Genomic DNA, 57,671 nt, shown 5'->3' with positions numbered 1-57,671 from the left:
GTCGGCACTGCCGCGATGTTCGGGACCCAGGCCGCTTATTTCGCCGAATTGTTCGGGCCGTCGCGTCGCTTCAGCGGCTTTGCCTTCGCGCGCGAACTGGGGTCGATCATCGCCGGCGGTCCGGCACCCGCGGTTTCGGCGGCCCTCGTGGCCTGGGCCAGCGGCGCGTCTTGGCCCGTAGCTTTATATGCGATCGTCCTGGGTCTGCTGACCGCGGTCGCCGTCTGGTTTGGTCCGGAAACCTACCGGAGCGACATCACGGCCGACGAGCGGGCGCCAACTGGCTTCGCACGGGTCGCCCTGCGGCCGGCTTGACCGGATCAACGGCAACCCGGCTCGGACCGCTGCCGGTCTGTCGGGTTGCTGCGACGCGATTGGGTTCTCGTTCCTGCCCTCTTTCCTCAGCTCTCGGCCTTTAGCGGCTGAGGGAGGTGGCATCGTTCGCTCACAGGTCGAGGCGATGACGACGAAGCCTCGCGCTTAAAGATCGACCCTCATGTCGCCTTACTCACGCCCAGATGGGATTATCTGGACTAGGCTCCCCGGCCGTCTTGCGCCAACCACGTTCTCATGGGCGGTTCGACCATCAAGCGACAGGTGGAGATCGTCGCACTTTCGACCCCTCGGGCCATGACACCGCAGTCCACTTTCCGGCCGTCCGCCGTCGGCAGAGGCTCTGCTCGGCAGAGACACCATTGTCTCTGTCGCAGAGCGCCTGCTGTCAGCTGCCTGAACAGCGTCGTTGCCGTAACGATTTGGCTCCTCATGGTAATGGTGACGCTCAGTCCGTCCTGGACGGTACGTTAGATGTCGTTCATCGTCATTTAGTCGAGGTGGCGGGAATCCCGTGCGTGCGGTTTGTCTCTATCAGCATGTCGGTCGCTTCGGTGTTGAGCGCGTCGGACAGGCCGGCCCCCGTCATAGACGGGCGATACGAGGAGCGCGCCGGCAGAGATGACGCGATGTCACCGGCCATGGATTTCCACATGCTATTTTCTGATCCGCAGATGTGTAATGAACGTAGAGAAGGTCATTCGGGATTGTAGATTATCGCGCTAAGGACTTTCTGGTCTGGGCATTCTTACTTCCCAATACGGCCTATCTTCCCTAACGATTCTCTTGAGGAAATTCTTGGCCGAACCGGCTGCCGCTAGTGTAACCGATCGAGGACACGCCTCTATGAACGCCGCTTACGTAACCACTCCGGACGGTGTCGAGATCTTTTTTAAAGATTGGTGGCCAAAGAGCGCCCAGCCGATCATGTTCCACCATCGCTGGCCGCTTTCGGCTGACGATTGGGACGCCACTGGATGGCTAAGACGGTGTTGAGTTCAAACAGGGATCGGCCACGATCGCCTCATTGCGCCATTGCCGATGCGCTCGGCCATGCCTTGATTGGAGCTGCAATTTGCGGCGCGTCATTACAAGCGACCTTATCGGCGCCGGCGCGAAGCGATCCATCATCGCGGTATGACGACAGCACGTGTGAACGCACCGCCTTCATGGTCGGACGACGAACGATGGGTCCGAACTAGTTGAATAAGCGATCAACGTCACATGATCGCTTATTCGACTAGTAATGGTGCACGGATATCCAATTGCCGGGCGAGGGGAACCGAGCTGACCCCACGAGACCATCTACCCAAGCAGCTCGGTCTGAACGTCCGGAGCGGACAGGGCCACGGGCTACATGCGTCCTGATGCCACAACATCGAGAGCTCGGCCGTCAACCTGGAGCGAGGCGGACGGCTGCGAGCCCCACCGAACAATTTCGTGGGAAGACAGCCGTTCGGCCTTTCGTATTTGACCCTCAGGCAGTGGCACGCGCTTGCTGACCGTAGACACTCTCAGGCCGGGGCAGACCGTAATGATCGCGAAGCGTGGTTCCTTCATAGTCGAGTCGGAAAAGGCCCCGCTTTTGCAGGATCGGCACAACCTGCTCCGCAAACGTATCGAATCCGCCGGGCAGGTAGGGAGGCATGACGTTGAAGCCGTCGGCCGCACCGCTCTGGAACCACGTTTCCATGCGGTCGGCGATCTGCTCCGGCGTGCCGACGGTTACCCAGTGGCCACGCGCACCGGCCAGGCGATGCAGCAGCTGCCGCAGGGTGGGTTTCTCGCGATCGACGATGTCAAGCACGACTTTGAATCGACTGGCGACAGCCTGCGCGCCGTCGAAATTGATAAGATGACTCGGAAACGGGGCATCCAGGTCGTGACCGGCGAGATCGATGCCCAGCATGCGCTTTAATTGATGAAGCGAGTATTCGGGCTGCACCAGTTCGTTGAAATCGTCGTGCAGCTTTTGTGCTTCTGCCTCCGTGCTGCCGATGAACGGGCTGATCCCGGGCAGGATCTTGATGTGATCGGGATGGCGGCCGAGTGCCTTCGCCTGGCGCTTGATGTCGGCGTAGAATTCCCGCGCATTGGCAAGGGTCTGATGCGCCGTGAAGATCGCTTCGGCGTAGCGGGCAGCGAAGGAACGCCCGTCATCTGACGCGCCCGCCTGGACATAGACGGGGCGGCCTTGTGGCGTGCGCGGTGTGTTGAGGGGGCCTTTGACGCGGAAATGCCGGCCGATATGGTCGATCGGGTGAATCTTCGTATCGTCGGCGTAGATGCCCGTCTTCTTGTCGAGCAGGATCGCGTCATCTTCCCAGCTGTCCCAGAGCTTGGTGACGACGTCGACGAATTCCTGGGCGCGTCCATAACGATCGGCATGGGAGGGATGTTCTGACAGACCGAAATTCTGCGCCGCCAGACCCGCACTCGTCGTGACGATGTTCCAGCCGGCTCGTCCCTTCGAGATATGGTCCAGCGAAGCGAATAGCCGCGCCAGATTGTAGGGCTCGCCATAGGTCGTCGATGCCGTGGCGATCAGGCCGATGCGGCTAGTCGCGGTGGCGATCGCGGCCAGCCACGTGATGGGCTCCAGGCGGAACCGCGCGGCAAAGCGAATATTGTCCGCCAGCACCGGTCCGTCGGCAAAGAAGATGCCGTCGAGCTTGGCCTGTTCGGCACGCCGAGCCAACTTCTGGTAGAAATCGATGTCCAACAGATGATCGACATCGGAAGCGGCATAGCGCCAAGCTGCCTCGTGATGGCCGCCCGGATAGATGAAGAGATTGAGGCTGAGGCGGCGTGCGGATGCGGACATCGAACGGACTCCCACTTCGTCCTGCTGGGCGAGATCATTCTGCGCTAAAAAAACCTTTTGTCCATCTGTTTTATAGACTATCAATTGATGCTTCTTCTTTTGCCGTACTGCGGTCGCGACGAGAGACGTCCAGATGAGCCTGACGGACATGCAACGCATTGTGAGTGACGCGCGGTGCCAGCCGCTACAGCCTGGGGATTTCGCCGACAGTCCATTGTCCATTGCCTTGCGGCAGCCGACCCTCTTGGGCTTGTTCTTGCCGTTTCACCATGGCGGCTGGAGTGCCTCGAGTCTGCCACGGACGACCGACTGGTCCTTCGATTACAATGCCGCGCTGGCGCTCCAGGCCGAGGCTCTGGGCTTCGACCTGCTTTTTGGCTTCTCCAACTGGCAGCCGAAGGGAGGCACGGGCCCGACACGCACAGAGCAGGGGCTGGACGCCTTCATCGCCGCCTCGGCCCTGGCGGCGATCACACATAAAATCATGCTGATCTCGACGATCCATGTACTCTATGGGCCTTGGCATCCCATTCATCTGGCACGGTTCGGGGCGACGCTCGATCATGTGGCCAAGGGCCGTTGGGGTATAAACGTCGTCACCGGTCATAGGGCCTACGAGCACGAGCTGTTCGGCTGGAGCCAGATCGAACATGACGAGCGTTATGAACGCGCCGACGAACTCTTGCGGACGCTGGAGCGTCTCTGGTTCGAGGAGGAGCCTTTCTCCTACGCGAGCAGCCGCGGCACTTGGCGATTCAAGGATGCCTATATCAGCCCGCGCCCGCGCTTTGGCCGGCCGGTCCTCGTCAACGCGACCGGATCGGATGCCGGAATATCCTTCGCCGCCCGCCACTCGGACATCGTCTTCATCGCGAGCCCGGGTGGTGGCGACATCGATAGCGCCCTGGGCTCCTTGCCGACACACACAGCGAGGGTGAAGGCGGCGGCACGGCAGGAGGGTCGCAGCGTACGCACGCTGCTCAATCCGACGCTCATCGTGCGGGAAACCGATCGCGAGGCGAATGCCTATGCCCAGGCCATCGTCGACCATGCGGACCTCGTGGCCCTGTCCGGACGGAAAAATCTGCGCAGCGACGCGCATGCCTGGCGCGGCCATAAGCACGACGATCTGCGCTTTGGGGTCGGTGGCGCCATCGGCGGGAATGTTCAGCTCATCGGTTCGCCGGAGACGGTGACCTCGCAACTCCTCCAGCTCAAGGAAGCCGGTGTCGATGGCTTCCAGCTCAGTTTTTACGACTTCGCCCCCGATCTCGCCTTTTTCGGCGAGCGGGTACTGCCCTTGATGAAACAGGTCGGCTTGCGCCACTGAGGAGATCGGGATGGCGTTCGCCCGGAACCGACGGAGGCTCGGGCCGAGTGTCCGCAGCAGCCGACTTGGCGCCGGTAAGCGACTAGGCGAAGTTCAGCCGTTGCCGGTTCCACGTAGGGAGGTTTGGCGAAATTGAGGGGTGGCAGCCTTTCCGTAACCTAGCAGACGCTGACCAAGATGCGTATCAAGGTCATGCTCCGGTCGTCGGGCATTCCTGCCTGACTACGGCGCGTTTACACTGATCGGGACTTCGCCTTCGGCACTTTTTGAGTGACAATACGTTCGACTCGACGGTCGGTATTCAACGTCTTTACTAGATGAAAAACATTTAGCTAGGCGCGTCGTTCTCGAATGGGTCCGGCCGTGCCAATCTTGAGGTCGTGGCATTCCTCGAGCCAGTCGCGATAACGCCGGACCAGGCACGTCACGTGGCGATGTTTGAAAACTGGCGACCTGTGACCTGCCGGGAACCACATCATCTTGCCCGCCATCACACGATCGGTGCCGAGGCCCTCGGCTAATTTCGCCCGTATCTATCTTGCGGGTGGAGGGCACTACCCCTTTACCCCAGGCGGCCCGATCGTCCGAAGTCGCCTAGGTTAAAGGGGCAGGTCAGGCAGGCTCAACGCGAGGAGCGGGTGATGCGACCCAGGCTTGGATGGCTGGGATCGTTGTAGCCCGGCGTCGACGGATGGCCGCTGGTGACGAGCTCGTCCACAAAGGCCTCATCAGCCTCGCTGAAGCGGTAATCCAGCGCCGCCACGTAATCGTCCCAGTGTTCCTCCGTGCGCGGCCCGGTGATGGCGCTGGTCACGAATCTGCTGTTGAGGACCCAGGCCAGCGCAAACCGCGCGGCCGTGGTGCCACGCTCCTCGGCATAGCGCTTCAGTCTCTGGGCAAGGCGCAGTGATTCCGGCCGCCATTCCGTCTCGTGAATGCGCCGGTCGTTGCGGCCGGCCCGGGTATCGCTGGCAGGGGCCGCGTCGGGATCGTATTTGCCGGTCAGGACGCCACGCGCCAAGGGGCTATAAGGGACGACGGCCAGACCGTAATGCGCGCAGGCAGTCAGGTGCTCGACCTCGGGCTGGCGATTGAAGGCATTGTAGCATGGCTGGCTGGCGATTGGCCGGTCGATGCCGGCCTGGTCGGCCAGATGGCTGATCTCGGCTACCGTCCAGGCCCTGAAATTGGAGACGCCGAAATAGCGGATCTTCCCGGCGCGGACGAGATCGGCAAGCGCGTTGACCGTCTCCGAGAGGGCCGTCTGCCGATCCTCGCGGTGGAGATAGTAGATATCGATATAGTCGGTTCCCAGGCGCTGCAGGCTGGCCTCGACTTGGCGATGGATCCATTTGCGCGAGCTGCCGCCCTTGTTGAGGCCCCCTCGTGGAGAGGCCACCTTGGTCGCCAGGATCCAGTCGTCTCGATCGGCCTTGATCGCGCGGCCGACCACGCGCTCCGATTCGCCGTCATTATATCCGTCTGCGGTATCGATGAAATTGAAGCCCTGTTCCTTTGCCTTGGCGATGATGCGATGCGATGTCGCCTCGTCGGTAGCGCCACCGAACATCATGGCGCCCAGACACAAAGGCGCCACTTTGAGGCCGCTGCGGCCGAGATTGCGATAATCGAGGGTCATGCTTCGTCTCCAAAGGACAAGAAGAGCGGCCGGGCAAGTTGCCACAACAAGCCCGCCAGTCAGGAGCATAGTGACAGGCGCTTTCACGGCCCATGGTCAAGAAAGCGCGGCGATGGCAGATGCGGGCCAGATTTCGTATGCAGTCCAAGAATTGGCAGGCGATCGGCTGATCGAGGCCGAGCCGGGCCCGCAGCGCCGCCAGGGACTGTGCGGTCGCGCCGTCCTCGATGACTATGAGCTTGGCCCAATGATATGGAGCGCGCTGAATCGGTGCAAAATGCCCCAAGATGGCGCCATGCAAGTTCGGCAATCTCTGTTAGAGCGCGCGTCGGAGATAGCGGCCGATCCGAGAACCCGGCCGACGGCCAATCTCCTTGCGGCCCTGATGCTCATGCAACGACAATGACATTGTCCGCGAGTTCGACGCCATCCTCCTTGGTATCGGCTCTTGCCGCCAGGCGATCGGCTAATCCGACGACTTGGGATAATAGCTCGCTGACACCGTTCGACTCCCAATGGACGCCCCGAACCGGCGCTCCCACGGCGAAAAGCCAGGACTGCGGTCTGGCTTTCGCATCCAATACCCTGAGGTCGGGATGGACATCCAAGCCGAAGGAGAAGGGACCAGGCCTGATATGGCCGCTTGCCAGCAAATTCTGCACGAAGGGCCGGTTCGTCGCTCGCAGGAGATCATGCTGCGCGCCGGTGCAGTTGATCAGTCCATCGACGGTTAGAATTTGTACATGATCGCCGCCGCGGGGTTTGAACGCGACGCCCAGGCGCCCGTCTTTTCTGGCCGCCGTCCGCTGGATGCGGCCTGCCTTAATCTCAAGACGGCCCTGGGCGGCTAGCGCATCCAAGAGGCGACTTGCCGGCGGCGGAAGTCGATGCTGCGACATTTCCCAGATCCGCCGCAAATGCCTGAGGAACTGCTGTTTGTCCTTTGCGGTTGCACTCCGCCAAAGGTCGGGCAATTGCGCCCGGATCACCGGGACAACGCTTTGCCAGTCGCCGCCATTGCACTTTAGATCGCGCAGGACCGCGCGCACCTGCCGCCATAACTTTGTAAGTGAAGTCGGCAGATCGGCGGGATCCAGGAACGAGGGAAGGACTGCCGGCGACCGACGCTCGAAAGCTCTGATGCCTCGGCGCGAAATGGCAAGGTAGCGGCCGCGATAACCCTTTGCCTCCAGCGTTGCTATGGCATCCGCCATCGTAAGACCTGTCCCGGCCAAGAGAACTAGGGAACCGCCCGCCAATGTCGAATAATCATCCTCGCGCCAGGGGTCGCCCAGATAACCTGGCTGTCCGTGCGGCAGATCCTTGGCGAAATCTGGCCGCCCCGGCGTGGCACCGAAGGCGAGAACCAGTTGATCCGCGACGATGGCCCGCCCGTCTGACAAGTGGACGATCGTCCCGTTGGCGCGCCGCGTAATATGCGCCGCCGCGGCGCGTACATGCCGGACCAGCACGGCTGGGGCGCACTGTTCGGCCACAACATTCAGTTGCGCTTCGATGTAGCGCCCGAAGATCCAACGAGGCGTGAATACCTGCCCCTCATGCCGCCACGCGTCGACGTCTAGGCCGCGTTCGCTCGCGTACGCTTCCAGCCAGCGCGACAAATGATGGGGATCTTCCGGCTCGATCGAACTCAAGGTGCTCGGAGCGTTCATGAAATGATCAGGCACTGTCGTCGAATAGGCCAGGCCGCTTCCCAGCCGGGCGCGAGGCTCAACGATCTTGATATCCAGGCTTTCCTTGGCGCGCCGAGCCAAATGGATCGCAAGGACGGCACCGCTGAAACCGCCGCCAACGATCACGATCCGCCGCCGTCGCCGTAACTGTTGCTGCATCGTCGTTCTCCTCTACGCGGAACTCAGCTGCCTTCAACGCATGTCGTCGAGCCGACCCCTAGCCCTGGGCCGTCCAAGACAGATGAGATCGGTAAATCTATAAAACCTATAGAGTCAATGGACAATGCAGAACATTGACATGCCGGACAGCTTGTAGCGATGCGGGAAGCCGCGAAAGATAGTGTGGCCGGCGAGGTGGACGTGACGCGGGACGGGTCGGGTAGGAACCTTGGTCGGCTCAGCCCTCACGGCTGCTGGCGTGCCAGTTCCTCGGCGGCCAGCCTGGCAAGAGCAGTGAGTTCCGCCCTGCCGGCGCCGTCGCGCGCCTGAATCGACATGCCTTGAATGATGGCACCGACGAAGCGGGCGAGGGTGAGAGGATCGGCGTCGGCCTTTATCTCGCCCTCCATCCTTGCCCGCGCCAGTCGAGCCTGGATACGGGCAATCGTCGCCTCGCGCCGCTCGGCGACCATCCGGGCGAGGGGATCGTTCTCGACCGCGCAGCCAAGAACGGCGGTCGAGATCATGCAGCCGGGCGGATGGTCGGGGTCACTGAACAGCGCCGCCTGCGTCTCCAGCCACGTCGACAGCGTGTCGAGCGGGTCGGGACGAGACAGCATCTCGTCCGTCAGCGTCGAGAAGGCCACATCATACCATCCCAGCGCCGCCCGATAGAGGCCGACCTTCGAACCAAAGGCCGCATAGAGGCCGTTTGGAAACCCTCATAAGGCACGCGGATCGTGCTTAGCCGCGGCGCGAGATAGGCATTGAGCGGATTGCCGTCAAAGCCGAGTAAGCGGATGTCTCTAGGAACCGACAGGCCAAGCGCTTGGCAACGCTTGTAGATGCCGCAGGCATATCAGCGCAACAGGATAGATTTAATGGAAAGATATATGCGATTTTCTGGAACGAATAAATTCATATCTCAATATTTTATGGCAATAAATATTAATAATCTTTCTGATGACGGCGCACCCCGTATGGGTCCAAAGATCACTATCAGGATTCGGCAGGAATAATTGGGACCGAGCCATTCAAGACGAGGACTGTTCGGAGTTGGGTCGACAACGCCGATATTGTGCAATTATCTATCGAGAGTTTCATAGATCTAACGCGAGAACTGTCAAGAATACCCTTGGCGCTGTCAGCTGTTCAACCAAGTTTTCGGTCGCATGGCGCCCTCGTCTTGGAAGGCGGCCACACCAGAGCCCGATGCTCTTTTGTCCATCGGCCGCCAGGTGGGCGTGGCGTGGCGTGCCGTAAAGCGAAGTTCGGCTGGATGGATCGTCAACAAAGTGCCAACGTTGTCGATGATTTCGAGCTTGTTGCCACCCGAGACACATGCTCGGGTCTAGACTAGCCTGAAAAACAGCTCCTGGAGCGCGGCAACCTGCATGGCGAAGCTGGCATAGCTGTTCATCCCTGATGAGGGACGCTTACATAGACGAAGCGCCGCTGCTCTCCCGCTTGATCCGATATTGCCGGCGAGGCGGGGGCTTGATGCGGGAATAGACGGCCGCCGGGCGTACTTAGCCTACGGTCTCTCCAAGGCGAGAAGCCGATCTGCCGCGTGGCAGAGGCCGCCGCAACCGAAAGTCAGACGATACCAGCATCAAGCCGCCCGTGCGGCGGACGAAAAGAAAATGAGATCAGGCTGCACGCGCTTCAGTTCAAGCGTATTGACGCTCGCACGTGCGCGTTCAGGCGATCTACCAGCCACAGCAGACTGCCGCGCCAGAACCCGTAAAGCATCGCTTGATGGCTTCGGTAGAGCATGACATGGCTCAGTTGGGCCAAGCGGCCACGGATGGTAACCCCCTTGAACATACCGAACTGACCCAGCGAACCGTAGGCATCGTAGTCGCCAAGCGACACCAGTGAGCCGAAATCGCGGTAGACGAAATCGGGGATGGCCTCACCGCGCTGCATGGCACCTGGCAGGTAGCGGATCAGGTGCCGGGCCTGTTGATGGGCAACCTGGGCCGTGGGCGGCAGTGGCCGTTCGGCACCGGGCAGCGTGAGGCTTGCACAATCACCCACCGCATAGATGTTGGGATCCAGGGTGGTCCGCAGCGACGGCAGAATCACCAATTGGTTGCCGCGTGTCGTTTCCAGGCCATCAAGATGGGCAAGGAAATCCGGCGCCTTCACTCCCGCCGCCCAGACCTTCAGGGACGCCTCCACCTGCTGGCCGTTGCTGAGGACGAAGCTATCGGCAGTCGCCGCGCTGACCCGGGTGTCAGTCATCACCCGGATACCCAATGCTTCGAGCCGCGCGCGCGTGGCAGCAGAAATATCCTGCGGAAACGCCGCCAGTAGCCGTGGCCCGCTTTCGATCAAGATGATCTTTATTCGCTCAGCCAGCCCTTGCGCACCGTAGGCGACAGAAGCTGCGACCAGCTGTACCAACTCCGCCGCGAGTTCCACTCCTGTCGCTCCGCCCCCTACGATGGCGATCGATAGTTCACCCTCCTGCGCCTGGCACTGAAGCATGCGGATGCGCAGTTCGTGGTTGAAGGCCTTGGCCTGCTGACGGGAGTCAATCATACGGCAATGGTCTACCACGCCTGGCGTACCGAAGTCGTTCGCGTGGCTACCAACCGCGATGATCAGTGTGTCATATGCCAGCCGCCTTTCAGGGACCAGCAGGCGGCCGTCCGGTGCATGCAGGGGAGCTATTAGTACCTCCTGCCTGGCCCGGTCTAGGCCGCTCAGTTCGCCCGGCTGATAAGCAAAACCGGCATCACGTGCCTGAGCAATGTACGGAGTCTGCTGCTGGGAAATATCGGTCGTCCCGGCCGCAATGGTGTGCAGCATGGGCTTCCACACATGTGCGAAATCGCGGTCGATGAGCGTGATCGTGGAGTTTCCGGGGGCACGACCGCGCTGTCGGCGCCAGCGTCGTCCCAGCGTGGTGGCGATCTCCAGGCCCGCTACCCCGCCGCCCACGACAACGACCCGCTGTTGCTGCTCTTTGCTCACCACGTCCAGAAATTCCTCGATAAATTGCTGCTTGGGGACTGCCGGCGGCCTCACGGGCCACCAGAAGATGAACCAAGCCCACAAAGTGGGGATCTCATTTCGATAAGACTATAAAGCACGGACATCGCCTTTAGGGCCATTCGTCGCCTATCTGGAACCCAATGGGTGAGGAAATAAAGAGAATTCCACTAAGCACATCTCGTACTTTTTGTCGGGCGCCTACTTCGCGTAGCGATTCATAGATTATCTCATCGGATCTCCCGTTTTTTCATTATAGAATGGGCTCACTCTCAAGTAATTTCTATAATTACTTAGCTTTTCAAGAACTAAATAATCAATAATAGCACCCGTCCGGTTATCTATGCACTCCCATGAGCTTACGGCCTCCTTCCGACTGGTTAAGATAGTGCGCGAAATCGGGTTGCAAGACCTGTTCACGTCCTCGGAGCGCCCAGATTTCGTCGGCGTCAAAAGGTTCGACGGTTTAACGACGGGAAAAGGTGTGGCACTGGTCGTTCTCTGGATGCATGCACCCTTGATTATACACCCGCCCCGTCCAGCGGAGCGTTGCCATGACGATGGCTTATCTCAGTCGCGTGCGGTTGCGCCGTGATGGGGCACTCTCCGCCCTGGGGCCCCTGCTCATGCCGGACGATCCGCATGCCCGCACCGGAACCGCCCACCGGCTGGTCTGGACGCTCTTTGCCGACACGGCGGATCGCCGGAGGGATTTTCTCTGGCGCGAGGAGGGCACGGGCCAGGCCGGCTTTCTCGTCCTGTCGGCCAGGCCCCCGCTCGATCCGCACGGTCTTTTCGAGCCGCTGGAGACCAAGCAATGGTCGCCAGTCCTTCGCGCCGGCGACCAGCTCTCATTTTCCCTGCGTGCCAATCCCGTCCGCCGCCTGCGCCACGACCCGGAAAGAAAGGGGCCCGGAAAGACTCAGCGCTACCATGACGTCGTCATGCACGCACTCTCTTCCCCGGCCGACGGCGCTTTCGCGGGAAGCAGGTCGGAACGTCGCGAGGTTGCGATTCGCAGTGCAGGTCTGGCCTGGCTCGAGCGCCAAGGTGAGACGGCGGTCTTCACGCTGCTCGATCCGGAGGCGAGCCTGCGCATCGATGGTTATGAGCAGATCCGCGTTCCGCGTGGTCCGGCCTCGAGCCCAATTAGGTTCTCCATGCTGGAATTCGATGGCAAGCTGCGCGTCGACGATCCTTCGCGCTTTTTGCGCCGCCTCCATGCCGGCTTCGGCAAGGCCAGGGCCTGGGGCTGCGGCCTGATGCTCATCCGCCGCGCCAGGAGCAACGGTCGGTGAGCGTGCTTCCGGGCATGGCGCCCCCTCGGCCCATCCCGCTCAAGGATCGCTCCTCGCTGGTCTTTATCGAAAGGGGCCAGATCGACGTTCAAGATGGCACCTTCGTCGTCATCGATAGCCAGGGGGTGCTGAGCCTCTCGGCAGCGCAACCGTTGAGGAGGGTTGCCGAAGATGTTCGTCACCCAAAATGTCCCGCTTTGCCTACGCTGTCGTATCGCCGTCTGGCTGCCGGAGCTTCGCGCGGGCGGCGCAATCAGTCGTGTTGCGCCCTGATGCGAAAAATCCTACGCGAGCTTCTGGCCATCTCTGTTTTGCGCCTCGGCCATGCTCGTTCAAATTCGGTCACATGGCCTAGCTGGCGTCGGCCGTCCGCAGCCATCACCCTCCTCGGCTGCACATGCCAGAAAGGATCTCCTCGACGTTTCGCAACGCTCCAGGAATCGCCCCGTTCCACGCTCGCGCATGCCCGCTCGGATGGGCTGCAACGACCGGCCAAGTACTGCTTGCGTCTTCCATATAGTTAGGTAAGTTGCCTAACAAACGGAAGCTGGTACATGATTGTCGGAATAGATATTGGCGGCACGAAAACCCAGCTCATCGCCGAGCGCGATGGCAGCGCGGTCGGCGATGCGTTAGTGGCCACGGCCGAATGGCGCGGACGGGCCGATCACGACGCAGACGTCAACGCGCTTGTCTCGCTGCTCGTTACGACCGCCGGAGCGATGCCGGTAGTCACTGTCGTCGGCGCCCATGGTTGCGACAGCGATGAGGATCGACTGGAGCTGCAAACAAAGCTTGCCTCCCGCCTGCGTGGCACGGTCCTGGTTCTCAACGATTCCGAACTTCTCCTGCCTGCGGCAGGCAAAGAGAGCGGCATTTCGGTCATCAGCGGCACAGGCTCGATCGCCGTGGCGCGCGATGCATTGCGAAGAATGATCGCATCGGGGGGATGGGGCTGGTACCTGGGCGACGAAGGCAGCGCCAGCGGACTGGTGCGCGAGGCCGCGCGCGCCGTGCGCCTTACGCTTGATCAGGGAGGCACGCTCGATGCCCTCGGCCAGAACCTGATGGAGGCTCTGGCCATCTCGTCTCCCATCGAACTCGGTCGAACGCTTGGCGAGATCGGCACGGCCGCCGGTATTGGCCGGCTCGCTCCGCTCGTCTTTTACGCCGCGGATGCAGGCTCGAAGCCGGCGCAGAAGGTTATCGCCGATGCGGGCGTGGCGCTTTCGGCGCTCGTTGAGCAACTGGTGCGTCGTGGCGCGCCGCGCGGTCACGTCGTGACCGGCGGTGGCGTTATAGCCCGGCAGCCACGCCTTCTTGCTGCATTCCAAACCGCCCTGGCAAATCGCCTGCCGGATGTGACGCTGACATTGCTGCGCGAACAGCCCGTTGTGGGAGCGATGGCGCTGGCGCGCAAGCTCAGCGCCGGCACTCTGCCCGCAACTTTTCCACTGCCGCATGTCGATGGCGAGTTGAAGACCGCGCGTGATTGGAGAGCCGCATGACGACCCCAAAAATCATCCCAGCGCGAAACTGGGGACAGCGTGCAGTGGCGTTGTTGCTCATTATTATCGTCGCCTTGCTGGTGTCTCTGGTGGCGACCAGCCGGCACATCATCTGGTCGGCCATACCGCAGTATATTTTCGATGAAACGATCCTCGACGGGATCAAGTTGACGATCCTTTTCACCGTCTTGTCGATGGTCATAAGCATCATCGCCGGGGCGATCCTGGCGATGATGCGGCTTTCTCCAAACCCCGTGCTTTCCGCCTTCGCAAGCCTCTACATCTGGTTCTTTCGTGGCACGCCGCTACTGGTTCAGATTATTTTCTGGTTCAATATTCAGCTGTTCATACCGAGTATTGATATCGGTTCGTTTCACGTCGATACTAATTCGATCATCACGGCCTTCATCGCAGCGCTTCTTGCCCTCAGTCTCAACGAGGCGGCCTACATGGCCGAAATCATTCGCGGCGGGCTGATGGCGGTGGACAGCGGTCAGCACGAAGCCGCCAAAGCCCTCGGCTATACGCCGGGCCAGGCCATGCTCCGCATCATTTTCCCTCAGGCGCTTCGCGTCATCATCCCGCCGATCGGCAATCAGACGATCTCGATGCTGAAGACGACCTCGCTGGTCTCGATCGTTGCGGCTCAGGACCTGCTGACACGGGCACAAAACATCTACGCGCGCAACTTTTTGATTATCGAACTACTGATCGTCGCAAGCATCTGGTACCTCGTCATGACGACGATCGCCTCCGCCATTCAGTTCATCGTCGAGCAGCGACTTGGCAAGTCAACGAACCAGACGCCCGGATTCGTGACGAACGCCCTGCGGCTGATGCGCGCCGAAGGGAGAAACGGATGAGCATTCCCAATATTTCGCCCGCGGCTTCACCTATCGTGGAGGCGGTGGATGTTCACAAGTCTTTCGGCTCGCTCGATGTGCTCAAGGGCATCAATCTCGCGGTCAGCAAGGGCGAGGTCGTATGCTTGCTTGGTCCGTCGGGAAGCGGCAAGTCAACATTTCTGAGATGTATCAACCATTTGGAGCGCATGACCAGAGGTCGAATTTTCGTCGATAGCCGGTTGATCGGCTATCACGAGCGGGGCGATGCGTTGTATGAAATGAGCAGCAAGGATCTTGCCGCCCAGCGCCGCGACATCGGCATGGTCTTTCAGCGCTTCAATCTTTTTGCCCATCAAGATGTCCTGACCAATATTTCGCAGCCGCCGATCCTGAATCGCGGCACGCCTCGCGCCGAGGCGCTCGACCGCGCAAGAGAGCTGCTCAAGATGGTGGATCTGGAGGGGCGAGGCAGCGCCTATCCCTATCAGCTTTCCGGCGGTCAACAGCAGCGCGTGGCGATTGCCCGCGCACTGGCGATGAATCCAAAGCTAATGCTCTTTGACGAGCCGACATCGGCGCTCGACCCCGAACTTGTCGGCGAGGTGCTGAACGTCATGCGCAAGCTGGCAGCCGATGGAATGACCATGATCGTGGTGACCCACGAGCTGTCCTTTGCGCGTGAAGTCGCCGATCGCATCATTTTCATGGATCAGGGTGTGGTGGTCGAGGAAGGCCCTGCTCGCGAGCTTCTCGACAACCCCAGACAGCAACGAACCCAGGCATTTCTAAGACGCATGCACTGACCGGCAGGCAGGCATCGAAATGAGGCCGCACGTCCTTCACGTGCATCAGGAGAAAAAGGGATTACCGATGACGGGAAAGATCAATCTGACGATCATCCTGGTGGCCGCAGCTGCGCTGGCAAGCTCTACCGCATGGGCGGCGGGCGTTGACCAGAAGTTGCATGATATGCTGCCGGAAAAGATCAAATCGGCGGGTGAAATCAAAGTCGGCACTGAGCCGCAAACGCCACCATACGATTTTTACGGCGAGGACAACAAGACGATCATCGGTCTTGAGCGTGAGCTTCGCGACGAAATGGGTACGCGCCTTGGCGTGAAGTTTACCGACATTCCCGCTCAATTCGCGAGCATCATTCCCGGCATCCAGGCCGGTCGTTTCGACATGGGCATGTCGGGTCTCGGCGATTTTGCCGAGCGCGAGAAGATTGTCGATGTCGTCAACTACATGCTCGAAGGCACCAGCATTCTAGTTCTGGAAGGCAATCCGAAGGACATACACAAGCTCAAAGACGCTTGCGGGTTGAATGCTGGCGCGGTTCAGGGCTCCATCCCGCTCCAGCTTCTCGACAAGCAGAAGACGCTTTGCCCGGCCGACAAGCCGCTCAACGTCATGCAGTTCCCCTCAAACGATCAGATTACGATTGCATTGCAGAGCGGGCGCGTGGACCTCTCCATGGATACGACGGGCGTTGCAGCCTACAGCCTTCAGCACCAGCCCGAAGGCAGCAAGAAGCTCGAACTCGTCAAAGGCAGCCAATATGCCGTCGGCTATCAGTCAATGCTAGTCGGCAAGGACAACCCGCAATTGCGCGATGTCCTGGCAGCCACCATGCAGTCGATGATCGATGACGGCTCTTACGCCAAGATCTTCGAAAAATGGGGTCTCGGCGAGAACAAGCTGGACAAAGTCACCGTCAACGATGCTGCGCGTTTCGCCGATTACATGAAGTTGGATTGAAACCGGCAATTCCCTGGCAACCGCGATCTGCGCGGCCGCTTTTTTTACAAAAAATAAAGGAATGATCATGTCGGACAAATTGCCTTATCGCGAAGCGATCGCGCTCCAGCCCGAAGCCCTGAAATCCTGCCTCGAAGCCGTTTCAAGGCGGCTTGAAGCCCTTGACGTTGCGCCTATCGCGAAAGGCCCTGCGATCCTGGTTGGCATCGGCGCCAGCCTCTACGCGGCCATCGTGGCCGCGGCTCAGATGCGTGCGCAAGGCATTCGGGCCTTCGCGTTGCCGGGCACGGATCTCTATGATGCATCGATCGATGCCGGCGGAGCCTATATCGCCTTTTCCGCATCCGGACGCAGCGAAGAACCGGCGCGTGCGATGGAGCTTCGCCCGAATGCAGAATCTTACGGTGTCGCCAAAGCAGATGGCACGCCGATTTCCCGTGTCGTCAAGCACATGATCGCGACCGGGAGTGGCAACGACAGTGGTCCGAACACGACGAGCTATCTGGGCTCGCTGCTAACCGCGGCGCTCCTTGCCGACAAGGCCGGACGCCCATCAGCCACGAAATGGGCCGAGATATCGGGTCGAGCCGAAGCCGTCTTGAAGACGACGCGTGCACAGGCAGAGAAGGCCGCCAAGCTATTTGCCGGCAAGAAGTCGATCGATTGCGTGGGTGCAGGCACGGCCTACGGGACAGCCGGCTATGCAGCACTTCTCATTCGCGAAGCAGCGCGTGTGGCAGCCCAGGACTGGGATACGCTGAACTTTCTGCACGGTCCGATGGAGCCGAACGATCAAGACAGCGGCGTATTGCTGTTCGGTCACGGGCGGGAAGTCAAGCTGGCGCAGGATCTCGCTGGCTTTGGCATTCCCACCGTTCTGGTAACATCGAGAGCCGATATCGCAGACGCCGACAATCTGGTCGTCATCCATGTTCCGGCCTTTTCCGAAGGCATCGGCGACGCAATCCTGCAGGCTATGCCGGCGCAGTTGCTCATTGCCACGCTTTCGGAAGACGCCGGACTGCCAGTCTGCGAATTCCGCTACCGGCAGACCGACACCAAGCGGGACGTTTGAGCAGCGGCTAAACGCTGATCCGATCCACGGTCAGCGCTTCCGGATAGAGGAAAGCGGGCTTTCCTTCCTCTCCTAAAAGCCTTGCCATGGCGAAATCCATGGCAAGGCGCACGGCGCCGAGAACGGTCGCCTGGTCGGCCAACTGGCCATTGACGACTTCGACGGCCCAACACAATTCATTCACGACGCGCCTCACACTCGGCAGCAGCTGCGGATTTTGCCCGACACCGCCACCAAGTACGATCAGTTCCGGATCCAACACGCTTACACAAGCAGCGGCCAGGTTTCCGATGTCTCGGGCATGTTGTTCGACAATGGTGCGCGCAGCCAGAGACTGCTCGACGCGCGCAAAGAGATCGCTGGTGCTTCCTGGCGGCGCTCCGTCCTTCTTCGGCCAGCTCATGGCCGCGCGCTCCAGCAAAGCCGCCGAGCCCATATAGGTTTCCACCTGCTGCCACTTCGGCTGCTCTCGCTCCGACCAGGGAAATGGCAGATGGCCGATTTCGCCGGCGCCTCCCTTGAAGCCGCGGAACAGCCGCCCATCGAGTACGATGCCCATGCCGGTCTTCACGCCGATCTGCATATAGATCGCGAAGGAGTGATGCTTTGCAGCTCCTTCGTGATACTCGGCGAGAGCGGCGCAATTGACGTTATTTTCTAAGAGTATAGGTGCGCCGTAGGTGGATTGCAGCCGTGCCAGTATGGGTAGCAGTATATCGCGGCCGAACATTCTCTCGAGCGAGGCGGAGATGATGTTGGGAAGAGCGATAACCAAAGCACGCAGTGGTGTCGATCGCGCTTCGGACTGCGAGAGCAACTGCTTGATAATCTCTTCGACCAGCTGAAACCGTTCGGCGGCGGACTTATCCACCAGCTGCATTCCTACCGTGGCCAGCGTTGCGCCATCGAGACCGCGCGCGATCGCGTTGACATGCGTCGTCCCGCAATCGATCCCGACAACGAAGCCGGCCCTGGGGCCAAGGCCGTAGGTGACCGAGCTGCGCCCGACCGAGCCGCGATTGACGCCTACAGGTGCCAGAAGATCATAACGTTCGAGCTCGCTGACCGCCGCGGACATTGTGGGCTTGGAGAACATCAGAGCAGCGCTCAATTGTGGTCTGGTGGCAGGCCCGTTGCTGGCGATCGTCCGCAGGACCGCCCGCGCGCTTTCTGTCAGCGGCGGTGCGTCAATTTCGGCCTGTTGCCATGCATTATTCAAAAGACACCCGGCGCAATCGTCATTCGTAAAGCCCCCTTACCATTGCCACCGCCGGAAAAACAGGGTGCTCCTATCCTATCGCGAAAGCCTGAAAGCGTTAATGTGGTCCTCGTGCCCACCAACACGACGCCGGTTCCTCAGTCGGCACAGAACTTTCGCCAGCCCTTGCAGGCCTCCACAACAAGCGGCGAAGAAAGAAGTTTAAGGGCTCGGCATAGAACCGTGCGATGACATGGCTGAAGGCTGCAGAGAGCAAGAGGAAGGCAGATAGCAAGAGCAGCTTCTCGGCACCCCCCACAGCATGAGGAACCAAAATGCTCCGCATGGCTCCCAGAAAAAGTAAGTGAAGAAGGTATAGTTCGTAGCTATGCCTCCCGAACCACCGCAGGCCAGCGCCAGCCCGCCCTTGAGATACCTCGCCGTGTCCGTGATGCGCACCGATGAGCAGCAGGGCCGTCCCCAAGGCCATTACCGTCACACCGAGAATATTCGTCTCGCTAATGGGATAAGAGAGGTAAAGGAACGCCATGAGGATCAAGGTCAGGATCTGAACCGGCCAGCTGGCGAGAAGGGGCATCGGCCGCTTGCCGGCCAGCAATGCCGTACAGCAGCCAATGGCAATTCCGTCGAAACACGCGAAATAAGAATAGAGGAAGTCGCCTTCATCGCCCTGGTGCGCCGCACGATAGAGGGGGCCGACAACAATGATCACGGCCCAGAAAGCGATCAATCGCGATGGGCGGCGCAGTAGCACGCAGAGCAGAGGGAACGTTAGATAGAAGACTTCCTCGACTGACAAGGACCATAGCACGCCTAGCGGATAGTTGACCCAGCCGTAGAGGCCAATCAGGACATTCATCCAGAAGGTCAGGGATGCGAGGTTCACGACCCAAAGCGAGACCAGCGTTCCCTGTGGAGCGTGGTTTTGGAAAATGGCAATGCCGCTCAACGCGAGTATATCGGCGACACCAAGCAGCAGAAGAAGGCAAGGAACAATGCGCGCGATGCGCAATACATAGAAGCCACGCAGATCCATGCGCGCAAAATCAGGCCAACGCCGGTTTGCATTCGACGTAATGAGATAGCCCGAGATAACGAAAAACATCGTCACGCCGTAATTGCCGTTTCGGACGACGGCTCTCACGGCATCCCAGCTTATCAGCTGTGCCAACGGCGTATCGTTCAGACGATACGCGATGTTGAAGTGATGCAGCAGCACAAGAAGTATCGAGATACCCCGGATCAGGTCGATCCGGGGGTTGCGATGACCGGTGCTCATAGTGGCTTAACCGTTTGCCCAGGCGACAAATGCGGACCCAACATCGCGGATGACCGCCTCGCGATCGGCTGTGCTCCTATGCGGGTCATCGTAGTATGTCGCTATCAGCAGAGGTGCACGACCGGGCGGACGCACAATGGCATAGTCGTTCGATTCTTCGGTCACATTCTCACCTGGCCTGTCGCCAATAGACCAGCTTGCAGGCAAGGACGCGCGGATGCGCCTGACGCCGGGCTTACACGCAATCATACCGGATTCAAGGCGCGCCCGAGAGGCTGGCGTGAGCACGTTTCCGATGAGTATTTGGTAAGCCGATCCAATGATCGCGCGCGGCGAAGTGGTGTCGAGCGCCCCATCGTACTGGTTCGACTTCGGCTCGTAGCGATCAGAGCGCGTGACAGTGTCCCCGATACCCCGCAAGAACTGCGTGAGCGCCGCAGGCCCGCCAGCGCTACGCATGAGCAGGATGGCGGCGGTATTGTCGCTATACACCAGCATGGCCTCAAGAAGGTCCTCCACTGACATCTGGCCTTTTGCGACATTGGTCTTGGTGATAGGCGACGTAAAAATCAGGTCCTGCTCGCTATAGGTGACTCGGCGCTGCAGGCTTTCCTTACCCTGGTCCACCCTCGCCAAGATCAGCGCGCCGAGCAGACCCTTGAAAGTGCTGCACATAAGAAACCGTTCGTCGGAGCGATGTGCGAGCGCTCGGTTCGACCCGGTGTCAACGGCAAAAACTCCCAGCCGGCCGCCATGGCGCTGCTCGATCGCGGCAATCGCTGGATCACTCTGAGCCCATGCAGGGCCTACGATTATAGCTCCTGAGGCAATCGACAACCCGGCAATCATCGCCCGGCGAGACAAAAAGATCGACATTCGTATGCGCCCAAAAAGTTATTTAGCTACAAACGTTTAGCGGTGAAACTCGGTGCCTCGTTTACCCGGCTTGTGTCCTGATAGGGAAGAAACTATTTTCTATGAACCCTATTAGAATAAGTTTTTCTTATGCGGTTACCCTCCATCAAGCAGTTTCGGGCGTTCCTTCTCGTGGCAGAGACAGGAAGCGTCTCCGTCGCGGCGCGCTCGTTAGGTTTGACGCAGCCGGCTGTCAGCCAGCAGTTGCGGGAGCTGGAGCGAACGCTATCCGTACGCCTGTTTGAGCGAGCGAATGGGAGATCAATCCCGACCGCGGCGGGCCAGTCGCTCGTGGAACCGGCGCGCCGCGCCTTGGCAGCTGCGGAGGATGCCGTGGTGCTCGCGGCTGAGACCAGGCAGGGGGATTCGGGCCAGATCAGGATCGGTTCCGGAGCGACCGGGTGCATCCACCTCCTGCCGTCGGTCCTGGGCGCCGTAAAGAGGGCGATGCCGCGTCTGTCGCTCAAGGTGACCATCGGAGACACAGCAGATCTTGTGCCACAGGTCCAAGCCGGCGATCTCGACATCGGCCTGATGACGCTGCCCAGGGGCACCGTTCCTTCGTTGACCTACATACCGCTATTTTCTGAACCGCTGATGGCGATGTTACCGGAGCGGGCAGGCACATACCCTAAGGGAATTATGCCGCAGCAACTTGCGCAGCTCCCATTTATCGCCTACCGCGCCGCCGGCGATACGCGCACGATCACGGATGCTTGGTTTCACGCGTCGGAGGTGGCGGTCACACCCATCATGGAGTTGGGCAGTTTCGAAGCAATCAAAGTACTGGTTGGCGCCGGGCTCGGAGCTGCGATCGTCCCAAAATTGGCACTCCTTACTCCAACACCAGGAGCAGTATCGCATAACCTGAATCCGCCTCTCTCAAGAACAGTCGGCTACGTCGTCCGGGATGACAAGATTGTGGATCGAGGATTTCGGCTCCTGATTCGGCATCTGGAGGCGTTTCCTGTTCCATAAAAGGTTTGCGCGCATAACGATCTGCATATCAGCTCAATACAGCAGCGGTAGATTGGTCCTGAGAGCGTTCCGAATTTATGAGTTTACGACCTAGTGTCGGTAAGTATTGCCTACATAGGCTGAATGGAATTAATTCTGCTGAGAACCTGCTTGAGGCGCGGCGCGGCAAAATCAAGGAACCGACGCATTTTCAACGGCATCTGTCCACGCGATACGTGAACAAGATGAACTGGGGCGGGCTCTGGCTCATATGTCTCAAGAATGATTTGCAGTTCACCACGTTCGACCGCTTCAGCTGCTTGGTAATGCAGTAACCGGACAACGCCGACATTGCCCACTGCAGCCTGAGCCGCAGCTTCCGTCGTCGTTACGGTCAGGCGCGGCACTATTCCAATGTGAATCGCGGCGCCTGATCGTGGATTCCGGAAACGCCAAATTGGTGAAGGCATGGGCGTGTCCACGGCCACGCATGGAATAAGTTGTAAATCATCGGGGGTCTGCGGCGTACCACGACCGGCAAGGAGAGCCGGGCTGGCGCATGTCACTGTACGCATCACGCCTATCTGTGTTGCCACCATCGAACTGTCTGGCAAGTTCCCGATTCGTACGGCCATGTCCACGTGGTCGCCGATGAGATCCACGTTGCGATCGGCCAGCATGAGCCGGATATTGATTTCGGGAAATGTCGCCAGGAAGTCGGTGACAACCGGTAGGACATGCAGGCGCCCGAACATAAGGGACGCGGTCACGACCAACTCGCCCTTGGGCACAATAAACTCACCGGCCGCTTCGCGCTCGGCCACTTCGACCTCCTCGAGGATACGGCGCGCCGCTGCAACATAGCCGATGCCCGCGTCCGTCAGTGTGAGCTTGCGTGTTGTACGAACGAGCAGCCGTGTGCCTAGTAGAGCTTCGAGGTCGGAAATCTTACGGCTGAGAGTGGCCAACGGGACCTGCAAAGCGCGTCCTGCCGCAGACAGACTGCCTTTCTCTGTTACGGCTACCAGCATCGACATAGCTTCCAGACGGTCGATTTCATTCTTCCAAATAATGGCAAGGAGATTCCTGATATTATCAGATTATCAACCAAGATGGAAAGACGCATGATTCTCCTTACCGAGCCAATCCCGGCTCATGACCCGGAACGAGAACAGCATGTCCCGTCTCTCTATCCTCGCCCTCGACGTCGCCCCGGAAGCCTCGAAGCCGGTTCTTGATGCCGTGCACAAGCAGCTCGGCGTCGTCCCCAACATGTATCGCCTGCTCGCGCAGAGCCCAACCACGTTGCAGGGCTTCACGTCTAATGGTGCCGCACTAACCAAGACGCTCGACGTGAAGACCCGCGAGCGGATCGCGCTGGCCGTCGCCCAAGTGAATGGCTGCGACTACTGCCTGTCGGCCCACACATATCTCGGCCTTAACCTCGCCAGGATCAGCCCGGAAGAAATCGCGCTGAATCGCAAGGGCGCATCAAGCGACGTCAAGGCCAACGCGGCCGTTCAGTTTGCCGCCAAGGTCGTACGCGAACGTGGTCACGTCACTGATGCCGATATCAAGGCTGTACGCGACGCTGGCTACAGCGACTGTCAGATTGTGGAGATCGTTGCCGTCACCGCGGAAAACGTCTTCACTAATCTGCTCAATCTGGTCGCGGAGACCGACATCGACTTTCCGGTCGTCCACGCCGCAGAAGGCGCATGATACCAATCGGGCAGGGGGCCAGCGCCCTATTTGCTGTTATTTCATCAGCGGAGACCCATCATGTCCTATGGGTTTCTCGAGATTGCCGTGACCCCCAGCGTCCGGGCTGCACAGGCCAGGATGGGCGTCGATCACTTCTGGAAGGGCTTTAACGGGCATCGCGAGTTCGATCGATTCACCGATGACGAGAGAGCGTTCATTGCGACCCGCGACAGCTTCTACATGGCGACGGTTTCCGAAACCGGCTGGCCGTACGTGCAGCACCGCGGTGGACCAACAGGGTTTCTCAAGCTGGTCGACAATCGCACGCTTGCTTTTGCCGACTATCGCGGCAACCGCCAGTATATCAGTACTGGCAACGTCGCAGCGGATGATCGCGCCTGCCTGTTCCTTATGGACTACGCGCAACGTGCGCGGCTCAAGATTTATGTCCACGTCGAAACTCTGGCGCTCGACACAGACCCAGCGCTGACCGAGCTTGTCACCGTAGCGGACTACCAAGCGAAGCTAGAACGTGTCTTCCGGCTGCGCCTCGAAAACTTCGACTGGAATTGCTCACAGCACATCACACCGCGCTTCACCGAGCAGGAAGTCCACGAGGCGGTACGTCCGCTTCGTGATCGTCTGGCCCAACTCGAATCCGAGAATGCAGAGCTACGTGCTCGCCGCGCCAACAATGGAGATCCCACATGAGTACCCAGCGTCCTCCCTTGCCACCGTTCACGGTGGAAACTGCGGTCGAAAAAGTTCGTCTGGCCGAAGACGGCTGGAACAGTCGCGATCCTGAAAAGGTCGCGCTCGCCTACACCGTCGATAGCTACTGGCGAAATCGCGCCGAGTTCGTGCAGGGGCGCGAAGCGATCATCGATTTTCTAAAGCGCAAATGGCAGCGCGAGCTTGATTACCGACTCATCAAAGAGCTGTGGGGATTCCGCGAGAACCGCATCGCGGTCCGTTTTGCCTACGAGTGGCACGACGATAGCGGCAACTGGTTCCGCTCCTATGGCAATGAGAATTGGGAGTTCGACGAGAATGGTCTGATGCGTCGTCGCTTCGCGTCCATCAACGATGTGCCGATTCAAGAGTCGGACCGCCGCTATCATTGGTCCTTGGGTCGCCGCCCGGACGATCACCCAGGGCTCAGCGAGCTCGGCTTTTAATCATTCCCCGCGTCCATCATCCCGACCGCCGTTGGCGCCAGGCACGCAAGGAGCACGACCATGACCCACACATCCTACCGCACAGCCGACGTTGACGGCTTCGAGGTCTTTTACCGCGAAGCCGGCGACCCAGCCAAACCACCCCTGCTGCTGCTGCACGGTTATCCCTCGTCCAGCCATATGTTCCGCGACCTGATCCCGCTGCTGGCTGATCGCTTCCACCTGGTCGCGCCGGACCTGCCGGGCTTCGGCTTGACGGCGCAGCCCTCACGCAGGCAATTCACCTACACCTTCGACAATCTTGCCAAGGTAATCGATCGTTTCACCGAGGTCATCGGACTCGATCAATTCGCCATCTACATCTTCGACTATGGCGCACCGACCGGCCTGCGTATCGCAATGGCTCATCCCGAGCGCGTAACCGCGATCATCACGCAAAACGGCAATGCCTATAAGGAAGGGCTGAGCGACGGATGGAATCCGATCGAGCGCTACTGGCGTGACCCAAGCGACGAAAATCGGCAGGCGCTGCGCAAGATGCTTACGCCGGAATCCATCCGCTGGCAGTATGACCACGGCGTTCCCGATATCACCAGAGTTTCGCCTGACGGATACACGCTCGATTCCTGGTACATGGGGCGTCCTGGGGCAGATGAGATTCAGCTCGATCTGTTCCTCGATTATGCGAACAACGTCGCTCTCTATCCCGCCTTCCAAGCCTATTTCCGCGAACACCAACCTAAGTTGCTGGCAATCTGGGGCGACAAGGACCCGTTTTTCCTTCCGCCAGGTGCCGAGGCTTACAAGCGCGACCTGCCGAATGCCCAGGTTCGCTTCCTCAACACGGGTCACTTCGCGCTGGAGACGCACGCCGAGGAAATTGCGGCCACGATCGCCGAATTCCTGGAGAGTTGATACGCCCTTAAATGGTTTTTTGCCAGCAACCGCTTGAAGCGATCGATCTGAAACGGAACACAATTAGTCGAACAAGAAGCTCGCCACAGCTATCGTCGATAACTTTAAAATCATGAAAGCGGGACTGGGCGGCCTCACGTTCCTGTAGGACATCTAGCGCTGGATGCATACCAATCCAACCGGCGCCTTCGACACCTTCACCGTTACGAACGGCATAACGCGCTATACCAAGGTGGCGATCTTCTTTGACGCCGGAAAGCAGAAGCCAATGTTCTCGCGGTTTTCAACCGCCGCCGGCGAGAAAGGTTTAGCGCGAGCCTGAATCGAGATGCAGGCATTGGACACGCGACCAACTCGCTTGGTCCTAGCAGGCGAAACGGTGCCGATGTTATGCTCACGCGGTCAAATAAGGCGGAGCCTCGCTGTAAAGCTTAAGTCGCCATCTCTAAGTCTAAGCGGGACTCGACGCCGATCTCATGGCTCGGGCACCCGGACCCGCCATGTCGCCCAACTAGGGCGCGACCGCCAGCATGCTTTCTCGTAGCTCAATGCCACGGGCGTGCGGTGCTGTCCGCAAGCCACACAGCAACATGCCCCTCGCGCCTCGCAACTGTGAATGGCGGTCTGGGCCTGCCCATTTTCAGGGTGTTACCGTGATTGCCTCCGCCCCGGCTGCGATTAGGGCCAACATTTCGGGGCTCGTCGCCTCGGCATCGGTAACGAGGCGCCAACGGGGCGGCAATGGCGCCCAGGCGGACTGTTCCGAACGGCCAAGCTTGGTTGCGTCGGCGAGCACGATCGTCTCGCGCGCCTGCTCCATCATCAGACTCTTGAGCCATACCTGGTCGAGGCTGGCCTCGCAAAGGCCTCGGCCGGCGACCACGCCATCGGCGCTCATGAAAACGCGATCGGCGGTGATACGGCGCAGAGCCTCCATCGCAAAGTGACCCACGGTCCCCATGCTGGTGGCGCGGAGCGAGCCTCCGAGGACGATCATCTCGATATTCGGCTCATTCGCAAGTGCGGGCAAGAGAGCGACATTATTGGTGACGATCGTGAGCCTGCGCCCCTTGAGCAGGCAGCCCAGCGCCATGACCGTCGATCCGGCATCGAGAATTAACGTCTCGCCGTCCTCGATCATAGCCAACGCCGCCAGGGCGATGGCACGCTTTTGTTTGTCCTGGACCGTCTCGCGCTCGCTGAGAGTCGACTCCGGTCCCTGCGTGGTCAAGATCGCGCCGCCGTAGGTGCGCCGCACGGCCTTTTCCGCAGAGAGATGCTGCAGGTCGCGCCGCACCGTCGAGGCCGAGACGCCAAAATGCCGGGCGAGGCCGGCAACATCCACCTCGCCCGTCCGCAACGCGCCCAGCAATAGTGCGCGTCGCTGCTGGCTACGCATGCGCAGTTGGGGCAGGCTCTGGCGTTGCCGGCTGGGTGCACTGCCGCTTGGGCGCCAGATTGACCGCCTGCCTCAGGGCCTCAACGAGACTCCGCTCGTCGGCCACCCCCGTCCCGGCGATGTCGAAAGCGGTGCCGTGATCGACCGAGGTGCGGATCACGGGCAGGCCCACCGAGATGTTGACGCCTGCCTCGAGTCCCAGAACCTTGATCGGCCCATGACCTTGATCGTGGTACATGGCGACCACCATATCGTAATCGCCGCGGCCTGCTAGGAAGAAGAGGGTATCCGCCGGCAGAGGCCCGCGCACGTCCCAGCCTTTGGCCTTACAGGCCTCGATCGCGGGCGTGATCTTCGCGGCTTCCTCGCCATGGCCAAAGAGGCCGTTCTCGCCAGCATGCGGATTGATCGCGCAGACGCCGATCTTGGGGTTGGCGATCCCGGCGTTGACCAGTACGTCATGCCCGCGCGTTATGACGCGCTCCACCAGCCCGGGCTCGATTTTCGCGATCGCGTCGATCAAGCCGATATGCGTGGTCACATGTATGACGCGCAGCTTGGGCGAGACCAGCATCATCGAGACCTCGGGAGTACCGGTCAGATGCGCCAGGAGCTCGGTGTGGCCCGGAAATTTGTGGCCGGCGGCGTGCAGCGCCTCCTTGCTGAGGGGGGCCGTACAGATCGCATCGGCGATCCCGGCTCTGATGATATCGACCGCCTTTTCAATGTAGCGATAGGCGGCCTCGCCGGCAATCGGCGAGACCTTGCCGAAGGCCAGATCGGATGGAACCAGCTGCAGATCGACACAACGCACGTGCCGCGATGCAACGCTCTCCGCCGCGTCGTCGACCGCCTCGACCACAAGGTCGCTGCCGACAATGCGGCCTGCCTGCCGCAGGCGCTCGGCATCACCGATGACCAACGGCCGGCACATCGCATGGACCTCGCTCTGCGCCAGCGCCTTCATGATGACTTCCGGACCGATACCCGCCGGATCACCCATGGTGATCGCGATGGTGGGGAGACTAGAAGCGCCCTGACTCATGTCGATATTCCACTTTTACGAATGGCTCGAAGTCTAGCCGCGATGCGGCCGAGACTGTTCTCGTCACCAAAGGCCCCGGCCTTGGTGACAACCGGAATTGATAACCTGCCAAGGCTAAAGCCCAGGGCCACACCGGGTTCGATTTCGTCGATCAGCTCGATGCCGTTGACGCCAAACCGGGAAAGGAGCGCTGCAGCCGTTTCGCCGCCCGTTGCGGCGAACGCGCTCATTCGATCCGCCGCAGGTTCGAGCGCCGCGGCCAAGCCCGCCGCCAGTCGGGGCCCCAGCGACATGTCCGGCGACGGGCCCATTTGGATCTCGACCAGTACATCGGCATCCGCATCAAGCAGGCGCGCAACCTCGTGGCCGAGCTCAGTTCGGTCCTCCGCATCAGAGAGGAGAATGTCCGGCGTGACGGGGACATGAACGACCTCGCCGCCAGCAACCAGCTTCCGCGCACCGCTACGCGACGTCGCGGCAAGCGAACCCACGACGATCAGTGCACCTTGCCGGCCGTCGGTGACGGATGGGGTCGCCACGGCGTGGCCGGGCACCCTGGCGGCCAGCGCGTGGGCAAGCCCGGCACTGCCGATAAAGAAATCGCCGGGTGTCCCGGGAAGGCTGGCCTCGGCGATGAGATGAAGATCTTGATCGGTCTCCGCATCGCACACTGCGACCGTCGCTTGGTGTGCCTTGATCGCGGCGAACGCAGCCCGCAAGGCGGCGCTGCCACGGCGAATGATCGCCAGCGGCACCCGTTCCGCTACGACGTCGGCGCTGGCTAGCACCTCGACGAGATCGGCACTCGCATAAGTGTGGTCACGGCGCCAGACCTCCGCTTCCTCAAGCGGCCTGCCGGCAACATGGACATGACCGTCGATGGTCGTGCGGCCCGTCGATGGGAAGGCCGGGGCAAAGACGCCGAACGCCATGCCTGTCTGGGCCCGCAGGAACTCGGCGGTCACAGCCGTTTCGATCGCCGGTTCACCGCGTAGCGTCGAATCGATCTTCTTAAAGAGCGTTCGATCGGGGCCGCTCAGACGCCCAAGCATCTGGCGATGTGCCTGCGCGGCGCGCTCAGGCGGCAGTCCCCGGCTGGCAGTGTCATACGCGACGACATCGGCTGGTCGCCAGCCGCTCTCCACCTCGCCCCAGCTCACTACGGCGCGGCGGCCGCGGCGCGCGAACGCGATGGCGCAGTCGGCGGCACCAGTGAGATCGTCGGCCAGGATGAGCCAGCTCTGTGTCATCGGGCAGCCCTGCTAGCCCCTTGATAGGATTCAGCGAGGACGTCCGCGTCGGCTTCCTGCTCACCTGCAAGATCCTCACCTTGGCCGAATACCCGGTAAGTCCATGCGGTGGCGATGGGCACCAGGATCGAGGTGACGACCACGCAGGCCGCAACGAGAATGGTCGCTGGAGCGGCGGCGTCGGCATAAGCCGGATTCGCCGCCGCGACGATCGCCGGCACAGCTGCGGCATTACCGGCGGCGGAGGCCGCGGAGACGCCGGCAACACCGGTGCCACCGGTCAGGCGATCGGCGAAGAAGAGGGGGATGCCGGTCAGAACGACGACCGCCACGCCCATGCCGACGCCGAGCAGACCCGCCTGCCATACCTTGCTGAGATCGAGGGTGGCGCCCAGTGCCAGAGCGAAGAAGGGTATCATTACGGGTATGGCCCGGCCGAGAAAGGCGCGCATCTCGCGATCGAAATTACCGATGATCATGCCGAAGACGAGAGGTAGAATAGCCCCCACCAGAGACTGCCAGGGAAAAGCGGCGAGGCCTGCGACGCCCAGCGTCACCATCGTTAGGAAGGGCCCGCTTTCCAGCGTCATGATCGTATAGGCGCCAACATCACGCGGCCGGCCATATTGACCCATGAGAGCCATATAGAGGCCGCCATTCGTATCATTCATCGCTGCCACGATGGCCAGGGTCGAGATGCCGGCAAAGATCCCTCCCGAAACCGGCGCCTCACCGAGAAAATGCCCGGCGATTACGCCGCAGATCATGGCGGCGCCGATCTTTACGATTAGGAGCGTGCCGCCCTTCTTGACGATGTAGGGGGTGGCGCGGAAATCGATGCTGGCTCCCATGCAGACATAAAATACCGCAAGGATGGCGAGCGAGCCCGTAAAGAGTGCGTTCGTGAAAGAGCCGAAGAATTTGGGCGCATCCGGAATAAACGTGGCGACCAGCGCCCCCAGCAGCAGCGGCACCACCATCATGCCGCCCGGAATGCGCTCGATGGTGCGCTTGATTGGAAGCTGCATATTTCCTCCCCGTTGCGCGAAATGCGCGGCCCGAATCGATCACTACTTGGGCGGGCAACAGCCTGCCGCGCGGATGATTTGCGCACAATGCGCATTGAGTCAAGATATGCGCATTGTGCGCATGGGGCATCCGCAGTGCGCGATAGCGGGCGAATGCGGCAGCGTCGCCAGCCGCTGCTACCACCATTCATAAAGGAGGGCGGGGGCAAGAGGCACACCGCAGCCTGTCGACGGGAGCGTCAGGACGATGGCAGAGCGTCCTTCATCGTGAGGACGATGCCCGAGGACACGTGAATGACATTGGTCGCTCAGCTGCTTGGCCGTCGCCATGCTCATGAGCACCGCATCGACCGGCAGGCGGCAGCACTCAAGCCTGCCCGCCGGACCGGGACGTATCCGACATCCTAGAATGGGCATAATTGGGAGTTATCGGGCACCGTTCCACGACAGTACGCGGTCGCGCGCTGGATACATACCCGGATCGAGTCATTCGGGAACATTCCGGCCTGAGGCCTGACCTCGGGGCGGGGGCGCTCGCTCGCCTATTGGGGCCGCGCTCAGCTGTGCTGCGACCAGGCTCACCTGTGAGCGGCTGGAACGCCCGCCTCCTTATTGATCCTATACAAGATAGGGAATATGGACTATCGACAGAGGCGAAAATAACGATACGCGGAAGTTTTTCCATCGCTGGATCCTTGATCCAGCAGGATGCGTTCTGCCGTCGAAGGCTGCTTCGACGCGGATTATTCAAGACAGACCGGTGTCGTTGTGGAGGTCGCATGACGAGCGGATTAGGGTTTAGAGAAATATCTATCGTAATTCCTCAAATACCCGGACCTAGATGCTAAACATGGTTTTTCGGTAAAGAGTATCGCAGACATTATTGATTCTTGCACAATCTTCGTGGTGTTTTCCGAAAACTAGGATGACTTGATGACTAGCCGCCTTATCTATAACGGCTTTCTCCATCTTACCCCCAATCATCATAGTCACGGTTATTGGCGGACTCCGGAGGGCAGCATTCAGTATGGCTACTCCAAGCTCGAGCCCTATGTTCATGTGGTGAAGACTCTCGAGCGCGGCTGTTTCGATACGCTCTTCATCGCCGATGTTTCTGGCGTCTACGATTTCGAGCATACCATCCGCGCGGGGTCGCAATTCCCCTCGGCTGACCCGATCACCATCGTGTCCGCACTCGGGCTTGCTACAGAGCATCTGGGCCTGGCGGTCACGAGCAATATCATCCAGAGTCACCCGTTCGCGTTTGCCCGGCAGCTTTCCTCGCTCGACCATTACACGAACGGCCGGATCGGCTGGAACATCGTTACGAGCTACCTGACGAACGGCTTTCAGAATTTCGGCTACGACGGCATCGTACCACATGACGAGCGGTATCGATGGGCCCAGGAATATCTCGATGTCGCCTACAAATTGTGGGAGCATTCGTGGGAAGAGGGCGCCGTTCTTCACGACGCCTCCAGCAATCGCTTTTTTGATCCAGAGCGCATCCACCGGATCAACCACGTAGGCGATCGCTACCGTGTGGCCGGTCCTCACATCGTCGAGCCATCCCCGCAGCGCACGCCTGTGCTCTTTCAGGCCGGAAACTCCACAGCCGGGCGGGAATTTGCGGTGCGCAACGCGGAGGTTACCTTTCTCCCGTCGGCTACACCCGAGGCGGCCGTGCGCGATATCGCGATCCTCGACGACCTAGCCCTGCGACTTGGACGCGACCCGAAATCGCTAAAGAAGATCGTCACCCTATCGACCGTCATCGGCTCGACCGAGGAGGAAGCCAGGCGAAAGCAGGCCTATCTCCATGAGCATACGGATTTCGCGGCATTCCAGGCGTTCTTGAGCGGAAATAGCGGCATCGATTACTTCAACATTCCGCCTGAGACGACGATTCGCGAACTTCAGGAGCGCTACGCCAGCAGCGAACATGTCCGCAGCGGTTTCCGCCGAATCCTCGATCGTAATCCCGACCTCGACCTTGATGCGACATGGGGGGAGCATCTTGTGCAGACTGCCCTGCTTCCGGGTCGATTCGCCGGCACGCCCGAGCAGATCGCCGATGAAGTCCAACGCTGGGCGGATGCAGGTGTCGACGGGTTCAACGTCGTTCCAATCACGACGCTCGGATGGTGGGACGAGTGGGTCGACCATGTCGTCCCGGTCCTCCAGGCTCGCGGCCTTGCCCAGAGCGAATATACACCGGGTACATTCAGGCAAAAATTGTTCGGCGCCGGCGATCGCCTCGCGGATAGCCACCGGGCTCGAGCCATAGGCCTGAACGGCTTCGGGACGCATTGAGCGATCGAGCGGAGAGATCGGGGCCGACACGGACTCGAGCAGCGAAACGAGCAGGCTTGATGAAGAGAATAGCTATGACAGCCCGGGCCACATCAAAGGTTGCAGCCATTGTTCTGCTTGCGGGGTGGGCCCCGTTGCCGGCATTCGCCACGGGCAGCGCGGATCAAGACCAGCGCGTTGATGGCGGAACCATAACCTATGTCCACCAGCAAGAGCCGCCCTGCCTCTGGGGTGGCTGGGTGCAGCAGGCCTATCTCGCGCGACAGGTCTTCGACTACCTCGTCAGCTACGATAACGGCCAGATCCGTCCGTGGCTTGCGACCGACTGGAGCCAGTCGAGCGACCGCAAGACGATTACCTTCCATCTCCGCAAGGACGTTGTCTTCACGGACGGAACGAAGTTCGACGCTGACGCGGTGATCGCCAATTATCCCGTCTGGGAAAAAGGCATCGGCTGGCACGGCTTCACCTACATGCAAGGCTTCACGAAAGTCGACGATTTCACGGTCGAGCTGCATCTCTCTGAGCCCAATCCAGAAATCTATAATGTTCTGGCCAATGGCCATTATGGCTTTCAGTCCCCGACCTCGATCGCCCGCAACACGAGCGAGCAGAAATGCCTTGCACCAGTCGGCACGGGTCCATGGCGGGTAGAGAAATGGACGCGCGGCGCCGGGATCAGCTTCGTACGCAACGACGCCTATAATTGGGCGCCCCCCAACGCCCATCATAATGGCAGGGCTTACGCCCAGCGGCTGGAATGGCGGTTCGTGCCAGATGCGACGACGCGCTGGGGAGCGCTCGTCAGCGGCGAGGCGGACGTCGCGTACCAACCGCCCTCGGTACAGTGGAAGAACGCGCAGCGGCAGTTTCAGACGCTTTCGTTCGTGGCGACGGGTCGTCCCCAGGGATTGTCGTTCAACGTCTCTCGTGGACCGTTTACCGACCAGCGCGTACGTCAGGCCTTTGTCGATGCTGTCGACCGCAAAAAGATCGTCCAGGCGGTCTTCAAAGGGACCGTGCCGTTCGAAGGTAACGGTTCGCTGAGCAAGACCACGCCGCTTTATCTCAATGTCGACGACAATTACCCATTCGATCCCGCCAAAGCCAACAAGTTGCTCGATGAAGCGGGCTGGACCGCTCGCGACGCGAATGGCTATCGGGCCAAGGACGGCAAGACACTGGAGGCTCGGCTGCCCTTCAACCAGGCGATCATCGATGCCGAGGGCGCCGTGGCCCTTCAGGTCATTCAAGATCAGGTCAAGAATGTCGGCATAAAAGTGGACCTGATACCCCTTACGCAGACCGAGGGGTTTGCTGGCGCCTATTCCAAGCCCGGCGACAAGGAGATCAGCTTCGGCTATTGGGTGTGGCCATCGCCGAATATTCTCGACATCGTCTATAATCACCAGCTCAAGGGTCAACCGAACGGGAATAATACGACATTCTTCAATAATCCCGAGATAGAAGAACAGATTATAGATGCTCAGCGTGAGCCCGATCCGAAATCACGTCAGCAAAAATTCAATACGCTTCAGCAGTGGTTTACGGACCAAGCGGTCGCGGTCGGTGTCTATAACTTCACTTACAATGTCGCCATTGCCAAAAACCTGAAAGGGTTATGGCAGGATCAGGGCAACGGCTTGCTGAATTTCTACGATGCGTATTTCGTCAAGGAGTGACATATGCCTGTCATCTCCTCCGGACTCGATATGGTCCCCGCCGATGATGTTCAGCCTCGTTCGTCCTCGAACCTGACGCGCAGGATCCTGCGTCGACTGGGAGCAACGCTCTTTGTCCTTTGGGGAACGGTAACGATCACCTTCCTTGTACTCTCGATCCTTCCCGGTGATCGCGCGACGATCCTTCTCAATATCCGCTCGGGGCAGGCCATCGAGCGTACACCCGAGGAACTGGCTCCGATCAATGCAGCCTATGGGTTCGACCAACCGATCGCCGTCCAATACATCCGCTACGTTAGCGGACTCCTGCATGGTGATCTTGGAGCATCGTACGAACTCCAGCGGCCCGTCTTAAACATTATTAGCGAGCAGATTGCGCCGACATTCACGCTGGCGATCGCAGCTCTGGTGCTGGCATGGATCTTCACCATTCCTTGGACGCTGCTGACGGCTGGACGCGGCGCCCGCCTCGGAGCGTTCGGCTCGGCCGCCGAGACCATCCTGGCGGGGCTGCCGCAATACTGGGTCGGCATCCTGCTGCTCATTGTCTTCGCGATCTGGCTGAACTGGTTTCCAGTGATCGGCGGCACGGGTCTGGTCAACACGGTCCTCCCGACGGTCACCCTGGCGGTACCGCTGGCCGGCTTCATCGGACAATCCATTCGCAGCGAGTTCGACCGCGCCATGCGTGAGCCCTTCGTCCTCTCCGCCCGCGCCCGCGGTATGAGTGCTGCCGGGGTTCGCGCACGACACGTCCTGCGGCATGCGTTGATCCCGGGCATTACCTTGAGCGGATGGGCAATCGGCCATCTGCTCTCGGGCACGGTGCTGGTTGAGGCCGTATTCGCCCGCCCGGGACTTGGCGCGGTTCTGGTCAATGCCGTGAACACCAAGGATTTCGCCCTCGTTTCGGGCATCCTTATTCTCAACAGCTTTCTTTATGTCCTTATCAACTTCATCGTCGATCTGATCTACCTGGTCGTCGATCCCAGACTGAGGGACAAGGCATGACAGCAAGCGTGACCGGCCAGGCGCGAGCGGCATCGGAACGACAGCGGTCTATCTTCAAGGTTCCTCTCTCGGTCGCCTTGTCCGTCCTGGTGGCATTGTTCTTTGTCGCCGCCGCGATAACGCCAGCCGCGCTGTCCACGCACTCGCCCTTCGATACCGATCTGTTGAGCTCGCTGACACCGCCAGCGTCCGACCACCTGCTCGGGACCGACGACATCGGTCGCGACCTCTATAGCCGCATCATCTGGGGAACTCGGCAATCGCTGCTTATCGGCCTGGGCGCGATGGCGGTGGCGCTCACGAGCGCGACCGTGCTGGGCTTTGCCGCGGCCCTGGCACCCCGATGGATCGCCGAGCCGATCGACCGCATTCTCGAAATTCTGCTGGCCTTCCCGACACTACTGCTGGCACTGCTCTTCGTCGCGCTGCTTGGCCCCTCGGCGACGAGCCTGCTGTTCTCGGTAGGCATCGGTACGGCGCCCGGCTATGCAAGGCTGATCCGGGCTCAAACCCTCAAGGTCAAGTCTTCCGGCTATGTCGAGGCCGCCTGGGCGCTCGGACATCCCGGCCACACGATTTTTCGCCAACACATCGCGCCTAATGCCTTTCGCCCCCTCGTGGCGCTTTTCGCGCTGGGTATCGGACAGTCGGTGGTCTGGGCCTCGGGTCTCTCGTTTCTCGGGCTGGGTGTAGCCCCGCCGTCGCCGGAATGGGGCGCCCTTCTGGAAGCCGGCAAGGCCAACATCACGGTAGCCTGGTGGCTCGAGATATTTCCCGGCGTCGCCATCGTCTTCGTTGCACTCTCATTCACGCAGATCGGCCGGTACATACAAGACCGCCTGGAAGGGACCCTGCACCAATGAACGCATTCGCCCAAGCGCAGGTGATGAGCCACGACGGCATGGGCGCCAGCCGGCTAATCCTGGAAGTTCGCGACCTCAATGTCTGGTTCGGTCAGGATGGTGACTCGCGGAGGCATGTGGTCAAGGGAGTAGACCTTGAACTGTATGCTGGCCAGTGCATTGCCCTCGTAGGAGAGTCTGGATCGGGCAAAAGCGTCACGGCGCGATCCCTGATCGGCCTCGCCGGCGCAGGCTCAAGGGTCGAGGCCGCCAACCTCACTTTCGAGGGTGAGACGCTACTGGGCCGCAGCGATAGATGGTGGAGGCATGTGCGGGGCTCCAAGATCGGTCTCATCCTTCAAGACGCTCTGGTCTCGCTCGATCCGTTGCGCCCAGTGGGCAAGGAGATCGACGAGGCTCTATGGCTGCATCGTTGGGGAGATCGCGCCTCCCGTCGCGAGAAAATCCTCAAAATTCTGGGCCAAGTAGGCGTCCCCGAGCCGGCATTGCGGGCGAAACAACGATCCGGCGAGCTTTCCGGCGGGCTGCGGCAGCGAGCCCTGATCGCCGCAGCGATTGCCTTGCATCCGAATGTCGTGATCGCCGATGAGCCTACCACCGCGCTGGACGTCACCGTGCAGGCGCAGGTGCTTGGCGTATTGAAACAGATGCTCGCCCGCGGCACGAGCATCATCCTGATCAGCCACGATCTTGCGGTCGTATCGAAGCTTGCGGACATCATCTACGTGATGCGGGGCGGCTCCATTGTCGAAGCCGGTCCGCGCGACAGGGTGCTCAACCGTCCTCGGCATCGCTACACGCAGCAATTAATCGACGCCGTCCCGAGCGAGCATACGAAGGGTACGAGGCTCTCGGCAGATGGCGGCGTCCTCAGGCCTGGACTGTTCTCACAATCAAGGGGCAGATCCTCGAACAATAGAGTCCCCCTGCTCGACGCACGCAACATCGTCAAGACTTTTCGCAGCCCTGACGGGATCCGGCGTACAGTTGTGAAGGGAGTGTCGTTCACACTGGCGCGCGGCGAGACACTGGGCATCGTCGGCGAATCGGGCTCTGGCAAGAGCACCCTTGCCCGCGTAGCACTATCGCTCGAGACACCCGACAGTGGCGAGGTGCGCTTCGAGGGTCGAATCTGGACCGGCGCCGTGCCCGCTGAGCAGCGCCAGATCCGCAAGCGTATCTCGGTCGTCTATCAGGACCCGCTATCGTCGTTCGATCCCCGTTGGCGGGTCTCGCGCATCCTCACCGACGCGATCACCCTGGCCAATCCATCACGCGCTCAAGATGCCCGGCAATACGCGGCGGCGCTGCTCGAGGCCGTGGGCCTCGAACCCGTCCATCTTGATCGATGGCCCCTCCAAATGTCGGGCGGACAGCGCCAGCGCGTGGCGATCGCGCGCGCGATCGCCACCGAACCCGAGATCATCATTCTCGACGAAGCCGTCTCGGCACTGGACGTATCGGTGCAAGCGCAGATCCTGGACCTGCTCACCGATCTGCAGGCGCAGCTCGGCATCAGCTACCTGTTCATCTCGCATGACCTCGGGGTGATCCATCATATGAGCGACCGGGTCTTGGTCATGAAGGACGGGAAAGCCGTCGAGCAAGGGACGGCCGATCAGGTTTTCTATCATCCCAAGCACGCCTATACACAGAGCTTGCTCGCGTCCCTTCCGCGTCTGGAATACGCCCAGTTGCGGATGGCCGCCTCTGCACGCTGATGGCGAGTACGCGCCCCGGTTGTCGGTATAGGTCAGGTCATATTGGCTCATGCCGCTGCTGAATCAGCGTTTGGCGAACTATGGAAGCGGCCAGGCAGCTATCGACCCAGGGCCGTCGCTGCCAGATCATTTGATGTTTCCGGAAGGCAGCCATAAGCGAGGGACAGGAATTGAGAGAAGAGTTTAGCCTGGTGGAAGATTATCGTCCCGTCGCCCTTGTCACAGGCTCAACATCTGGAATTGGCGAATCCGTAGCCCGGAGGTTCGTGCAGGAAGGGTATAATGTTATCTTTCATTCTCGTAATTCCGAGGATAAAGGCCGGGCTCTTGCGGCCGAGCTTAAATTTGCCGGCTATATTCAAGCCGACTTAGCCCTAGAAAGCCACCGCAGACGTCTCATACATGACGCTGTTGGCCTATGGGGACGGTTGGACGTACTGGTGAACAATGCTGGTCTGAGCGGTTTGATACCCCACACGGATCTACGTGCAGCCACTTCAGAGATTTGGCACGCACTATACGAAGTGAATATGGTGGCGCCCTTTCACCTTATAGCTGAAGCTGAGACCGCGCTCCGCAACGCGGCGCAGCATGGACGAACGGCTTGTATCGTAAACATTAGCTCTCACGCCGGAGTTCGGCCAAAAGGGGCCTCAATTCCATATGCAGCCACCAAGGCGGCGCTCAACCACGTGACACGGCTACTTGCATTGTCACTGGCGCCAGCCATCAGGGTAAATGCCGTTGCGCCTGGCCTTGTTGACACACCGCTAACAGCCGACTGGACGGCAGCCCAAGAGTTATGGAGAACGCGCGCGCCGATGCGGCGGCCGGCCAGCCCGGAAGACATTGCGCAAGCAGTCATGATGCTCGTGCAATCGGATTATTTGACGGGCGAGATTTTGCTCTCCGATGGTGGACTCAACCTTACGTGATCGAAAGCGACAAGATCGAGCATCCCGGAAATACTCAAAATGCGGCTTGCGAACAATCACGCACCATGGTCCGCCACTGGGCGGAACCACATCGTTCGGATGTCTCCACGCTGTAAGCCGGCAGGCAACTTCTCGCTCATCTCTGGCCTCGACCTCCCGGCCTGATCGCCGCTTTGGCCAACCCGCTGGACGTCTTCATGGTCGGCCTCGCCCGAGGAAAACACCACCCGATCCCACGATCCAGATCAGAATCGGCTGCGATCGTGGCAAGCTTCGTGGACGGTGGGTGAGGTGAGGGCATGCCGTGCCGCGGGCGATTTACACCCATGCGGCCCGGTCTGCGGCGAGGGCCTTGGAATCGACGTCATGGGATTTCTTCCAGATCACATCCAACCACTGTGCACCTTCACGGAACGGAACCGTATCGGGCCCATGAAATATACCGCACTCCGTGATCATTGCCGGCTCGACAAAGCCTATGCCTCGATTGGAGGCATAGGCGGACGTAACGACCATGCTGGAGCTTAAGACATACAGCTTCGCGTGCACCCGTCCATCGTGATGAGCGCATATAATTCCCGCTTTAGACGCAAGCTTCTTGAAGCCAAACAGGGTCTTGAGCGCCCCATCGTCCCAAAACGCGACCACGCATCTGACAATTCCGCGACGACGACGCACTGGAGAGCTCTGTGTACTTTCTCGTTATTGAGAAATCGCCATTACTCCTCCAGCGACCATAGTGAAATCGCTGTGCGTCGGCTGCCCGATGTCGTCAGTCTGGCGCGTTGCTCTGCTCGACATTACCCTGTTGGTCGTTCTGGGGTGACGTGGCTCGCTCCTATCTGTGGACGCTCCGTGACTGCACCGGATGATAATCCCATCGTCATAGTTTAGCAGCCTCGTCGACAGCAACTTTCAGTTGAAATTTTTGTTAGCGGACATCAAGGAGACCGGCAATACCGGCCATCAGCTGGCTGTACTGGCGGTTTCATCCGCCGGAACAGCTCCGCGCGACGCCTGGCCGATCAAGATCGAAATATGCTCAATTATACATAGCTCACATTTCTTCAGGCAGCTCGGGAAAGGCTGCTGAAATAGGTCGACGCCAGCATCTTTGAAGCATGCAATGCCAACGCCTGGGTCGGCGCATTGGTATTACCACTGGTGATGGTCGGCATGATGGATGCGTCGATCACATGCAGGCCATCGATCCCCTTCACCTTGAGTGTGGCATCGACCACAGCCATCTCGTCTATCCCCATCCGGCAGGTGCCGACCGGGTGCCACATGGTGGTGGCGACGCTTTTGACGAATTCGCCTATCTGCTCATCCGTCTGCTTGTCCGCGCCCGGCAGAACCTCTTCATCAATGATCTCCGCCAGAGATTCCTGCGCCATGACCTTGCGCACGGCCTTGACCGCTTCGATGCCGACCTTGAGGTCATATTCGTGGCCGATGAAATTAGGATTGATCAGGGGCATGGATGTCGGGTCACCATCGGCAAGGCGGACCCAGCCACGGCTCCTGGGCTGAAGCACAACGGTCGCGAACGTCACACCTGAGCGCGAGCCTGTCGCATTGAGACCGTTCGTGGCAATGATCGGCTCATGATAACACTGCACGGTGGGCTCTTCATTGCCCAGGTTCGTCGGATCCCAATACGATACCGTCTCGATGCCGTTACCCGAGACCGGGCCGTCATTCGTCAGGAGATAGCGAGCACCGGCCACCAGAGAGCCGAAACCATGGGCGATGCTCTGATAGCCCATCTTGCCTTTCACATAGGCGGTGATGGGAATGATCGGATGGTCGTGCAGATTCTCGCCGACGCCCGGCAGAGCGGCGATGACGGGGATGTCGAACTTCTCGAGCTGTTCCTTCTGGCCGATGCCGGAATGCATCAATATCTTGGGCGACTGGACGGCGCCGGCGGAAAGAATGACCAGACCGGCTGAAATGTCCTGTTTTGCCTTGTGCTGCAGCGTCTCGACGCCGACCGCACGCGTGCCATCCAGGAGCACCTTTGTCACGGTCGCCCCGGTGAGCAAGGTGACGCGCCCGCTTTTGAGGTGCCCGCGCAGATGCGCCACGGCCGCGCTGCAACGCTTGCCATTGTCGGTGTTGCTCTGCACGGGCGCCACGCCTACTTGGCTAACGCCATTATAGTCAGGATTGTATGGCAGGCCATATTCCTGGAAGGCTTTCATGCAGCGCTGGTTTAGTTCATTGATCCCCTTGGGAAGCTCTACCGAGAGATGGCCGCCGATGCCGTGGTGGGCATTGTGGAACGTGTCGTTCTTCTCCTGCTCTATGAATGTCTGAAGCATGGTTTCCCAAGACCAGTCGCCCGTTTCTCCGACGGCCGCCTGCCATGCGGCGAAATCCTGTTTTTGACCGCGTACATAGCACATGGCATTGACGGAAGTGCCGCCGCCAACGACCTTGCCCATCCGATATCGGCGCGGCACGCCATGTATAGGAACCGTGTCGTAGGCCCACACGTGACGATCGTGGGACAGTATGACGGAATATCCGGCCGGCATATGGATCATCGGATCTCGATCCATGCCACCTGCCTCGACGACGGCGATCGTGGCTTCCGTGTTCCGCGCAAGATAATCCGCGATGACGCAGCCCGCCGCGCCGCTTCCTACGATAATGACATCAAAATAATTCCGCGCCATTGCCGACGCTCCTTCATGATATTTCAAGTAGCGGGCTGATCCCTCACCTGCGGCGGCGGGTTCCTAGGGCACGAATCGTACGGATTTCTTATGTGTGAAGGCCAGGAAGCTGTAATACCCATGATATTCACCCATTCCTGACGGTCCGATGCCGCCAAAGGGCAGATAAGGTGAAAAGGCATGCAACATGACCCCGTTGACCTGCGCGTCTCCGGATTGAATATTACCAATGAACGGCGCCGCACTTGCCCGGTCCTTGGTGAAGACATAGAGCGCCAGCGGTTTTGGATGGTTTTCGTTAATGGCGCGGATCGCATCCTCGGGCTTGCCGAATGTCAGCACTGGCAGGATGGGCCCGAAGAGTTCGGCCGTCATCAGCGAGTCACTCCAATCGACGCGATCGACGACGGTTGCACTAAACAGACGCTGGTCCACATCCGCCGTGCCGCCGATCAGGACCTCGCCCTTGCTTTCCGAAAGCAGATTCTTCAGACGGTCGACCTGCGCAGTGGTCACGATCTTCCCCGTTGAACCAAGCTCGGCCAACGACTCCCTGATGCGCGCGACCAGCTTATCCAGCAGCGGGATTTTGACGCTTTCCTGCACATAGAGATAATCGGGTGCAATGCAGGTCTGGCCGCTGTTGATGAATTTGCCGAACATCACCTGATCGACGACCTGGTCCAGATCCGCATCGGAGAGCACGATCAGCGGGCATTTCCCGCCAAGTTCGAGCACGACGGGGGTCAGATGCTCGGCCGCCGCCTTCATCACCACCTTGCCGACGCCAGGGCTTCCGGTAAAAAAGATCATGTCGAAGGGAAGGCCCAAGAGCTGTGTGTTTTCCTCGCGCGCGCCCTGGATCACCGACACATATTCATCCGCGAAAGACCCCGCGACGATCTTCTCGATCACGGCGGAGGTTCGCGGCGTATTTTCCGAAGGCTTGATGATGCAGGTGTTACCGCCCGCCAACGCGCCGACAAGCGGAGCGAAGGTCAGATTGATCGGGTAATTGAACGGGCCGATGATATAGGCGACACCGAATGGCTCGTGCGTCACGTAGCAATCGGACGGTGCTATGATATCGGGCGTCGCAACGCTTTCCGGCTTCACCCAATCATCAAGGTGTGCCAGCGCGAAATCGACTTCATGAACGACTTCGCCGATCTCTGCCAGGTCGACGACCGCCGGGGTCTTCCCGAGATCCGCCTCGAGCGCCGCATAAACGGCTTCCTTGTTGTCGAGCAACGCCTGCTTGAGCCGCGACAGAGCGGCCTTGCGGAAGCCTACGTCGCGCGTCTTTCCGCTCTGGAAGAATGCCTTCTGTTTGGCAAACACATCGTCGATTCGATAAGACGAGTCCAGGGTCATACTCGTACTCCTTTAAAGATGTCGAATCGCCATCATTCCAAGGTGTCCCTTCATATTCCTGGTCACACCCAAACCATGCGTCGAGCGCTCGTCCACTTTTCGCCAAGTCCGGCAACTCGGATATGATGCCAATGTTCTCAAATGAGACTATATGCTCGGAACGGTCCTGATAAAAGGTGCCATGTCTTCACGAAAAGCTGATGGATCGGGATGGGAGGTGGCCGAATGAACAAGTTTCTGGCCGTTATGGATCGGGAGAAAGCCGGACATCCTGATATCACCGTCACTTACCGGACGATGAGGCTGGCGGCCTTATGGCGGACCCATCTCGACCGCGCCTATGCCGAGACTGGTCTGTCACTCACGCTAGTGCGCCCGCTGCTGTATCTTGCTCTGATGCCCGAGGGCCTCTCGCAAAGGAACCTGGTGGATGCCCTCCAATGCGATGACGCGACACTGGCCCGGATTGTCGACACCCTGGAGAAGCAGGGTTTCATCGAGCGCAAAGTGGACATGAAGGACCGTCGGCTGAAGAGAGTCACGTTGACCGCTCTTGGTATCGACCGGATAGGCCCGATTTTCGCTATCACCCAACAGATCGAGGAAACCGTTTTATCGGGACTGAGCCAGAAGCAACGTGAGGAACTGATATCCTCACTGGACAAGATCATCTCCAATTTTTTGCTAGAACCTTAGGCTGAAAAGCGCTCCGGTTACTGGTCTCCCGGGAGCGGTTTATCGTCGCGACGCCATATCAGACGACAACCCGATGATCGTCAGCATCACGCGCACAATTCTTATACCGGGATTCTTATACCGGGATGGATCATTCTGATATGAGGGTATCAATGAAAGGGTGCTGTAAGTCATATATGAATATAGAAGAATACCCTTAAGTCGACATCGCCTATTTTTCTTCTACTTATGAGGCGAATTTTAAGCAGATCAAGGCAAGGAGAGGAATAGACGCAATTTTCTGGCCACGCCCAACAGAGACGAGCACTATATGTAAACTGTGAAACGGCCTCGCGGCGACCTCGGCGGCGATCGGCGCGAGCAGCAGTTGCACCGGCGTCCTCGCCAGCGGCGGCTGGTGGTTAGCATACCCCACAACTCGGCGTGGACGGGCACAGGATGATCGACATTGATCCGCTGCGCCGCTTCTCTGACACCAAGGCATCCGCTGGACGAAAGGGCTTTGCTGCCTCCGATTGCCAACTCGGTTTCTTTGTCGTTGATCAAGGTGACGGACGTTGGTCCGGAACCATGTATGAAGCTGCGGTCCTTCTTGTCGAGACTCAGGTCTGTCGCGACCAGTTGAAATCGAGTGTTTCGCGGAAAGCGAAGCGCTTGATGTGATCCGCGACAACAGTCTCAAGTTTGGCCAGACTCACTTCTTCGTTGTCTCGGACCACCACAACCAGTTCCGTCTCTTTCGCTGAGAGTTCAACCGACTGTCCTTCCCCGAAGTCGATGTTGCCTTTCGCCGGGTCGAAAGTGACGGTGAAGCGGTGGCTCCAGTGCTTGCACAATTGCTGGAGATACCGGCTGGCGCTCAGGGTTCTCACAGTGGCGCTTGATGTGACCATGAGATTATTACTCCTCATTCCGTCGGTGTTACGCGCGTGGCAGGTTTCATTCGTGCGGAGACGCGCCTGCACTTAGGGGCATAGGTCACGCATGATCCGCTCTACCGCGGCGCAAAAGTTTTGCGCGCGCGGCAGATCGCCAAATGATTGGCATCAGCCCATCGAACGAGCGCCTGCATCGGGACCAGAAAGGACCGCCCGAGATCGGTGAGTTCATATTCGACGCGGGGAGGGACCTCGGCATAAACTGTGCGGGTAATAAAGCCGTCTTGTTCGAGCCGCTTCAGCGTTCGCGAAAGCATCTGACGCGAGATATCGCCAATCTCGCGCGTCAGCTCATTGAAACGACAGGTTCTGGCCGAAAGCGCCTCCAATACCAGTAGACTCCACTGGTCACCGATCCGGTCGAGCACGTCGCGAATCGGACAGGGTTCGGTGATCTCGATATCCGACTCTGCGACGCTGGAAATTGCTTTAGTCATTGTGGCGTGACCTTGTCGTTTGACCGTGACTTCTTGTGGCTTTCGTTCGAACAGCATAGCTTCCGTTCAGCAGTCCACCTTTCATACTTTGTGCCCATTACATACCATAAGACTGACGGAAAGGAACAGCCATGAGCCGTGTTGCTCTCATCGGAGCCTCCGGCAATGCCGGATCGCGCATCCTGAAGGAACTGTCCAATCGCGGCCATCAGGTCACCGCCATCGCCCGCAATCCCGAAAAGATCGCCTCACTTCCACATGTGACCGCCGTCAAGGGTGATCTCTTCGACCGCGCTGGCCTTGCAGCGCTGCTGAAAGGTCATGATGCGGTAATAAGTTCGGTGCATTTCACGCAGTCCGATCCGGAACTGCTGATCGGCGCCGTCAAGGAAGCCGGCGTGAAGCGCTATCTGGTCGTCGGCGGCGCCGGCAGCCTGGAAATCGCGCCGGGAAAGCGACTGATCGATCAGCCCGACTTCCCCGAAGCCTATCGCTCGGAAGCCGCGAAAGGAGCGGAGTTCCTCCAACGTCTGCGTAGCGAGACCGATCTCGACTGGACCTTCCTATCGCCCTCGGCCGCATTCGTGCCAGGTGAACGAACCGGAAAGTTCCGTCTGGGCAAGGACACGCTTTTGACCAGCGAAGCGGGCAGCAGCATCTCGTTCGAGGACTATGCTATCGCACTCGTCGACGAATGGGAAAATCCCGCGCATATCCGCGAACGTTTCACCGTCGGCTATTGATCGACAGCCGGGAAAGGCGCTTGCCCCGCAAGCTCGGGGCCGCCTCGTCCAGACGGAACGAACGAGACCCAGAAATGTGCATAAGTTACATTATGACAATTAGTCCAGCGACGGGAAATGCAGCCGAATAAGCCTATTAAATTGATCGTTATTATGGTTAGTGCTCCCGCACTGCATCCATTCGGTTGGAAGGATCATACATGCGCGTACGGGCGTTCCTGGCGATTGCGGCACTCTTTCCGGCGCTTCTTCTGTCGCAGATCGTTGCGGCTGCGGCCGAGACGAACAGGTTGCGCATCGCTCAGCAGTTCGGGATCGGCTATCTGCCCTTGATCGTCGCCAAGGAACAAAAGCTGATCGAGAAGCACGCGGTAAGTCTGGGGTTGCCGGCGACCGAGGTCACCTGGCTGCAGATGTCGGGCGCTGCCGCCATGAACGATTCGCTGATCTCTGGCGGGCTGGATTTCGCTACCGCCGGCGTGGCGCCCGCCATTCTCACCAGGGACAAGACCCGCGGCCGGATGAACATCACGCTGATCTGTTCGCTGGGCTCGATGCCCAATATCCTGGTCAGCAATAATCCAGCGGTGAAGACGATCAAGGATTTCACCTCTACCGATCGCATCGCGCTGCCCTCGGTCAAGGTTGGGTTTCAGCCGATCGTCCTGCAGATCGCGGCGGAAAAGACATTTGGCCAGTATGACAAGCTCGACAGCCTGACTGTAAGCCTGCCCCACCCGGACGCAGCGGCGGCGATCCTGTCCGGTGCCGGTGGGATCACCGCGCATTTCTCCTCGCCGCCTTTCATGGAGCAGGAACTCGAGAGCGGTAAGGCCCATGCGGTGCTCAACAGCTATGACGTGCTGGGCGGGCCGCACACCTTCAACGTCGTCTATGCGACCGAGAAGTTCACAGCCGACAATCCAAAGACCGTCGCGGCTTTCGTCGATGCGCTGGATGAGGCCAATAGCTGGATCAAGGCCAACCCCACGGAAGCGGCCAAGCTCTATGTGGCGGCGGAACACTCGAAGCTCGCACCCGATTTCATCGAGCGGATCATTCGCGACCCGCAGATCGATTTCACCACGGTTCCCGAGCGCGTCGATGCGTTCGCCGATTTCGAGTTCCGCATCGGCCTGATCAAGGAAAAGCCCACCTGGAAGGAATTGTTCCAGCCCGGGCTTCACGCGAAAAATGGCAGCTGAGCATGACCCCAGGCTCGCGGAGCGCGGGCGATCGGCTTACCGCGCAACTGGCCGTCTCGGGCGTAACCCTGCGCTACGCGGCTGAATCCGGCCCGGTTACCGCCGTTGACAATGTGTCGTTCACGATCGGCAAGGGTGAACGCCTGGTGCTGCTCGGTCCTTCGGGCTGTGGCAAGTCCTCACTCTTGCGCGCCGTTGGCGGGTTTCTCCGGCCGGTCAGCGGCGAAATTCGGCTGGACGACGCCGCGGTGACGGGTCCAGGCCCGGATCGCATGATGGTCTTTCAGGAATTCGACCAATTGCTGCCATGGCGGACCGTCGCCGGGAATGTCGAATTCGCGCTGCGTCGCGCGCGTCATCTTTCGGCGGCCGAGGCAAGGACCGTGGCGCGCGACTGGATCGGGCGGGTGGGCTTGAGCAAATTCGCGACCGCCTTCCCCCACACGCTCTCCGGCGGCATGAAGCAGCGCGTCGCCATCGCCCGCGCGTTTGCCGTGCAGCCCGCCATCTTGCTCATGGACGAGCCATTCGCGGCTCTGGATGCCCTCTCGCGCGGCCGCATGCAGGACGAGTTGCTGGCTCTTTGCCAGGAGACAGGCGCCACCACCTTGTTCGTCACGCACGCGATCGACGAGGCATTGCATGTGGGCACGCGCATCCTCGTCCTCTCCGCTAACCCCGGCCGCGTCGCCGCCGAATATGGCGTGCCCGAGGCAGCGGCCGATCGCGGGGCGGCGCAGCTGGCAAAGCTCCAGGCCGACATCCAGGCCGTCATTTTCGCTGGCCACGGCCCTATGGATGATCGGGACATCGCTCATGCCTGAGCAGACGCTGCGCCATGCGGCCTTGTCGGAGCGACGGGTCCTGGCGCTCGCCCCGGCCAGACGTCGGCTGATCATCCTGATCCTTCTCGCTGCCGGCTGGGAGGCCTGCGCCCGCTGGTATGATAATTCGCTCCTGCTACCCAGCTTTACCCAGACAATCTCAGCCTTGCTGGCCGCGATCCTGAACGGGGAGTTGCCAAGCAGGACCGGGGCGTCTCTCGAAGTCCTTCTTGTCGGCTACGCCATCGGCATCCTTCTTGCCGTCGTCATTACCGCCGTCGCGGCGCTGAGCCGATGGGGCGAGAGCTTCCTGGTCCTGCTGACCTCGATGTTCAATCCGCTGCCAGCCATCGCCCTCTTGCCGATCGCCCTTCTCTGGTTCGGGGTTGGTTCCGCAAGCCTGATCTTCGTCGTCGTCCATGCCGTGCTATGGCCCTTGACGCTGTCGTGCCACGCGGGTTTTCGCGCGGTGCCGCAGACCTTGCGCATGGCCGGGCGGAACCTGGGCCTGTCGGGCTCGCGGTATGTCTTCGACATCCTCTTTCCCGCGGCCTTGCCGTCCATCCTCTCGGGCCTGCGGCTGGGATGGGCGTTCGCCTGGCGCACGTTGATCGCGGCCGAGATGGTCTTTGGTGCCAGTGCCGCGTCGGGGGGCATTGGCTGGTATATTTTCGTCAATCGCGCGCAACTCGAGACGGCCAATGTCTTTGCCGGCCTCCTTGCGGTCATCCTGATCGGCCTGCTCGTGGAAGCCCTGGTCTTCAGCACGCTCAGCAGGCTCACCGTCCAGCGCTGGGGGCAGGAAGCGTAGTTGCCGCCGCCCGGCCCGAGGGAACGCCACCTTGCGTGCCGGATCCTTGCGTCTGGACAGGAGGGGCTTTCATTCGGGCCCCGCCGCGCCCTCTTCGCTTGGGCGCGGCTGGGACCAGCCCTCATCGCGGCTGGCGTTATGCCCCGCCTAGTGACGGGCCGGCAGAAAGTCTATAAAGACGATCGTCATGATAACAATGGATGACTCGGCTGGTGTCGCCGCCGGGTCGAGAGACTCCTTTCCTCTGCTCCTCGGTACCTGACGCTGCCTTCGGTTAAGCAAATCCATGCGCCAAGAAATTCGTCTCAACGCCTTCGACATGAACTGCGTCGCGCATCAGTCACCTGGTCTCTGGCGCCATCCGCGCGACCGGTCGGGCGAATATAACCGGCTGGGTTACTGGGTTGAGCTTGCAGCGGTGCTGGAGCGCGGCCTCTTTGACGGCCTATTTCTTGCCGACGTCCTGGGCGTCTATGACGTCTATGGTCAAAACGCGGACGCCGCCTTGCGCAACGCGACGCAGATTCCCGTCAACGATCCCATGCTGCTCGTCCCGGCCATGGCGCAGGCGACCAGGCATCTGGGGTTCGGCATCACCTGCACGCTTTCCTACGAGCCGCCTTTCACCTTTGCACGCCGCATGTCGACGCTGGACCACCTGACAGAAGGCCGCATCGGCTGGAACATCGTCACGGGCTATCTGGACAGCGCCGCCAAGGGCCTGGGGCGAGATCGGCAGAACGCGCACGACGATCGCTACCTGATCGCCGAGGATTACATGGAGGTGGTCTACAAGCTCTGGGAGGGAAGCTGGGAGGAAGGTGCGGTCCTGCGCGACAAGGAACGCGGCATCTTCACCGATCCTGCGAAGGTTCACCGCGTTCACCATGCAAGCCAGCATCACCGGCTGGACGCCATTCACCTGGCCGAGCCCTCGCTCCAGCGAACACCGGTCCTCTACCAGGCGGGATCGTCGACAAAGGGCCGGGCTTTCGCCGGCCGCCATGCCGAGTGCGTTTTCATGTCCGGCCCCTCGCCCCAGGTGGTGGCCCCAAGGGTTCAAGGCGTTCGTCAGGCGGCGGAGGAAGCGGGCCGCGATCCGGCCTCCGTGCTCATCTTCGCCCTTGCCACCGTCATCGTGGCGCCGACAGCGGCGGCGGCCGCCGCCAAGCACGAGGAATATCGCAGCTATGTGAGCGTCGAGGGGGCGCTTACCCTGTTCTCCGGCTGGACCGGGCTCGATTTCAGCCGGTACGACCCGGATCAGGAGATACGCTATATCGACAACGATGCCGGTCGCTCGGCGCTTGAGAATATCAGCCGCGCGGATCCCGAGAGAGTCTGGACGGTTCGCGAGGTGGCCGAGCATGCCGGTATCGGTGGCATCGGCCCCGTGATCGTCGGCGATCCGGCCGGGGTCGCCGACCAGTTGGAGCGCTGGATGGAACTGACCGGCATCGATGGCTTCAATCTGGCCTATGCCGTGGCACCCGAGACCTTCGTCGACGTCGTCGACCTGCTCGTTCCCGAGCTGCAAAAGCGAGGTCGATACAAGCAGCGCTACGGCGAGGGCACGCTGCGTGAAAAGCTCTTCCCGGGTGGCCGCCGGCTGCTGACCCCTCCCCATCCAGCCGCCGGCTATCGACCTTTCCCCGCCAGTCGCTGACCGGCGGAATGCCCCACGACCGCCGACCATGCCCTTGAACATCAAAGGGGCACGGATATACGGCTGGCAGGCTCAGGCGGCTTCAACGATGAAGATCATTTCGTCCGACATGCTTTCATCGAGAGGCTTCTTGTCCCAATCGCCATAGACGGCTTTCTTGGGGCCTTAGTCTGATGCCTGGACGAAATGTCCCGGGGCCACCTCGAGGCGTGGCCTTGGTCCCGGCCTGAAGGGAAAGTCCGGCATGAAACCGGCAGCGCCTCGAGGCAGAGGCGCGGCGCGCGTGAGGGAGGGGACGGCGTTCAAGAGGTGGCGTGTATAGGGGTGCTGCGGCGTTTCCATGATTTGTGCCCGGCTGCCGATCTCGACGATCTGGCCGCGATACATGACGGCGATCCGGTGGCTGATGCGCTCGACCACCGCCATGTCGTGACTGATGAACAGGCAGGCGATGCCGAGCTGCTGCTGGAGATCGATCAAGAGATCGACGATCCTGGCCTTGACGGACACGTCCAGCGCCGAGACCGCTTCGTCGGCGATCAGGAGGCGCGGCTCCAGCGCCAGGGCGCGGGCGATACAGATGCGCTGGCGCTGCCCGCCGGAAAATTGATGCGGGTACCGGTCGAGATGGGCGGCATCCAGACCCACCCGGACCAGAAGTTCGGCCGTCCGCTCGCGAATCTGCCTGCCGCGTGCCAGGCCATGCAGCCTGATCGGCTCGGCCAGCGCGCTGCCGATCGTCTGGCGCGGGTCGAGCGAGCCGAACGGATCTTGGAAGATCATCTGCATGCGCTGGCGGAACGGCCGTAAGGCCACCTCGTCGAGGCCGGCCAGAGTCTGCCCGGCGAACCGCACGCTGCCTGAGTACGGCTCGATCAGGCGCAGAATGCTGCGTCCGGTCGTCGACTTGCCGGAGCCCGATTCGCCGACGATCGCCAGCGTCTCGCCCTCATGGAGGTCGAAGGACACATGATCGACGGCCACGACCTCGGCGGTTCGGCGGCCCCGCCAGTTCCGCCGTGCGGGAAACCGCGTGACCAGATCCTCGACCGTGAGCAAAGGCCGACCCTGCGCCGGCGCTTCACCGCCCTGGGCCGGCTGCGCGCCATCGGCGAAGCGGCGCGGTGTGGTCGAGCCCGCCATGTCACCCAGGCGGGGTACCGCCGCCAGCAAGGCCTTGGTGTAGGCTTGGGACGGTGCTGCCAGCAAGGAAGCCGCCTGGCCCTGCTCGACGATCTGACCATGTCGCATGACCATGACCCGGTCGGCCAGCTGTGCGACGACACCCATGTCGTGGGTAATGAACAGGAGGGCCACGCCCATCTCGTCCTGGAGATCGCGCAAGAGGTCGAGAATCTGGGCCTGGATGGTGACGTCCAGGGCCGTGGTGGGCTCGTCGGCGATGAGCAGCTTCGGCCGGCAGGCGATGGCGGCGGCGATCATCGCCCGCTGTCGCATGCCGCCGGAGAGGCGGTGCGGGTAGTCCAGCCGCCGGCGCCGCGCATCGGGGATACGCACACGATCGAGCAGGCGAACCACCTCCGCATCGGCGGCCCGCGCCGACATTTTCTGGTGGATACGCAGCGTCTCGCCGATCTGCTGGCCGATCGGCATGACCGGATTGAGGCTGGTCATCGGCTCCTGGAAGATCATGCCGACCTCGCGTCCGCGCACGCTTGGCAGGGCCGGTTCGGGCAGATCCAGAAGGTTGCGGCCGGCCAGCTCGACGCGGCCACCGATGCGCGCCGTCCTTTTCGGCAGCAGGCGCATGATCGAGAGGGCGGTGACGCTTTTGCCGGAGCCTGATTCCCCAACCACGGCCAGGGTTTCGGCTGGCCGGATATCGAATGACACGCCACGCACCACCGGGGTCCAACGCCCGCCATGGCGAAATTCGACGCGGAGATCTTGCACCGTCAAGACCGGGGCCACTGGTTCGGCTGCCGCGACGACCGAGGTCTGGAGAATGGTCTCGCTCATTGGTGCTGCTTCGCATCGAGGGCGTCGTTCAGGCCATCGCCCAGAAGGTTCAGGGCCAGTACCGCGACCAGGATGGCGATGCCGGGCAAGGTTGCGACATACCAATCGGTGCGCAGCACCTCCCGGCCGGCGCCGACCATGCCGCCCCAGCTGATGACGTTGGGATCGCCCAAGCCCAGGAAGGCCAGGCTGGATTCGGTGAGGATCGCGGTTGCCACCATCATCGAGGCCGAGACGATGATCGGTGCCAGCGTGCCTGGCAGGATGTGGAAGAGGATGATGCGCCAGGAAGGCAGACCCATGCCGATCAGGGCCTCGACAAACTCGCTCTGGCGGAGCTTCAGCGTCTCGGCCCGCACAATGCGCGCCAGGCCCGGCCAGGAGGTGATGCCGATCGCCAGTACGATGGCCGGGATCGAGGGCTGAAGGATGGCGACCACCGCCAAGACGAAGAGGAAGGGCGGTATCGTCTGGAACAGCTCGGTCGCGCGCATGAGGCCCTGATCGAGCCGCTTGCCGTGATAGCCGGCAAGGAGGCCGATCCCGACACCGATGAGAAGCGAGACGAAGGTGGCGACGACGCCGATCGCCAGCGAGACGCGGGCACCGTGGAAGATGCCGGCGATGAGATCGCGACCCAGCATGTCCGTCCCCAGGGGGAAAGCCGGATCGTCACCCGGCCAGAGGAAGGGCAGCGCCACCATGTCGAGTGGATCGTCGGGATAGAGCCAGTTCGCACTGGCGGCCATGAAGAGGATCACCGCCAGGAGGATGAGGCCGATGACGGCGCATGGCCGCCGCAGCAGCCGCATCGCCAGGCAGGGACCGCTTTGCGGCATCAGCGCGCCCGCGGGTGCTCCCAGTTCGTCGGGTTCAGCCAGTGCCATGTCAGTTCAGTTCGATGCGCGGGTCGAGGACGCTATAAAGGAGATCGACGCCAAGATTGACGAGCACGACGATGATGGAGCTGCAAAGGAGGATACCGAGCAGCAAATTGAGATCGCGCTGAAACAAGGCCTCGAAGGCTAGACGGCCGAGACCCGGCCAGGCAAAGACCGTCTCGACCAGAACCGCGCCGCCCAGGATCGAGCCGATCTGCACGCCCAGCATGGTGACGACCGGAAGCAGCGCGTTCGGCACGACATGGCGGCGCATCAGGCGTCGCTCGTCCACACCGCGCGCCCTTGCGGAGCGGATGAAATCACGTGACATCACGCTCAAGACCGAGGCGCGCATAAGGCGCGTGTAGGCGGCCAGATAGAAGAGGCCCAGCGTTACCGCCGGCAGGACCAGGTGACGGGCCACGTCCAGGGCATAGGCGATGCCGCCATAACCGCTCTCGATGCTGCTCATGCCGCCGACCGGCAGCCAGTCGAGCCAGACCGAGAAGACGACGACCAGGACAATGCCGATCCAGAACAAGGGCGTGGCATAGAAAAGAAGAGCCACGGTCGAAATCACGATGTCAGCTCCTCGGCCAACCCGACGGGCCGCCAGCACGCCCAGGGCGGAGCCGCCAAGAAAGGCAAAGCCGATACTGGTGCCCATCAAGAGGAGGGTGGCCGGCAGACGCTGTAAGATGAGGTCCAGGACCGGCAGGCCCTGGCGGAAGGAAAAGCCGAGATTGAAGGTCAGGATATTGCCGATATAGCGCGCAAACTGGATGTAGAGCGGTTGGTCGAGGCCGAACTGCGCACGCAGGGCCGCCATGTAGTCAGGGCTGGCAGCACCCGCCTCGCCGGCCAGCACCGAGGCGGCATCGCCCGGTGCGAGGTGCAGGAGAAAGAAATTGATCACCGCGATGCCAAGGACCACGAAAATGATCTGGATCAGGCGTCGCGCCCAATAGTGCAGGCTGGCCATGCAGCTTCACTCCGCGCTCGTATCGAACCAGGCATTCTTGACCGAGGCATAGACCTGGTCGCCTTGCTGCGTCAGGTCGCGCAGATTGGCTGCGTGGAGCGTGAAGAAGCGCAGCTCCGCCAGCGGCAAGGTCGGCAGGTCGGTTTGCACAACCGTCTGGAATTTGCGGAACAGCTCGGCCCGCGCCTTCGCGTCGGGGCTGATCGCCGCCTGGTCGATGAGATCGTCGACCAGCGGGTTCTTGTAGCCGGAGGCGTTGGTCCAGGGGGTCCCGCTGCCAACCCAGCCCGACCAGTAGATCCGTGTGATGCCCATCTGCGGATCGGGGAACGCGCCGTTCCAGCTGCTGGAGACGTCGAAGTCGCGGTCGGCATAGACGCGCTTGATGAAGCTGGCCGTGTCCTGGGCGCGGATATCGACCTCGATGCCGACGCGCTTTAGCGCCTGCTTCAGGTAATCGCCCGTGCGCTTGAAGTCGTCGCCATAGGGGAGGAAGTCGTGCGTCAGCTTGAAGCGGACGCCGTTCGCACCGCGCTTCAGTCCCGCCTCGTCGAGCAGCGTCTCCGCCCTGGCGGGATCGAAGGCGTAGCGCGGCACGTCGGGATTATGGAAGAACGGCACGGTGGAGGGTACGGGGCTGATCGCCGGCACGGCAAAACCATACCAGACGATCTTGGCGATGGCCTGCAGGTCGATCGCGTGGGCCAGCGCCTGACGCACTTTGACATCCTTGAGATAAGGATTGTCGATGTTGAAATCGAGATAGAAGACGGGTGAGAGCCATTCATAGCCGCGCGTCTCGATGCGCAGCTGCGGCAGCTTGCCCAGCCTTTCCGCCTCGCGCAAAGGCACCGGGCTCAAGATCGCGTATTGAGCCTCGCCTTTTTCCAGAGCCGCGGCGCGCGCGGCGGCGTCCGGCACCACCTTGAAGATGAGCTTGTCCAGATAGGGCTTGTCCTGGTCCCAGTAATGCGGATTGCGCTCCAGAAGGATATATTCACCCTTCTTCCATTCCTTGAAGACGAACGGCCCCGTACCGATCGGCTTATTGTTGTAAGGATTGGTGAGAATGTCCGTGCCTTCGTAGAGATGCCTGGGGAGGATCGTCGCACCGCTGGCGTTAAGCGTGCTCATAATGGCCAGCGAGGGAGCCTTCAGGCGCAGGACGACCGTGTGTTCATCGGGCACATCGACCGTTTCGACATTCTTGTAGATGCTTTTGTTGCGGGGATGGATGGTCTGCCAGACATTCTCGAGCGACCATTTGACGTCCGCCGAGGTGAAGGGCTGGCCGTCGTGCCAGAGCACGCCCTGGCGCAGGTGGAAGGTGATGGTCTTGCCGTCAGGGGCCACCTCCCAACTCGTCGCCAGCGAGGGCCGGAGCGAGAGGTCGAACGCATAGTCGACCAGTCCGTCAAAGACGTTGCCGCTGACGAACTGGGTGGGTGCGGCCGTATTCACGGCGGCCGTCAGGACCACGGGTTCCGGCTGGACGATCGCCGTCAAGGTCCCGCCGCGTCTTGGCGTCGTCGCGGCCAAGACCAGCTCCGGTCCCAAGGGAGCCAGGAGAGAAGCCAGGGCCAGCCTGGAAACGGCGGATCGGCGGCTCAGTCGAGGCATGCCATTCTTCCTGCGGGAGTCACTTGGGATCGCTGGATATGTCCAGCCAGAAATCGCGCAACGAGCCATAGACCTGATCGCCGAAGGCCGGTGGATGACGCAATGCTGCCGCCTCGACGTTGAAAAATTTCATTTCCAGGAGCGGCAGGGTCGGCAAGTCGCTCATGACAATCTGCTGGAAACTCTTGAACGCCTCGATGCGCTTTGCCTGGTCGGCCTCGCCTTGTACGTCACTGATGATCTGGTCGACCTTCGGATTATTATAGCCGGAGCCGTTCGTCCAAGGGATGTTCTTGCCGATGGAGGCCGAGGAATAGGCGCGGGTGACGCCGATCTGCGGATCGGCGAAGGCGGCGAACCAGGTGATCGCGATATCGAAGTCACGGTCGCCATAGACGCGCTTGGTATAGGCGGCCGTGTCCTGGCTGCGCACCGTCGCCTCGACGCCGACGCGCTTGAATGCCTGCTTCAGGTATTCGGCGGTGCGCTTGAAATCATCGCCGTAGGGGATGTAGTCGATGAAGAGGCTCAGCCGGTTGCCGTCGGCGCGGGGCTTGAGGCCGGCCTCGTCCAGGAGGGCGGCTGCTTTCTTGGGGTCGAAATCGTAGCGCGGCACGGTCGAATCGTGAAACGCCCTGAGCGAGCTTGGGACCGGGCTGATGGCGGGCTCGCCAAAGCCGAACCAGACGATCTTGGCGATGGCATTCTTGTCGACAGCGTGCGCCAGCGCCTGGCGGATCTTGGGGTTGTCGAGACCGGGTCGCGTCACGTTGAAGTCGAAGAAGAGCCAGGGAGACACCCACTCATAGCCCGTCGTCGTAACACGAAGGCTCGGCAGCTTGGCCAGTCGCGCCGCGTCCTTGAGCGGCACGGGGCTAAGCACGGCATAGTGCGCTTCGCCCGTCTCCAGCGCCGCCGAGCGCGCGGCGGCATCGGGGATGACCTTGAAGATTACCCGATCCAGGTAAGGCTTTCCCTCGTCCCAATAATGGGGATTACGCTCCAGCACGATATAGTTGCCGCGATTCCATTCCTTGAAGACAAACGGCCCCGTGCCGATAGGCTTGTTGTTATATGGATTGTTGAGAACGTCCGTGCCTTCGTAGAGATGCCGGGGCAGGATCTGCGCGCCATTACTGTTGAGCGAACTCAGGATCGCCAGCGATGGCGCGCTCAGATGCAGGATGACGGTATGATCGTCCGGGGTCAGGACGGTCTCGACCTTGCCGAAGGTCGCCTGGTTGCGCGGATGAATGGTCTTCCAGACATTCTCGAGCGTCCATTTCACGTCCGCCGATGTGAAGGGCTGGCCATCATGCCAAAGGACGCCAGGGCGCAGATGGAAGGTGATCGTCCGACCGTCCGCGCTGGTCTCCCAGCTTTGCGCCAGGGCCGGCACGGGTTGCAGTGCCGCGTCGTAATCGACGAGACCATCGAAGATGGAACCTGAGACGACGCCCGTCGGCGCCGCGGTATTGATGGCGGCGGTCAAGACGACCGGCTCTGGCTGGATGATGGCGGAGAGCGTCCCGCCGCGCCTGGGGGAATCCGCCGCGAACGCGACACCGGGCAGCAGGCCGAGGCCGGTCACGCTGGCCGTCTTCGAGATGAACGACCGTCTTGCCAATCGCATAAGAACACCATCCTCGCCGCGACCGCAGGGCGCCGGCAGTTCGACTGAATTTGTTAGGTAACCTATGATGAATATAGGCTTTTAGAGACGACGATGACGCGATGGCGCCCCGCCTGCCTTGACGCTCGACGGATCGGGGTCAAGCGTCGGCGACGGGCGGCGAGCCTGTCGCCGACCCGGAACGCGCGGCCGAGCTCACCTCCTCGGCCCCGGTCGACAAAGGGCGCGCGAGCGGCCCGGCTATTTATTGAGATCGACGACGCGCAGATAGGGCTTGAGGGTCTTCCAGCCCTGGGGGAAGCGGGCCTTGGCGTCCT

At 60.7% G+C, this 57,671-nt stretch carries 49 protein-coding genes and 2 pseudogenes (1 of these 51 running past the window's edge); 27 read left to right on the top strand and 24 right to left on the bottom strand.

All coding sequences use genetic code 11. The annotated features are described in order from the left end of the window. Both CFB17_RS12260 and CFB17_RS19660 read left to right on the top strand, forming a co-directional pair. Positions 1–315, top strand: the final stretch of a protein-coding gene (locus CFB17_RS12260) for an MFS transporter (RefSeq protein ID WP_207762050.1). It extends 1,035 nt beyond the left edge of the window; 315 of the gene's 1,350 nt are visible here — the last part of the coding sequence; its start codon lies beyond the left edge, outside the window; it ends in the stop codon at positions 313–315. 864 nt (positions 316–1,179) lie between these two features. After that, a pseudogene (locus CFB17_RS19660) lies at positions 1,180–1,305 on the top strand (alpha/beta fold hydrolase); the annotation flags it as partial. 505 nt (positions 1,306–1,810) lie between these two features. Here the strand turns inward: CFB17_RS19660 and CFB17_RS12255 are convergent. Continuing rightward, positions 1,811–3,157 carry an LLM class flavin-dependent oxidoreductase gene (locus CFB17_RS12255; RefSeq protein WP_088561934.1) on the bottom strand — a complete coding sequence of 449 codons (1,347 nt, stop codon included), beginning with the start codon at positions 3,155–3,157 and terminating at the stop codon, positions 1,811–1,813. 133 nt (positions 3,158–3,290) lie between these two features. Between CFB17_RS12255 and CFB17_RS12250 the strand changes: the two genes are divergently transcribed. Next, a complete protein-coding gene (locus CFB17_RS12250; RefSeq protein ID WP_088561849.1) occupies positions 3,291–4,487 on the top strand; it encodes an LLM class flavin-dependent oxidoreductase in 1,197 nt (398 codons plus the stop codon). A 622-nt stretch (positions 4,488–5,109) separates the two neighbouring features. On the opposite strand, the gene CFB17_RS12245 is transcribed toward CFB17_RS12250, so the two are convergent. The 5 genes from CFB17_RS12245 to CFB17_RS12220 form a co-directional block, all read right to left on the bottom strand. Then, complete coding sequence (locus CFB17_RS12245; RefSeq protein ID WP_088561848.1) at positions 5,110–6,126, bottom strand: aldo/keto reductase; 1,017 nt, start codon at positions 6,124–6,126, stop codon at positions 5,110–5,112. Between the two features lie 389 nt (positions 6,127–6,515). Further along, on the bottom strand, positions 6,516–7,979 hold the full coding sequence (locus CFB17_RS12235) for an FAD/NAD(P)-binding protein (protein WP_088561846.1): 1,464 nt from the start codon (positions 7,977–7,979) through the stop codon (positions 6,516–6,518). Positions 7,980–8,224: 245 nt separating this feature from the next. Beyond that, positions 8,225–8,626 carry a TetR family transcriptional regulator C-terminal domain-containing protein gene (locus CFB17_RS12230; RefSeq protein WP_088561845.1) on the bottom strand — a complete coding sequence of 134 codons (402 nt, stop codon included), beginning with the start codon at positions 8,624–8,626 and terminating at the stop codon, positions 8,225–8,227. Then, complete coding sequence (locus tag CFB17_RS20080; RefSeq protein ID WP_088561844.1) at positions 8,608–8,826, bottom strand: substrate-binding domain-containing protein; 219 nt, start codon at positions 8,824–8,826, stop codon at positions 8,608–8,610. The genes CFB17_RS12230 and CFB17_RS20080 overlap by 19 nt, the downstream gene beginning before the upstream one ends. An 818-nt stretch (positions 8,827–9,644) precedes the next feature. After that, positions 9,645–10,961, bottom strand: coding sequence for an NAD(P)/FAD-dependent oxidoreductase (locus tag CFB17_RS12220; protein ID WP_407642414.1), 1,317 nt, complete (start codon positions 10,959–10,961; stop codon positions 9,645–9,647). 572 nt (positions 10,962–11,533) lie between these two features. Here CFB17_RS12220 and cas6e point away from each other — a divergent pair. The 6 genes from cas6e (at position 11,534) to CFB17_RS12190 (ending at position 17,466) form a co-directional block, all read left to right on the top strand. After that, positions 11,534–12,277: a type I-E CRISPR-associated protein Cas6/Cse3/CasE gene (cas6e, locus tag CFB17_RS12215; protein WP_088561843.1), complete on the top strand. Its 744-nt coding sequence runs from the start codon at positions 11,534–11,536 to the stop codon at positions 12,275–12,277. A gap of 554 nt (positions 12,278–12,831) precedes the next feature. Then, positions 12,832–13,785, top strand: a complete 954-nt coding sequence (locus tag CFB17_RS12210; RefSeq protein WP_088561842.1) for a BadF/BadG/BcrA/BcrD ATPase family protein — start codon at positions 12,832–12,834, stop codon at positions 13,783–13,785. After that, positions 13,782–14,648, top strand: coding sequence for an amino acid ABC transporter permease (locus tag CFB17_RS12205; protein ID WP_088561932.1), 867 nt, complete (start codon positions 13,782–13,784; stop codon positions 14,646–14,648). The genes CFB17_RS12210 and CFB17_RS12205 overlap by 4 nt, the downstream gene beginning before the upstream one ends. Continuing rightward, on the top strand, positions 14,645–15,433 hold the full coding sequence (locus CFB17_RS12200; protein WP_207762048.1) for an amino acid ABC transporter ATP-binding protein: 789 nt from the start codon (positions 14,645–14,647) through the stop codon (positions 15,431–15,433). Before CFB17_RS12205 ends, CFB17_RS12200 begins: the two co-directional genes overlap by 4 nt. Before the next feature lie 100 nt (positions 15,434–15,533). Next, entirely contained in the window at positions 15,534–16,391 is an 858-nt protein-coding gene (locus CFB17_RS12195) for an ABC transporter substrate-binding protein (protein WP_207762047.1), read from the top strand. A 67-nt stretch (positions 16,392–16,458) separates the two neighbouring features. After that, positions 16,459–17,466: an SIS domain-containing protein gene (locus tag CFB17_RS12190; protein ID WP_088561930.1), complete on the top strand. Its 1,008-nt coding sequence runs from the start codon at positions 16,459–16,461 to the stop codon at positions 17,464–17,466. Between the two features lie 7 nt (positions 17,467–17,473). Here the strand turns inward: CFB17_RS12190 and CFB17_RS12185 are convergent, their stop codons facing one another. The 3 genes from CFB17_RS12185 to bla all read right to left on the bottom strand — a co-directional run bounded on the left by CFB17_RS12185 (position 17,474) and on the right by bla (position 20,840). After that, positions 17,474–18,544, bottom strand: a complete 1,071-nt coding sequence (locus CFB17_RS12185; protein ID WP_243389875.1) for an ROK family protein — start codon at positions 18,542–18,544, stop codon at positions 17,474–17,476. 238 nt (positions 18,545–18,782) lie between these two features. After that, complete coding sequence (locus CFB17_RS12180; protein ID WP_088561839.1) at positions 18,783–19,964, bottom strand: acyltransferase family protein; 1,182 nt, start codon at positions 19,962–19,964, stop codon at positions 18,783–18,785. Positions 19,965–19,970: 6 nt separating this feature from the next. Beyond that, a complete protein-coding gene (gene bla / locus CFB17_RS12175) occupies positions 19,971–20,840 on the bottom strand; it encodes a class A beta-lactamase (RefSeq protein WP_088561838.1) in 870 nt (289 codons plus the stop codon). A 129-nt stretch (positions 20,841–20,969) separates the two neighbouring features. Between bla and CFB17_RS12170 the strand changes: the two genes are divergently transcribed. Next, a complete protein-coding gene (locus CFB17_RS12170) occupies positions 20,970–21,857 on the top strand; it encodes a LysR family transcriptional regulator (protein WP_088561837.1) in 888 nt (295 codons plus the stop codon). A 110-nt stretch (positions 21,858–21,967) separates the two neighbouring features. On the opposite strand, the gene CFB17_RS12165 is transcribed toward CFB17_RS12170, so the two are convergent. Beyond that, positions 21,968–22,891 (bottom strand): LysR family transcriptional regulator, encoded by a 924-nt coding sequence (locus CFB17_RS12165; protein ID WP_088561836.1) that lies wholly within the window; start codon positions 22,889–22,891, stop codon positions 21,968–21,970. Positions 22,892–23,012: 121 nt separating this feature from the next. On the opposite strand from CFB17_RS12165, the gene CFB17_RS12160 reads away from it, so the two are divergent. The 5 genes and pseudogenes from CFB17_RS12160 to CFB17_RS12140 form a co-directional block, all read left to right on the top strand. Next, the gene (locus tag CFB17_RS12160; RefSeq protein ID WP_088561835.1) at positions 23,013–23,558 is read left to right on the top strand and encodes a carboxymuconolactone decarboxylase family protein; all 546 of its coding nucleotides are present in this window, start codon (positions 23,013–23,015) and stop codon (positions 23,556–23,558) included. A 60-nt stretch (positions 23,559–23,618) separates the two neighbouring features. After that, on the top strand, positions 23,619–24,251 hold the full coding sequence (locus CFB17_RS12155; RefSeq protein ID WP_088561834.1) for a pyridoxamine 5'-phosphate oxidase family protein: 633 nt from the start codon (positions 23,619–23,621) through the stop codon (positions 24,249–24,251). Beyond that, a complete protein-coding gene (locus tag CFB17_RS12150) occupies positions 24,248–24,718 on the top strand; it encodes a nuclear transport factor 2 family protein (RefSeq protein ID WP_088561833.1) in 471 nt (156 codons plus the stop codon). Before CFB17_RS12155 ends, CFB17_RS12150 begins: the two co-directional genes overlap by 4 nt. A gap of 60 nt (positions 24,719–24,778) precedes the next feature. Further along, a complete protein-coding gene (locus tag CFB17_RS12145) occupies positions 24,779–25,633 on the top strand; it encodes an alpha/beta fold hydrolase (protein WP_088561832.1) in 855 nt (284 codons plus the stop codon). Positions 25,634–25,790: 157 nt separating this feature from the next. Further along, positions 25,791–25,952 (top strand): annotated as a pseudogene (locus CFB17_RS12140) (catalase); the annotation flags it as partial. Positions 25,953–26,273: 321 nt separating this feature from the next. Here CFB17_RS12140 and CFB17_RS12135 read toward each other — a convergent pair. Genes CFB17_RS12135 through CFB17_RS12120 form a run of 4 tightly spaced genes read right to left on the bottom strand, consistent with a single transcriptional unit; the run spans position 26,274 to position 30,355 of the window. Further along, positions 26,274–27,032: a DeoR/GlpR family DNA-binding transcription regulator gene (locus CFB17_RS12135; protein WP_088561830.1), complete on the bottom strand. Its 759-nt coding sequence runs from the start codon at positions 27,030–27,032 to the stop codon at positions 26,274–26,276. Beyond that, complete coding sequence (pdxA, locus tag CFB17_RS12130; RefSeq protein WP_088561829.1) at positions 27,025–28,077, bottom strand: 4-hydroxythreonine-4-phosphate dehydrogenase PdxA; 1,053 nt, start codon at positions 28,075–28,077, stop codon at positions 27,025–27,027. Before pdxA ends, CFB17_RS12135 begins: the two co-directional genes overlap by 8 nt. Beyond that, positions 28,074–29,327 carry a four-carbon acid sugar kinase family protein gene (locus tag CFB17_RS12125; RefSeq protein ID WP_088561828.1) on the bottom strand — a complete coding sequence of 418 codons (1,254 nt, stop codon included), beginning with the start codon at positions 29,325–29,327 and terminating at the stop codon, positions 28,074–28,076. Before CFB17_RS12125 ends, pdxA begins: the two co-directional genes overlap by 4 nt. Beyond that, on the bottom strand, positions 29,324–30,355 hold the full coding sequence (locus CFB17_RS12120) for a 2-keto-3-deoxygluconate permease (RefSeq protein WP_088561827.1): 1,032 nt from the start codon (positions 30,353–30,355) through the stop codon (positions 29,324–29,326). The genes CFB17_RS12125 and CFB17_RS12120 overlap by 4 nt, the downstream gene beginning before the upstream one ends. A gap of 933 nt (positions 30,356–31,288) precedes the next feature. On the opposite strand from CFB17_RS12120, the gene CFB17_RS12115 reads away from it, so the two are divergent. From CFB17_RS12115 to CFB17_RS12090, 6 genes are all read left to right on the top strand, one after another. Continuing rightward, positions 31,289–32,668: an NtaA/DmoA family FMN-dependent monooxygenase gene (locus CFB17_RS12115; protein ID WP_088561826.1), complete on the top strand. Its 1,380-nt coding sequence runs from the start codon at positions 31,289–31,291 to the stop codon at positions 32,666–32,668. Positions 32,669–32,802: 134 nt separating this feature from the next. Beyond that, on the top strand, positions 32,803–34,350 hold the full coding sequence (locus CFB17_RS12110; protein WP_207762045.1) for an ABC transporter substrate-binding protein: 1,548 nt from the start codon (positions 32,803–32,805) through the stop codon (positions 34,348–34,350). A 3-nt stretch (positions 34,351–34,353) separates the two neighbouring features. Continuing rightward, the gene (locus CFB17_RS12105) at positions 34,354–35,361 is read left to right on the top strand and encodes an ABC transporter permease (protein WP_088561824.1); all 1,008 of its coding nucleotides are present in this window, start codon (positions 34,354–34,356) and stop codon (positions 35,359–35,361) included. Next, the gene (locus CFB17_RS19460; RefSeq protein WP_088561823.1) at positions 35,358–36,224 is read left to right on the top strand and encodes an ABC transporter permease; all 867 of its coding nucleotides are present in this window, start codon (positions 35,358–35,360) and stop codon (positions 36,222–36,224) included. The genes CFB17_RS12105 and CFB17_RS19460 overlap by 4 nt, the downstream gene beginning before the upstream one ends. Then, entirely contained in the window at positions 36,221–37,945 is a 1,725-nt protein-coding gene (locus CFB17_RS12095) for a dipeptide ABC transporter ATP-binding protein (RefSeq protein ID WP_207762044.1), read from the top strand. Before CFB17_RS19460 ends, CFB17_RS12095 begins: the two co-directional genes overlap by 4 nt. A gap of 170 nt (positions 37,946–38,115) precedes the next feature. Next, positions 38,116–38,880 carry an SDR family NAD(P)-dependent oxidoreductase gene (locus CFB17_RS12090; RefSeq protein WP_207762043.1) on the top strand — a complete coding sequence of 255 codons (765 nt, stop codon included), beginning with the start codon at positions 38,116–38,118 and terminating at the stop codon, positions 38,878–38,880. 318 nt (positions 38,881–39,198) lie between these two features. Here CFB17_RS12090 and CFB17_RS12085 read toward each other — a convergent pair whose 3' ends face one another. From CFB17_RS12085 to mdlD, 3 genes are all read right to left on the bottom strand, one after another. Beyond that, positions 39,199–39,528, bottom strand: a complete 330-nt coding sequence (locus CFB17_RS12085) for a hypothetical protein (protein WP_133063898.1) — start codon at positions 39,526–39,528, stop codon at positions 39,199–39,201. Between the two features lie 419 nt (positions 39,529–39,947). Next, positions 39,948–41,564 (bottom strand): GMC family oxidoreductase, encoded by a 1,617-nt coding sequence (locus CFB17_RS12080; RefSeq protein ID WP_088561820.1) that lies wholly within the window; start codon positions 41,562–41,564, stop codon positions 39,948–39,950. A gap of 63 nt (positions 41,565–41,627) precedes the next feature. Beyond that, on the bottom strand, positions 41,628–42,938 hold the full coding sequence (mdlD, locus tag CFB17_RS12075; protein WP_088561819.1) for an NAD(P)-dependent benzaldehyde dehydrogenase MdlD: 1,311 nt from the start codon (positions 42,936–42,938) through the stop codon (positions 41,628–41,630). Between the two features lie 225 nt (positions 42,939–43,163). Between mdlD and CFB17_RS12070 the strand changes: the two genes are divergently transcribed. Further along, a complete protein-coding gene (locus tag CFB17_RS12070; protein WP_165769590.1) occupies positions 43,164–43,634 on the top strand; it encodes a MarR family winged helix-turn-helix transcriptional regulator in 471 nt (156 codons plus the stop codon). 602 nt (positions 43,635–44,236) lie between these two features. On the opposite strand, the gene CFB17_RS12060 is transcribed toward CFB17_RS12070, so the two are convergent. Together CFB17_RS12060 and CFB17_RS12055 are read right to left on the bottom strand one after the other, a co-directional pair. Next, on the bottom strand, positions 44,237–44,527 hold the full coding sequence (locus tag CFB17_RS12060; protein ID WP_088561928.1) for a DUF2218 domain-containing protein: 291 nt from the start codon (positions 44,525–44,527) through the stop codon (positions 44,237–44,239). A 101-nt stretch (positions 44,528–44,628) separates the two neighbouring features. Next, entirely contained in the window at positions 44,629–45,009 is a 381-nt protein-coding gene (locus CFB17_RS12055; protein WP_088561816.1) for a winged helix-turn-helix transcriptional regulator, read from the bottom strand. Between the two features lie 131 nt (positions 45,010–45,140). Here CFB17_RS12055 and CFB17_RS12050 point away from each other — a divergent pair, with 131 nt between their 5' ends. The 5 genes from CFB17_RS12050 to CFB17_RS12030 all read left to right on the top strand — a co-directional run bounded on the left by CFB17_RS12050 (position 45,141) and on the right by CFB17_RS12030 (position 50,258). Beyond that, a complete protein-coding gene (locus CFB17_RS12050; protein ID WP_088561815.1) occupies positions 45,141–45,752 on the top strand; it encodes an NAD(P)-dependent oxidoreductase in 612 nt (203 codons plus the stop codon). Positions 45,753–45,952: 200 nt separating this feature from the next. Beyond that, a complete protein-coding gene (locus CFB17_RS12045; RefSeq protein WP_088561814.1) occupies positions 45,953–46,957 on the top strand; it encodes an ABC transporter substrate-binding protein in 1,005 nt (334 codons plus the stop codon). Between the two features lie 2 nt (positions 46,958–46,959). Next, positions 46,960–47,781, top strand: a complete 822-nt coding sequence (locus CFB17_RS12040) for an ABC transporter ATP-binding protein (RefSeq protein WP_088561813.1) — start codon at positions 46,960–46,962, stop codon at positions 47,779–47,781. Next, positions 47,774–48,592, top strand: a complete 819-nt coding sequence (locus CFB17_RS12035) for an ABC transporter permease (protein WP_243389865.1) — start codon at positions 47,774–47,776, stop codon at positions 48,590–48,592. The genes CFB17_RS12040 and CFB17_RS12035 overlap by 8 nt, the downstream gene beginning before the upstream one ends. A gap of 286 nt (positions 48,593–48,878) precedes the next feature. Next, positions 48,879–50,258, top strand: a complete 1,380-nt coding sequence (locus CFB17_RS12030; protein ID WP_088561811.1) for an LLM class flavin-dependent oxidoreductase — start codon at positions 48,879–48,881, stop codon at positions 50,256–50,258. A gap of 165 nt (positions 50,259–50,423) precedes the next feature. On the opposite strand, the gene CFB17_RS12025 is transcribed toward CFB17_RS12030, so the two are convergent. From CFB17_RS12025 to CFB17_RS12005, 5 genes are read right to left on the bottom strand one after another with little or no spacing between them, the layout of a single operon-like run. Then, on the bottom strand, positions 50,424–52,238 hold the full coding sequence (locus CFB17_RS12025) for an ABC transporter ATP-binding protein (protein ID WP_088561810.1): 1,815 nt from the start codon (positions 52,236–52,238) through the stop codon (positions 50,424–50,426). Further along, positions 52,235–53,077 carry an ABC transporter permease gene (locus CFB17_RS12020; protein ID WP_322112139.1) on the bottom strand — a complete coding sequence of 281 codons (843 nt, stop codon included), beginning with the start codon at positions 53,075–53,077 and terminating at the stop codon, positions 52,235–52,237. The genes CFB17_RS12025 and CFB17_RS12020 overlap by 4 nt, the downstream gene beginning before the upstream one ends. A 49-nt stretch (positions 53,078–53,126) precedes the next feature. After that, entirely contained in the window at positions 53,127–54,101 is a 975-nt protein-coding gene (locus CFB17_RS12015) for an ABC transporter permease (protein WP_088561808.1), read from the bottom strand. Positions 54,102–54,107: 6 nt separating this feature from the next. Beyond that, positions 54,108–55,721: an ABC transporter substrate-binding protein gene (locus CFB17_RS12010; protein WP_088561807.1), complete on the bottom strand. Its 1,614-nt coding sequence runs from the start codon at positions 55,719–55,721 to the stop codon at positions 54,108–54,110. A gap of 19 nt (positions 55,722–55,740) precedes the next feature. Beyond that, on the bottom strand, positions 55,741–57,354 hold the full coding sequence (locus CFB17_RS12005; protein WP_088561806.1) for an ABC transporter substrate-binding protein: 1,614 nt from the start codon (positions 57,352–57,354) through the stop codon (positions 55,741–55,743). Positions 57,355–57,671 lie beyond the last annotated feature (317 nt).

The sequence above is a fragment of the Arboricoccus pini genome, from assembly GCF_900187945.1.
GTDB lineage: Bacteria > Pseudomonadota > Alphaproteobacteria > Geminicoccales > Geminicoccaceae > Arboricoccus > Arboricoccus pini.
Note: the sequence above shows the minus strand (reverse complement) of the source record. Positions and strands in the feature narration are given on the sequence as shown.

Excerpts from the sequence above, each read along its gene's own strand:
- CFB17_RS12255 (WP_088561934.1), bottom strand. The coding sequence starts at position 3,157 with ATGTCCGCATCCGCACGCCGCCTCAGCCTCAATCTCTTCATCTATCCG.
- CFB17_RS12250 (WP_088561849.1), top strand. The coding sequence starts at position 3,291 with ATGAGCCTGACGGACATGCAACGCATTGTGAGTGACGCGCGGTGCCAG.
- CFB17_RS12245 (WP_088561848.1), bottom strand. The coding sequence starts at position 6,126 with ATGACCCTCGATTATCGCAATCTCGGCCGCAGCGGCCTCAAAGTGGCG.
- CFB17_RS12235 (WP_088561846.1), bottom strand. The coding sequence starts at position 7,979 with ATGCAGCAACAGTTACGGCGACGGCGGCGGATCGTGATCGTTGGCGGC.
- cas6e (WP_088561843.1), top strand. The coding sequence starts at position 11,534 with ATGACGATGGCTTATCTCAGTCGCGTGCGGTTGCGCCGTGATGGGGCA.
- CFB17_RS12210 (WP_088561842.1), top strand. The coding sequence starts at position 12,832 with ATGATTGTCGGAATAGATATTGGCGGCACGAAAACCCAGCTCATCGCC.
- CFB17_RS12205 (WP_088561932.1), top strand. The coding sequence starts at position 13,782 with ATGACGACCCCAAAAATCATCCCAGCGCGAAACTGGGGACAGCGTGCA.
- CFB17_RS12200 (WP_207762048.1), top strand. The coding sequence starts at position 14,645 with ATGAGCATTCCCAATATTTCGCCCGCGGCTTCACCTATCGTGGAGGCG.
- CFB17_RS12190 (WP_088561930.1), top strand. The coding sequence starts at position 16,459 with ATGTCGGACAAATTGCCTTATCGCGAAGCGATCGCGCTCCAGCCCGAA.
- CFB17_RS12185 (WP_243389875.1), bottom strand. The coding sequence starts at position 18,544 with ATGTCCGCGGCGGTCAGCGAGCTCGAACGTTATGATCTTCTGGCACCT.
- CFB17_RS12180 (WP_088561839.1), bottom strand. The coding sequence starts at position 19,964 with ATGAGCACCGGTCATCGCAACCCCCGGATCGACCTGATCCGGGGTATC.
- bla (WP_088561838.1), bottom strand. The coding sequence starts at position 20,840 with ATGTCGATCTTTTTGTCTCGCCGGGCGATGATTGCCGGGTTGTCGATT.
- CFB17_RS12170 (WP_088561837.1), top strand. The coding sequence starts at position 20,970 with ATGCGGTTACCCTCCATCAAGCAGTTTCGGGCGTTCCTTCTCGTGGCA.
- CFB17_RS12160 (WP_088561835.1), top strand. The coding sequence starts at position 23,013 with ATGTCCCGTCTCTCTATCCTCGCCCTCGACGTCGCCCCGGAAGCCTCG.
- CFB17_RS12155 (WP_088561834.1), top strand. The coding sequence starts at position 23,619 with ATGTCCTATGGGTTTCTCGAGATTGCCGTGACCCCCAGCGTCCGGGCT.
- CFB17_RS12150 (WP_088561833.1), top strand. The coding sequence starts at position 24,248 with ATGAGTACCCAGCGTCCTCCCTTGCCACCGTTCACGGTGGAAACTGCG.
- CFB17_RS12145 (WP_088561832.1), top strand. The coding sequence starts at position 24,779 with ATGACCCACACATCCTACCGCACAGCCGACGTTGACGGCTTCGAGGTC.
- CFB17_RS12135 (WP_088561830.1), bottom strand. The coding sequence starts at position 27,032 with ATGCGTAGCCAGCAGCGACGCGCACTATTGCTGGGCGCGTTGCGGACG.
- pdxA (WP_088561829.1), bottom strand. The coding sequence starts at position 28,077 with ATGAGTCAGGGCGCTTCTAGTCTCCCCACCATCGCGATCACCATGGGT.
- CFB17_RS12125 (WP_088561828.1), bottom strand. The coding sequence starts at position 29,327 with ATGACACAGAGCTGGCTCATCCTGGCCGACGATCTCACTGGTGCCGCC.
- CFB17_RS12120 (WP_088561827.1), bottom strand. The coding sequence starts at position 30,355 with ATGCAGCTTCCAATCAAGCGCACCATCGAGCGCATTCCGGGCGGCATG.
- CFB17_RS12115 (WP_088561826.1), top strand. The coding sequence starts at position 31,289 with ATGACTAGCCGCCTTATCTATAACGGCTTTCTCCATCTTACCCCCAAT.
- CFB17_RS12105 (WP_088561824.1), top strand. The coding sequence starts at position 34,354 with ATGCCTGTCATCTCCTCCGGACTCGATATGGTCCCCGCCGATGATGTT.
- CFB17_RS19460 (WP_088561823.1), top strand. The coding sequence starts at position 35,358 with ATGACAGCAAGCGTGACCGGCCAGGCGCGAGCGGCATCGGAACGACAG.
- CFB17_RS12095 (WP_207762044.1), top strand. The coding sequence starts at position 36,221 with ATGAACGCATTCGCCCAAGCGCAGGTGATGAGCCACGACGGCATGGGC.
- CFB17_RS12080 (WP_088561820.1), bottom strand. The coding sequence starts at position 41,564 with ATGGCGCGGAATTATTTTGATGTCATTATCGTAGGAAGCGGCGCGGCG.
- mdlD (WP_088561819.1), bottom strand. The coding sequence starts at position 42,938 with ATGACCCTGGACTCGTCTTATCGAATCGACGATGTGTTTGCCAAACAG.
- CFB17_RS12070 (WP_165769590.1), top strand. The coding sequence starts at position 43,164 with ATGAACAAGTTTCTGGCCGTTATGGATCGGGAGAAAGCCGGACATCCT.
- CFB17_RS12060 (WP_088561928.1), bottom strand. The coding sequence starts at position 44,527 with ATGGTCACATCAAGCGCCACTGTGAGAACCCTGAGCGCCAGCCGGTAT.
- CFB17_RS12055 (WP_088561816.1), bottom strand. The coding sequence starts at position 45,009 with ATGACTAAAGCAATTTCCAGCGTCGCAGAGTCGGATATCGAGATCACC.
- CFB17_RS12050 (WP_088561815.1), top strand. The coding sequence starts at position 45,141 with ATGAGCCGTGTTGCTCTCATCGGAGCCTCCGGCAATGCCGGATCGCGC.
- CFB17_RS12045 (WP_088561814.1), top strand. The coding sequence starts at position 45,953 with ATGCGCGTACGGGCGTTCCTGGCGATTGCGGCACTCTTTCCGGCGCTT.
- CFB17_RS12040 (WP_088561813.1), top strand. The coding sequence starts at position 46,960 with ATGACCCCAGGCTCGCGGAGCGCGGGCGATCGGCTTACCGCGCAACTG.
- CFB17_RS12035 (WP_243389865.1), top strand. The coding sequence starts at position 47,774 with ATGCCTGAGCAGACGCTGCGCCATGCGGCCTTGTCGGAGCGACGGGTC.
- CFB17_RS12030 (WP_088561811.1), top strand. The coding sequence starts at position 48,879 with ATGCGCCAAGAAATTCGTCTCAACGCCTTCGACATGAACTGCGTCGCG.
- CFB17_RS12025 (WP_088561810.1), bottom strand. The coding sequence starts at position 52,238 with ATGAGCGAGACCATTCTCCAGACCTCGGTCGTCGCGGCAGCCGAACCA.
- CFB17_RS12020 (WP_322112139.1), bottom strand. The coding sequence starts at position 53,077 with ATGCCGCAAAGCGGTCCCTGCCTGGCGATGCGGCTGCTGCGGCGGCCA.
- CFB17_RS12015 (WP_088561808.1), bottom strand. The coding sequence starts at position 54,101 with ATGGCCAGCCTGCACTATTGGGCGCGACGCCTGATCCAGATCATTTTC.
- CFB17_RS12010 (WP_088561807.1), bottom strand. The coding sequence starts at position 55,721 with ATGCCTCGACTGAGCCGCCGATCCGCCGTTTCCAGGCTGGCCCTGGCT.
- CFB17_RS12005 (WP_088561806.1), bottom strand. The coding sequence starts at position 57,354 with ATGCGATTGGCAAGACGGTCGTTCATCTCGAAGACGGCCAGCGTGACC.